General features: G+C 73.5%; 16 protein-coding genes (2 of these 16 cut by a window edge). 5 read left to right on the forward strand and 11 right to left on the reverse strand.

Features of this window, described 5'->3' with window-relative positions; translation table 11 throughout:
- The 4 genes from ACGFSC_RS24120 to ACGFSC_RS24135 all read right to left on the reverse strand — a co-directional run.
- Nucleotides 1–1,128, reverse strand: partial view of a prolyl oligopeptidase family serine peptidase gene (locus tag ACGFSC_RS24120; RefSeq protein ID WP_359897234.1) — the 5' portion only. 672 nt of this gene lie to the left of the window's left edge; only the first 1,128 of its 1,800 coding nucleotides appear in the window; its start codon is at nt 1,126–1,128; the stop codon falls past the left edge of the window.
- 45 nt (nt 1,129–1,173) lie between these two features.
- Nucleotides 1,174–2,409 (reverse strand): MFS transporter, encoded by a 1,236-nt coding sequence (locus ACGFSC_RS24125; RefSeq protein ID WP_359897233.1) that lies wholly within the window; start codon nt 2,407–2,409, stop codon nt 1,174–1,176.
- A 74-nt stretch (nt 2,410–2,483) separates the two neighbouring features.
- Nucleotides 2,484–3,650, reverse strand: coding sequence for a cytochrome P450 (locus tag ACGFSC_RS24130; protein WP_359897232.1), 1,167 nt, complete (start codon nt 3,648–3,650; stop codon nt 2,484–2,486).
- Nucleotides 3,647–4,597, reverse strand: a complete 951-nt coding sequence (locus tag ACGFSC_RS24135; protein ID WP_359897231.1) for a cytochrome P450 — start codon at nt 4,595–4,597, stop codon at nt 3,647–3,649. The genes ACGFSC_RS24130 and ACGFSC_RS24135 overlap by 4 nt, the downstream gene beginning before the upstream one ends.
- A gap of 769 nt (nt 4,598–5,366) precedes the next feature.
- On the opposite strand from ACGFSC_RS24135, the gene ACGFSC_RS24140 reads away from it, so the two are divergent.
- Nucleotides 5,367–6,290: a winged helix-turn-helix domain-containing protein gene (locus tag ACGFSC_RS24140; RefSeq protein WP_359897229.1), complete on the forward strand. Its 924-nt coding sequence runs from the start codon at nt 5,367–5,369 to the stop codon at nt 6,288–6,290.
- Nucleotides 6,291–6,955: 665 nt separating this feature from the next.
- On the opposite strand, the gene ACGFSC_RS24145 is transcribed toward ACGFSC_RS24140, so the two are convergent.
- From ACGFSC_RS24145 to ACGFSC_RS24155, 3 genes are all read right to left on the reverse strand, one after another.
- Nucleotides 6,956–12,499, reverse strand: coding sequence for an amino acid adenylation domain-containing protein (locus tag ACGFSC_RS24145; protein WP_359897227.1), 5,544 nt, complete (start codon nt 12,497–12,499; stop codon nt 6,956–6,958).
- Nucleotides 12,496–17,685 carry an amino acid adenylation domain-containing protein gene (locus ACGFSC_RS24150; protein WP_359897225.1) on the reverse strand — a complete coding sequence of 1,730 codons (5,190 nt, stop codon included), beginning with the start codon at nt 17,683–17,685 and terminating at the stop codon, nt 12,496–12,498. Before ACGFSC_RS24150 ends, ACGFSC_RS24145 begins: the two co-directional genes overlap by 4 nt.
- 353 nt (nt 17,686–18,038) lie before the next feature.
- The gene (locus ACGFSC_RS24155) at nt 18,039–18,629 is read right to left on the reverse strand and encodes an RICIN domain-containing protein (protein WP_359897223.1); all 591 of its coding nucleotides are present in this window, start codon (nt 18,627–18,629) and stop codon (nt 18,039–18,041) included.
- Between the two features lie 340 nt (nt 18,630–18,969).
- Between ACGFSC_RS24155 and ACGFSC_RS24160 the strand changes: the two genes are divergently transcribed.
- From ACGFSC_RS24160 to ACGFSC_RS24175, 4 genes are all read left to right on the forward strand, one after another.
- A complete protein-coding gene (locus ACGFSC_RS24160) occupies nt 18,970–20,487 on the forward strand; it encodes a glycosyltransferase family 2 protein (RefSeq protein ID WP_359897221.1) in 1,518 nt (505 codons plus the stop codon).
- 261 nt (nt 20,488–20,748) lie between these two features.
- Nucleotides 20,749–21,738, forward strand: a complete 990-nt coding sequence (locus ACGFSC_RS24165; RefSeq protein WP_359897219.1) for an aldo/keto reductase — start codon at nt 20,749–20,751, stop codon at nt 21,736–21,738.
- A 245-nt stretch (nt 21,739–21,983) separates the two neighbouring features.
- The gene (locus ACGFSC_RS24170; protein ID WP_359897218.1) at nt 21,984–22,805 is read left to right on the forward strand and encodes a hypothetical protein; all 822 of its coding nucleotides are present in this window, start codon (nt 21,984–21,986) and stop codon (nt 22,803–22,805) included.
- 68 nt (nt 22,806–22,873) lie between these two features.
- Complete coding sequence (locus ACGFSC_RS24175) at nt 22,874–23,332, forward strand: S26 family signal peptidase (protein WP_359897216.1); 459 nt, start codon at nt 22,874–22,876, stop codon at nt 23,330–23,332.
- 108 nt (nt 23,333–23,440) lie between these two features.
- Here ACGFSC_RS24175 and ACGFSC_RS24180 read toward each other — a convergent pair whose 3' ends face one another.
- The 4 genes in view from ACGFSC_RS24180 to ACGFSC_RS24195 are tightly spaced (at most 2 nt apart) and all read right to left on the reverse strand, a layout consistent with a single transcriptional unit that may run on beyond the window.
- Nucleotides 23,441–24,604, reverse strand: a complete 1,164-nt coding sequence (locus tag ACGFSC_RS24180; protein ID WP_359897215.1) for a macrolide family glycosyltransferase — start codon at nt 24,602–24,604, stop codon at nt 23,441–23,443.
- A complete protein-coding gene (locus ACGFSC_RS24185) occupies nt 24,604–26,856 on the reverse strand; it encodes a cytochrome P450 (RefSeq protein WP_359897213.1) in 2,253 nt (750 codons plus the stop codon). The genes ACGFSC_RS24180 and ACGFSC_RS24185 overlap by 1 nt, the downstream gene beginning before the upstream one ends.
- Nucleotides 26,853–44,225, reverse strand: a complete 17,373-nt coding sequence (locus ACGFSC_RS24190; protein ID WP_359897211.1) for an SDR family NAD(P)-dependent oxidoreductase — start codon at nt 44,223–44,225, stop codon at nt 26,853–26,855. Before ACGFSC_RS24190 ends, ACGFSC_RS24185 begins: the two co-directional genes overlap by 4 nt.
- 2 nt (nt 44,226–44,227) lie before the next feature.
- A protein-coding gene (locus ACGFSC_RS24195) for an SDR family NAD(P)-dependent oxidoreductase (RefSeq protein WP_359897209.1) crosses the window boundary here: on the reverse strand, nt 44,228–57,671 show its 3' portion. Its footprint extends 9,509 nt past the window's final position; the window shows 13,444 of its 22,953 coding nt (coding positions 9,510–22,953); its start codon lies off the right edge, out of view; the stop codon is at nt 44,228–44,230.

Consider the following 57,671-nt stretch of genomic DNA (forward strand, 5'->3'; position numbering starts at 1 on the left):
GAAGAGGCAGGGGTGGGGCTGCTCACCGCCGCCGGGCGGCCGGGAGATCAGCACGTGGATCGGGCCGCCCGGTCCGTCGACCCAGAGGTCCTCCACGGGGACGGAGGAGGGCGGTGTCGGACCCGGCGGGGTGAGGAGCACCGATCCGGACGTCGAGCGGATGACCGGTGGCGAGGCCGCGTCGGTCCAGGCGAACGCCACGGTGCCGTCCGGCCGGGCCGCCGCGCCCGCGATGACGCCACGCGGGGTGGGCAGGCGGGTCAGCTCCTTGTGCGCGAGGTCGTAGCGGTAGAGCTGGTGACGGGCGTGGTGGGTGTGGGTGATCAGGAGGGCGGAGCCGTCCGGGTACCAGGAGGCGGTCAGCTCACCGGGCAGGTCGAGGACGATCTCCTCCTGCCGGCCGGTCAGGACGTCCCAGAGCAGGGGTTCGGGGCGGCCGCGCCGCTCGTGCTCCACCAGCAGGAACGCCTCGCCCGGGGACGGGGACGGGGACGGGGAGAAGGCTCCGGCCCGCACGCCCAGGCCGGGCCCGTCCGCGAGGTCGGCCACCACGGTTCCGTCCGGGCGCAGCACCCGCACGGCCGGGTGCCGGCTGTCCCCCGCCTCGCTGTGCCCGATCGCGATGAGCGACTCGTCCCGGGACAGCGCGGCGACCCAGGCGTCCTGCTCGTGCCGGTAGAGGACCGTCGGGCTCTTCCCGGGGACGCAGAGGTGGATGGTGGTTCCGCCGCGGACCGTACCGCCGACGACCGCCAGACCGCTCGATCCCAGGGCCAGACCCGCCGGGTAGGCCGGTTCCAGGCCCGGGACGGCCGGTTCGTCGTCGCCGCCGTCGAACGGCTGGCGCATCCAGACGCCGTACTCACCGCCGTCGGCGTCGGCGAACCACCACAGCCAGTCGCCGGCCGGGTCGATGGCCGCCGTGAGGGTTCCGTTCGCCCGGTGGGTCACCTGCCGGGCCGTGCCGGTGCTTTCGTCCCGGGCGTGGATCTCCCAGGTTCCCGAGGCGTTTGAGCGGTGGAAGCTGCGGGCCGGGGCGTCCGCGGCCCATTCCGGCAGGCCGACCCGGGCCGCCCGGAACCTGGCCTTCCACCGTTCCTGGTCGATGACGGGCTCGTGATCGGTCAACTCTTCACTCCGAGGCGGATGACGGGCTCGTGGTCGATCAACTCTTCACTCCGAGGCAGCGGTGACGGGGGCGTCGGTGCGGTGTTCCGGTCGGCGGGCGGGTCCGGGCCCGATCAGGCAGGCGACGCAGAGCAGGCCGCAGCAGCCGGCGAGCGCGATGACCTGGGCCGCGCCGAGGAACTGGGCGGCCGCACCGGCCGCGGCGAACCCGAGGCCCTGCCAGAACATCAGGCCGGTGGACTGGAGGTTGAGCGCCCGGCCGCGCAGTTCCTCCGGGGCGACGTCCATCAGCAGCCGGTCCAGGCCGAGGTGGTGGGCGAAACCGAGGCCGCTCACCACGAGCAGTGGCAGGGCGATGGCCAGCGGCGGGTGGAGGACGAACACCAGCATCGGCGCGAAGACGGTGGCGGCGGCCCAGCCGACCAGCCGGACCTGCCGGCCCGCGTCGGCCAGGGTGTTGGTGAGCACCTCGCCGAGCACGGCGCCGGCCGGGACGGCGGACAGGAAGAGGCCGGCGCCGAGGCTCCCGGCGTGCACGCTCCCGGTGTACGGGACGGCGAGCGCCTCGGCGGCCACGCCCAGCGCGGGGACGGCCCAGCTGAGCAGGAGGACCCTCCGCAGCGGTCGGACCCGGAACATCGCGCCCATGCCGCCGATCGAATCCCGGATCAGGGACGGGCGTTCGGCGGTGTCCTCGGGGCGGCGTTCCACGGTGCCGAACCTGAGCAGCGCGGCCGAGACCGCGAAGCAGGCGGCGTTCCCGATCAGCACGCCGGGCGCCGAGACGCCGGTGAGCAGCACGCCGGCCACCGCCGTGCCCCCGAGCAGCGCGCTCTGCGACACCAGTCGCAGCAGGCTGCGGGCCGGCACGAAGGCCGGCCCGGGCACCACATCGGGAAGGGTGGCCGCGCGCGCCCCGGCGATCACCGGGGCGATCAGGCCGCGCCCGAACGCGAGTGCCAGCAGCATCACCACCGGGGTCCCGGGGACGGCCATCACCGCGGTGAGCGCTGCGGAGGCCAGGTTGCACCAGACCAGCAGCCGGCGGATCGGCAGGCGGTCGGTCAGCGCGTTCAGCAGCGTCCCCGCGACCAGGTACGGGGCGAAGGTGACGGTGAAGACCAGTGCCGACAGCAGCGGCGATCCGGTTCTGGCGTAGATGAGCACGGTCAGCGCGAAGTTCGCGATGACCATGCCGGTGACCGAGACCACATGGGCGGCGAAGATCGCGCGGAACTCCGCCACGGCGAGCGCGTCGCGGTAGCGGCCTGTGCTGCTCACGGGGGCGGCTCCCCTCTCCTCAGTCGGAACTCGGCCTGCACTCGGGCCGAACTCGGTCGGCTGTCGGCCGGCACTCAGCCGGAGATCTCCACCGGCAGCGCGGCGAGCGACCGGATGGTGGCGTACGGATGGCGGGTGACCTCGTCCGCCAGCCGGAGGGACGCGCCGCGGCGGGCCAGGGCCTGGAGCACCTCGCCGAGCAGGAGCTTCGAGAGCATCGACCCGGCGCAGGCATGCGCACCATAGCCGAAAGCCAGGTGCCCGTTGGGAGTTCGGTCCAGCGCGATCCGGTCGGGCTCCGGGAACCGCTCCGGGTCCCGGTTGGCCGCGCCGAAGAACACCACGACGTCCTGCCCGCGCCGGATGTCGGCGCCGGACAGCGTGGTGTCGGTGACGCACAGCCGGGTGGTCGCCTGCAGCGGGGTGTCGTAGCGGAAAAGCTCCTGGGGGGCCGTGTCGTCGAGCACTCCCGGCGTGCCCAGGTGCTCCTTCAGCGGGATGCGGTGGCGCGCCAGCGCGTACAGCGAGTTGCCCAGCGATCCGGGGACGGAGCTGAAGGCGTTGACCACCAGGGTGCGCAGCGAGTTGATCGTCATCAGCTCGGGCAGGCCGGCCCGGCGGGCGTCGTCCAGCAGGTTCCGCAGCGGGGCGCCGGGCTCCATGTCGTCGATCCAGGACTTCAGCATGCCGGTCAGCTTCTGGCGCGCGGCCGCTCCCGGCTTGCCGGCCTCGGGCACCAGCCCGGCGTCCATGGCGCGCATGATCGCCGCCGCGATCGGTTCCATGACCTCGGGTTCGAACTCCGGCAGTCCCATGGCGCTGGGGACGAACCAGCGGGACAGCGGCACTGTGAAGGAACCGATCAGGTCCACCGGCCCGGGCGGCAGGCTGTCGAGCAGCTCGTCGACGGTGACGCGCACCCGTGCCGCGAACTCCGGTGAGCTGAGCGGCCGCAGGGTGCTCGCGATCAGGCCGGCGACCAGGCTGTGCTCGGGCGGGTCGAGATGGTGGATGCTGAGCGCGCTGTCCGGCATGCTCTCACCGGCCCGCCGCCAGTCGGCGGCAAAGGTCTCGTGGTCCCGCAGCACCTGCCGGCAGTCCCGGTAGGAGGTGACCAGCCAGCCGTTCAACCGCTCGTTCCAACAGGGGCCGCCGGTGCGGCGCATGGCCGCGTAGGCGGGGTACGGGTCGGCGTGGACGGCCGGGTCCAGCGGGTGGTAGGCGCTCGTCTCGATGCTCACGCGTCATGCTCCACGGGGAGGAAGGTCATCGGCAGCCGGTCGGGGTAGCGCAGGGTCGCCCGGGGAGCCCGCCAGGGGGCGCCGGCGAGCCGGGGGGCGGCCGGCGCGTCGAGCAGTGCGGTCACCAGTGACCGGATGACGATGCGGGCGAGCGACGCGCCGGTGCAGGCGTGCGGGCCCCAGCCCAGCGAGAGGTGCCGGTTCTTCGTCCGGTCCACCCGGAGTTCGTCCGGGGCCTCGAAGCGCGCGGGATCACGGTTGGCCGCGCCGAAGAGCGCCATGACCAGGTCACCGCGCTCGATCGTCACCCCGCCGATCTCCGTCCTGGTGACACAGGCCCGGGTGGTGCCCTGCACCGGGCCGTCATAGCGCAGGAGTTCGTCCACCCCGGTCTCCAGCACGCCGGGCGCGCGCATCCGGCCGAGCGCCTCGGGGTGCCGGAGCAGCGCGAGCACCGCGTTCACGGCCGCGGCCACGGTGGTGCTGAAGCCGGCCAGGAACAGCACCCGGACGTTGCTCCAGACCTCGTCGTCCGGAACGCCGGCGCTCCGGGCGCCGGCGAGCACGTCCGCGACCAGGCCGGGCTTCGGCTCCGCGGCGGCCCACTCGGCGAGCAGCCGCGTGATCTCCACCCGGGCGGCGAGTGCCGGTTCCAGCACGTCGGGAACGAGACCCGCGTCCATGCCGCGGACCAGCGCGTCGGACAGCTCGGCGAAGCTCGCCACCGGGGGCGGCTCCACCCCCAGCAGCTCGCAGACCGCACGGAGCGCCACCGGCCTGGCCACCTGGGCGGTGAAGTCGAACCCGGGCGCGTCCGCCAGCTGTTCGAAGACGGCGCGCGCGGCCTCGGTGGCCCGGATCCCGATGCCGTCGAGGTCCTGTGCGCGATAGGCGAGGGTGAACAGCCTCCGGACGGGCGTGTGCTCCGGCGGATCGAGCGACTGCATGGACGGCGTCGCACCGCTCTCGTCATGGCCCGCGCGACGCCAGTCGCTCGCGAACGTCCCGGTGTCGCCGATGACGGCACGGCAGTCTTCGTACGAGGTCAGTACCCACGATCCGAGCCGTTCGCTCCAGAACACCGGGGCGGCCGAACGCAGTTCGGAGTAAACCGGATACGGGTCGGCAATCACGTCCGCTGAAAGCGGGTCATAATCGAGCATCATGCATTCCTCACGAACCGGCGGCAGCAATGCTGACATGCGGCCCAGGCGCATGACCTGGGCCGCATCAATTAGTCAATCTCAGTAGTTGTAACGCATGTCAGCCTCCCCCTGTGGCCGGGATTCCTATCGCTGCGGTGGCAGCCACCACTACCCTCGCCCGGCCGCCCCGGGTTGTCGAGGACGTTCAATCCACGCTTAAAAGCCGTGGAGAATCGGGGATTCGGCGATCGGTCCGGTTCCCTTCGAGGCAAACCGGACAAACCACGGCCAACAGCGTCTACCGCACCGAGCTGTGCAATACGCTCCCTTTACCGTCATCGCACTCGCCATTTATTCACATCCATGAAGATCGGCTCCGGACGGGGGACGGCACTTTCGTCAAAACACTGGACAGGAACGATCACCCTGACGAAGCTGACCCGGAAGGCAATCACCGGCGATAGCACAGGGGGAGCCAGTGTTGCGGGTCCATTTGACTTCCGATGATCTTTCACGGGTACGAATCGCGCTCACTCCGGATCCGCTCGCCGAAACGGCGAACAGCGTCCGTGTGCTCCAGCGTCGCGACCAGGCGTCCGCCTACGGACCGTGGCGCGCGCTCGTCCGGTCCCGGTTCTCCCGCGAGATCATGGGCCCGCTGCTCGATCTGCTGCCGCCCGACGCGCCGATGGGCCGGCCGGAGTTCCTCACCACGGTACGCGGTACCCGAACCCTCGACGAGGGTCTCGCCCGGCTCCGCGCGGAACCCGAGCGGATCGCCGCCGAACTGGCCGCACTCGGATCGTCACGCGCACTACCGGAATGGATGCATGACCTGGCCGAGGCCGACCACGCGGCACTCGACCGGATGAGCATGGCGTTCCGGGCCTACCACGACATCGCCGTCGCCCCGTTCTGGCAGCGCATCTCGGCCGCCGTGCACGGCGAGATCGCCATCCGCCGCAGGATCATGGCCGAACAGGGGGTCGAGGGCCTCCTGGCGACGCTCCACCCGTCCGTCCGCTGGCACTCCCCCGTACTGGAGATCCCATCCGCCGACGCCGCCGAGATCCGGCTGGACGGTCAAGGCCTGCTGCTGGCACCGTCCTTCTTCCTCTGGCCCAACGTCGACAGCCACCGCAGCTGTGCGGCACACGACCAGCCACTCCAACTGGCCTTCCCCGTCGCACTCGACGCGGTGTCCTTCCGGACCACGGTCCGGGGGATGCAGACGGAGGGGGACACCGCCCTGCCCTCACTGCTGGGCCGCACCCGCGCCGCCGCGCTGGAAGCCATCGCCACCGGCACCACCACCAGCGAACTCGGCCGGCGACTCGGCGTCACCCCCGCCGCGGCCAGCCAGCACGCCGCCGTCCTGCGCGCGGCCGGCCTCGTCATCACCCGCCGCCAGGGCACCTCCGTGCTCCACAGCATCACCCCGCTGGGCACCGAGCTCGTCGGCGGATGCCGCCCGGCGGCGGACCGTCCGGCGTAGCCGCCTCTGGCACAGCCCGGATCTTCGATGGCACGGCCGCCATGGAAGCACGGAGAGCCGTCGGATGCGTGATCCGAAGCCGACCGACGGATGGACGGAATGCGGTACGCAGCGGCCGGGCGGGGCGTCGCCGGGCCGACGACCCCCTCCAAACGGCCTCGATCGCGCCCGTGCTGGTGATGGCGCGTGCCACGGAGGCGTGCTGATGGCACCCGGGCGTGCGCGTACGCGAAGGTTCGACAACGACCCATTTCTCGCGGAGCGGAGGCGATCGTGCCGGGTGGACGGAACGTTGTTCGTGCGGGACGGACGGTGCACGCAGCCGCGCCCCTGTCGCGCGCGGGACGCTCGGTCACCGGCCATCCAGTCTCGTGTCCCGACAACGAGCCGCCACACGGTTCGGTCACGGACGGCCTTCCGGCACCGCCGCCCACGGCTGCGGAGAAAAGATCAGGCACGAGCCCGGGTGATCATGGAGGTCTCTACGCTCCGTGACCACCGGGGGCTCGTGCCTGTCCTGCCGTCATGCCCGGTCGAACCGCTGTGGGCCCGGTTCGCGGCCGAGCGCGTCCAGCGAGGAGGGATCCTCCGGGCCCGCCTTCACCGGTCCGCTCCGCGAAGCCTTCACGACCTGATGGGCGCCCCGGCCGTCGCGGCCGACCCGGTCACCGCGCCCCGCCGGGCAGGACGCGGTCGGCCGCGGCCTGCACGGCGTCGAGGTCCTCGGCGATCTCCGCACCGGCGACGGCGTCCGGCAGTTCGTCCTCCATGTACCGCAGGGGGCGGTGGCGCAGGCCCAGGACGGCCCAGGCGATCAGCAGCAGTCCGCAGGTGACGAGGAGCAGGCCGGTGCCGCGGCCCGGCCCGGTGCCGAGGGCTCGTCCCACGGTGCCTGCCAGCGCCCCTCCCGGGTTCAGCAGGCCGGAGAAGTACCCGGCGAGGGGCGGGGCGGTGAGGAAGGCCAGCGGGGTCATGGCGACGGCGAGCATCTGGTTGGTGGCGAGCACCCGGCCCTGGAGCTCCGGGCCGACCTTGAGCTGGATGATGGCCAGCCAGTGCGCGTTGAGGATGCTCATGGACGCCCACCAGACGAGTGCTCCCACGGCCGCCAGCGTCACCGACGGACGCAGGCCGACCAGGACGACGCCCAGGCCGACGCCGCTCACGAACCCCACCATGCCGGTCGCCCGCCGCGCGGTGCCGCCCCACACCGCCACGATCAGGCTGCCCGCCACGGCGCCCGCGCCGCCGACCGCGGTGACCACGCCCACCGCCGTGGTGCCGCTGAAGGAGAGCACGCTCGGGACCGTCAGCGTCACCGCGAGGGTGCCCAGGTAGTTCTCCACCATGAAGAACACGATCATGATCATCAGCGGACGCCGCCGGATCAGGAACCGCCAGCCGCCGACGACGGTCCGGGCGAAGGACTCCTTCTGCCGCCGGAAGAGCCGGTCGGGGAAGCGCACCCACAGCAGCCCGGCCAGGCCGACGAGGAACGACGCGACGTCCACGGCCACCACCCAGGGCAGTCCGACCAGCCCGATCAGCGCGCCGCCGGCCAGCGGGGCGATCAGCGTCCCCAGTCCGGCGCCGAGGTTGGCCAGCCCGTTGGCCTGCACCAGGTACGGCTTGGGGACGAGCTGGGCGACGGCGGCCAGGTAGGCCGGTCGCCGGAACGCGGTCACCAGCGACATGACGCCCACGATCAGGCCGACCTGCCAGAGCGCCAGGCTGCCGCTCCACAGCGCGGCCACCAGGGACACCGTGGCGGTCGCGGAGACGGCGTCGCAGGTGAGCATGACCCGGCGGCGGTCGATCCGGTCCGCCACCGCGCCGCCCAGCGGCGCCGCGACGATCGCCGGGAGCATGGCGAGCATGCTGATCAGCGCGTAGTCGAGGACCCGCCCGCTGCGCTGGTAGGCCCAGACGCCGAGGGCGAACGAGGTCAGCGCGCTGCCGATCAGCGAGACGGTCTGGCCCGCGGCGACGACGTAGAACTTCCTGAGGTCGTGTCGCGCCGTCCGGCCGACGACCGTGACGTCGGCGATCGGCTCCGGCAGCAGGCCACCGGCCCAGGCCCCGAGCCGCTCGCCGATCAGCGCGGCGAGCTGGGCGGCCTGGTGCTTGAGGAAGTAGTGGCCCGCTCTGGGGAGGGTGGCCAGCTCCACCCGGTCGGCGAAGGCTCCCCACTCCGTGAACCGCTCCTCGTAGAGCTCGGTGGACCGGTCGCGTTCGCCGATCACGCAGAGCACCGGGGCCCGTAGCCTGCGGGCGTCCGCCCTGGTCAGTTCACGGGTGAACCAGCCCTGCGCCTGGTCCACGTCGTGCCGCAGGGCGCGCAGCATGGTCCGCTGTGCCGCTTCGGCCGCTTCCCCGTCGCCGTCGCCGTCGTCGTCCATGCCGCCGAGGGTGCGCAGGAAGTCCCGGTAGGCCCGGTCCGACGTCCAGCGGGTGGCCGGGAACCTGCTGCGCAGCCAGGTCGACAGACGCCCCGGCAGCCGCGCGCCGGGAAAGCTCCCGCCGACCAGCAGGCCCGTCACCGGGACGCCTTCGGCTTCCAGACGCAGCGCCAGTTCGGTGGCCGCGGCCGAGCCGACGCAGTGGCCGTACACCGCCACCGGGCCGACCCGGCCGCCCGTCCCCGGGGCCGGGCGGGCCGCCTCGGCCAGCTCGGCGACGACCCGGTCGATCAGCACGGTGAGCGGGAGCAGCGGCTCGTCCGGCCGCGCCGGGTCGTGTCCCGGCGGTTCCACCGCCAGCACGGCCGCGCCGGGGATCGCCTTGGCCAGTTCCGTGGCGAGCGGACCGTAGGCGGCGGCCGAACCGCCGCCGTAGGGGAGGCACACCACGGTGACGGTCGGGAGCCGGCCGGGCGGGGGGCCCGCCAGCCGGTGCAGCAGGCGGCGCTCACCGCCGGGCCCGTCCGCCTGTGCCGCGTCGAGGAACGCGGCCAGCTCGCGCACGGTCGGCCGGGTGAACAGGTCGATCACCCGGAGCGTCGGGTCGATCGCCCGGACGGCGCGCACGGCCCGGAAGGAGTCCCCGCCGAGGGCGAAGAAGTCGTCGTCGACGCCGATGCCGTCGGGGGCGTCCAGGTCGAGGACCTGTGCCCAGGCCTGTGCGACGCGCAGTTCGGTCGGCGTGCTCGGGGCGATGTGCTCGGTACTCGCCGCCGGCTCGGGGGCGGGCAGGGCCGATCTGTCCACCTTTCCGTTGGGGTTGAGCGGCAGCGCGGGGAGCACGACGATCGCCGTGGGCACCATGTAGTCGGGCAGTCGCTCGCGCAACGCCGTGCGCACGCGCGCGACGTCCACGCCGGTCGCCGGCGCCGCGGGGGTCACCCAGGCGGCGAGCCGCCTGGCACGGGCCTCGCCGACCGGCAGCACCACCGCTTCGGCGATCTCGGGCAGGTCGCGCAGCGCGGCGGCCACCTCGCCCGGTTCCACCCGGAAGCCGCGGATCTTGACCTGGTCGTCGATCCGGCCGAGGAACTCGAACAGTCCGGTCGTGGTCAGCCGGACCCGGTCCCCGGAGCGGTAGCACCGCGAGGTGCCGGTCACCGGGTCGGGGACGAAGCGCTCGTCGGTGAGGTCGGGGCGGCCGAAGTACCCGCGCGCCACGCTCGGCCCGCCGATCCACAGCTCGCCGGGCACCCCGGCGGGCAGCGGCCGGCCGCCGGGGTCGACCACGTAGCAGTCCACGTCGGCCAGTGGCCGACCGATCGGAACCGTCCCCGAACGCCGGGCCGGCGGGGTCTCCTCCACGGCGCAGCCGAGCACGGACACCGTGGTCTCGGTGGGGCCGTAGTGCACCTGCACGGACAGCTCGGGCCGCGCGGTCCGGATCCTGGCCACCAGGTCCCAGGAGCAGGCCTCTCCCGCGAGGATGAGCAGCTTGCGGGGCAGCACGCGGCCGAGGTCCCCGTGGGCGGCGAGCAGTTCGAGGTGGCTCGGCACCATCTTGACCGCGTCGACCGGGTGCGCCTCCAGGTACTCCCCGTACGCCTCCGGGTCGGTGGCCACCTCGCGGTCCACCAGGTGCACCGTGCCGCCGGTGGCCAGCGCGCCGAAGAGGTTGGTCATGCCGAGGTCCGCCGCGTGGGTCGACACCAGGGCGAACGCGCCCCCCTCGACACCGCAGCCGGTCAGTCGCTCCGTCACCGCGTGCAGGTAGTGCACGATCTGCCGGTGCTCGACGGTGACGCCCTTGGGGCGGCCGGTCGAGCCCGAGGTGAAGACCAGGTAGGCCGGCGCGGTCGGATCGACGGCCACGCCGGGTGCTCCTCCGGGCTGGTCGTGTGGCGTTTCCGGGGTGGGCGGACCGTCGAGGAGCAGCAGCTCCGCGGGGGTGCCCGCAGTGTCCGCACCGCGTCCCGGGAGGCGCCGCGCGAACTCCCGTTCCGCGAGGACGACCCGCGCACCCGCCGTCGACAGGATGTCGGCCAGCCGGTCGTCCGGGTACGCGGGGTCGAGCGGCAGGTAGATCGCGCCGGCTTTGAGCGTGGCGAGCAGGGCGACCACGAGCGGTGTCCGGCGGTCGGCCAGGACGGCGACCGGTTCCTGCGGTCCGACTCCGGCCGCGAGCAGCCGGTGCGCGAGCCGGTTCGCCCGCCGGTCCAGCTGTCCGTAGGTGAGTTCGCCGTCGGGGCCCACGACTGCCGTCACGTCGGGCCGTTCGGCCGCCCAGCGCTCGACCAGACCGTGCAGCGGCTGCTCCAGGTCGAACTGCCGGCGCGGCCCGGACAGCAGCGGTCCGTCCACCGGTTCCACGGCCACCTCGCGCACGGGGCGGTCGAGATCGGACAGCACACCGTCCAGCAGGACCGCGTACCACTCGGTGATCCGCTGCGCGGTGTGCCGCTCGAAGAGGTCGGTGCGGTAGATCAGCGACCCCTCGTAGGTGTCGCCGGTGCCGTTCGAGGAGGTGGCCGCGAACGCCAGGTTCAGTTCGTACTTGGCCGTCGTCGCCGGCGGTGCGAAGACCCTCGCCGTCAGGCCCGGGAAGCGCGGCGCCGCCGTCGGGGTGTCGATCACGTTGAGGAGGACCTGGAAGATCGGCGTGGTGGAGAGGTCGCGGGCCGGGCGCAGCCGGTCCACGATCCGCTCGAACGGGACCTCGGTGCGGGCGAAGGCCTCCAGGGCCGCGTCGCGCACCCGGGTCAGCAGCTCCCGGCCGCTCGGCCCGCCCGACAGGTCGGTCCGCATGGTCAGGGTGTTGATGAAGAAGCCGATGGTGTGCTCGGTGTCGGGGTGCCGTCGTCCCGCCTCGGGCACGCCGACCGGCACGTCGTCGACGCCCGACAGCCGGGCCAGCAGCTCCTGCCAGACCGCGAGGAGCACCATGAACGGCGTGCAGCCGGTCTCGGCGGCCCGCCCGCGCACCTTGGCGGTCAGGGCGGCCGGAAGGATCACCGGCACCTCCGCGCCCGTGCGTTCCGCGATCGGTGGGCGGGGCAGGTCGGTGGGCAGGTCCAGGACCGGCTCCAGACCGGACAGCGCATGGACCCACCAGGCCAGGTCGGTCTCCGCGCGGTCCCGGTCCTCCGGCCGCCGGGAGAGCCAGTGCGCGTAGTCCGCGTACTGGACCGGTGGCGGTGCGGGAGACTCGGCCAGCCCGAGCCGCGCCGAGTAGAGTGCCGCCAGTTCCGCCACCGCCACCGTCCTCGACCAGGCGTCGAAGGCGATGTGGTGGACCGTCAGTGCCAGGACGTGCTCGTCGGCGCCGAGCCGGAGCAGCACCGCCCGCAGGGGCGGTTCCACGGCCAGGTCGAACGGCCGGCGCAGGTCCTCGGTCAGGCGGCGGTCCAGCGAATCCCGCTCGCCCGGCCCGGTCAGATCGGCCTCGGCCAGCGGTACCGCGTCCGCCGGGCCTGCCACTGCCGCCGGCTCGCCGTCGGTCTCGACGATCAGGCTCCGAAGGACCTGGTGCCTCTCGGCGAGATCCCGCACCGCCCCCAGCAGCGCCGCACGGTCCAGGGGGCCGTGCAGGTGCAGGGCGACCGGGATGTGGTAGGCGGTGCTCTCCGGATCCAGCTGGGTGAGGAACCACAGCCGGGTCTGTGCGGCCGACAGCGGGGCCGGAGCACCCGCGTCCGGGCGGGCGGGTATCGCCGGGGTGCCGCGGACCGCGGTGCGGCGGGCCGAGGCGAGCCGGGCGCGCAGCGCGTTGGTGAGCCGGGGGTCCCGCCGCTCGGCGGACACCTCGGTCATGCGGCACCGCCGCCGGTGGCGGAGGCCGGGCGGGCAGGTTCGGCCGGGTCGGCCCATTCGGCGACGTCGGCCGGGTCGGCCGCGTCGTCGAGGTCCGCCGATCCGGCGAGGTCGGCCAGCAGCAGGGCCTCCAGCGCGGCGGCGAAGTCGGCCAGGACCGGGTGCTCGAACAGCAGCCGCACCGGCAGCGCGAAGTCCAGCGCCGCCATCAGCCGGCCCGCGACCCGGGTGGCCGCCAGCGAATGCCCGCCGATCGCGAAGAAGTCGTCGTGCGCACCGACTTCGGTGGCCCCGAGGACGGTCTCCCACACCTCGGCCACCAGCAGCTCGGCATCGGTGCGCGGGGCGACCTGTTCGCGGCCGGTTTCGCGACCGGGCGCCGGGAGGGCGCCCCGGTTCACCTTGCCCGAGGCCGTCAGGGGCAGGGCGTCGAGCACGACCCACCGCCGGGGCACCATGTGGTCCGGGAGACGGGTGTGCAGGCGCTCCTCCACCGCGGGCGTGCCGAAGGCGTCCGCGGTCGCCGCCGAGGGGTCCACCGCGAGGTAGCCGACCAGGTGGGCGTCGGCTCCGTCGCCGAGGACCACGACGGCCGCGTCCACGACCGCCGGCTCCGCGCGCAGGGCGGTCTCGATCTCGCCGAGTTCGATCCGGTGGCCGCGCAGCTTCACCTGCTGGTCGCGGCGGCCCAGGAATTCGAGGGTGCCTCCGCCCGCGCCCCCGGCCATGGGGGTCCCCCCGGCCGAAGGCTGGGGGAGGCCGGGAGGTGCCCCCACCGGCCGGGGGGATCCCCATGGCCGCCAGCGGGCCAGATCACCGGTCCGGTAGCGCCGTCCGCCCGGCGTGAACGGATCCGCGGTGAACGCCGCCGCGGTCGCCTCGGGCCGGTTCCGGTAGCCCCGGGCGACGCCCGCACCGCCGATCCACAGCTCTCCGGTGACTCCCGGCGGCACCAGCCGGCCCATGGCGTCCAGCACGTAGGCCGTCTCCCCGGCCAACGGGCGGCCGATCGGCACCGCCTCGCCGACGGGAGTCTCCACCCGCGCCACGGTCGAGTAGACCGTGCTCTCGGTGGGCCCGTAGGCGTTCCACAATTCGCCTGTCCGCGCCAGGAGTTCGCGCGCCAGCCCGGGGTCCATCGGCTCGCCGATGCTGACGACGCGCACCCCTGGGGCCGACCACTCGGCGGCGACCAGCATCCGGAGCGTGGTCGGCGTGGCGGTCATCAACGTCACCCCGGCCCGGTCGATGGACCGCGCGACGGCATACCCGTCGACCGCGGCCTTGCGGTCCAGCATCGCCAGCCGGAGTCCGCAGGCCAGGCTGACCCAGAGTTCGAACCCGAACACGTCGAAGGCCGGTGACGTGAGACCCAGCATCACGTCGTCGGGCCGGACGCCCGGCCTGATCCGCATCGCGGCCACGAAGGCCGCCAGGCTCGCGTGAGTGACCTCCACGCCCTTGGGCCGGCCGGTCGAACCGGAGGTGTACAGCACGTACGCCAGATCCTCGGGCGCCGCCTCGGGCAGCCTCGTGGGTCCGGGGTCGGGCAGGCCGCCCAGGTCGAGGACGCCGACGCCGACCGATTCGCCGAGCTCGCCGGCCAGCGCGAGGGTCTCCTCGGCGGCGACGACGACGGTTGCCCCGGAGTCGGCGAGTTGGCCGCGCAGCCGTTCGGTGGGCTGGTCCGGTTCCAGGGGAACGTAGGCCGCACCGGCTCGCAGGACGCCGAGCAGGGCGGCGGGCAGGTACCGGTCGCGGGGAAGGCAGACCCCCACGGTGAATGCCGCCGCCGGTCCTGCCGCGGGCTCGGCCGCTCTCCTCGCGAGCAGGGCCGCGGCCACTCGCCGGGACCGTTCGGCCAGTTCCGCGTAGGTGAGTTCGCCGGCCGAGTCGGAGGTGGCCACCGAGGTCGGCCGCTGGGCGGCCTGGTCGAGAACGGCCGCCACCACCGTCCGCGGACCGCCGGCCGGCAGCGGGACTCCGGTGCCGGCGGCGAGCAGAGCGGCCTTCTCCGCTCCGCTCACCAGCTCCAGGGCCGACAGCGGAAGGTCCGGATCGGCCGCCGCGGCGCGCAGGATCCGGAGCAGCCGGTCGGCGAACGCCTCGGCGTCGGCCGGGCCGAACCGGTCCACGTCGTACTCGATCTGGAGCTCGGGCCCCCGCGCCGTCTCGTTGACGAACACGGTCAGCGCCGCCTGCGTCCCGCCGCTGCTCACCTCGCCGAGCAGCTCCAGACGGACGCCGTCGTGCTCCACCGCCACCGGGAGGCCGGCCGGCTGGAGCGAGAGCACGACCGGGGTGCCGATCGTTCCCCGGGGGTGTTCGACGCCGGCCGCCTCGAAGGCGTCCTGCACGGTGAACCCCGGATGGTCCATGACGCGGGCAGTCGTGGCGGAGGCACGGCCGACGGCGCTCCGGAAGGACAGTCCCTCCGCCAGCCTCAGCCTGATCGGCATGATGCCGACCAGTGGCCCGACGACCGCCTCCAGCTCGGGGTGCGCCCGGTGCGCCACGGCTGCGCCCAGGACGACGTCGGACCGGCCGGTGAGGCCGGCGACCAGCACACCGAGCGCGGTCAGGAAGGTCGAGAACGGAGTGGCTCCGCAGTCGGCCGCGAGCTCGCGCAGCATCGCCGCCGTCTCGGCGTCGAGGGGACGGGCCAGCCGTTCGCCGACCAGTCGACCGGGGCCGGCGGGCTCGGCGCGCCCGGCGGGCCCGGCGGAGAGGAGGTCGTGCGGCGGGACGGCGTCCGCCAGCTCCCGGGCCCAGAAGGCCCGCAACTCCTCGACCCGGTCGGGCCCGGCGGCCAGCGCGCGTTCGTGCAGCGCGATGTCGCCGACCTGTACGGGCGGCGGCGTGATGTCCGGGCCGCTGCCCGACCCGTGGTCCTCCCCACCACCCGGGATGCCGACCAGCTCCGACATCAGGACGCCGATCGACCAGCCGTCGAACGCCACGTGGTCGGTCACGACGACCAGTTCGGCGGTGTCGTCGTCGAGCCGGAGCAGGGTGGCCCTGAGGAGCGGTGTCTCGGTGGCGAGGTCGAACGCGTGGCTCGCGGCCGCGCGAGTCAGCTCGGCCGCCCGGCTCGCCCGCTCCGCCTCGGGCGCTCCCCTGAGATCGTGCTCCTCGAACGGCACCGGGGCCGGCGGGCGGACCAGCGCGACCGGTTCGTCGTCCACTCCCCGACCCGAGGCGTCCAGCACGACGCCGGCCGGCACGACGCTGCGCAACACCTCGTGCCGCTCGACCACCGCGTCCAACGCGGCCCGTAGCCGCGCCGTGCCCGGCAGTCCGCGCAGGCCCAGTCGGAAGGCGATGGTCGTGGCGCGCTCGGCGGAACTGACCTGCCGCAGCAGCCACATCCCCTGCTGCGCGGACGTCAGCGGGTACGTGTCCCGCCCTGTGTGACGGACCAGCGCGGGCTCCGGCCCGGTGCCCGAGCCGTCGGCCGACCGGGCTCGCAGCAGTGAAGCGAGTCCGGCGACGGTGGGCGCGGCGAGGAAGCCCGCCAGCGGGACGGTCGTTCCGAAGTCGCGGCCCAGGACGGCACAGACGCGAGCGGCCGCCAGGGAGTGGCCGCCGAGCGCGCCGAAGTCGTCGTGGATGCCGACATCCGCCAGACCGAGGGCACCGGCGACGACCTCCGCGATCCGCTGCTCGGTGTCGGTGCGCGGGGCCACGTACTCGGTGTCGACCCCGCGGCCGAACTCCACCGCGGCCAGTGCGGCGCGATCGGCCTTGCCGGTCGGACCGACGGGCAGGCGGTCGAGGACGGCGATCCGGGACGGCACCAGGTGGTCCGGCAGCCTGTCCCGGAGCCAGGCACGCAGCCGCGCCTCGGTGAGCGTCCGGTCGGCCGACTCCGCGTAGGCCAACAGCTGCCGGGTGCCGTCCGCGTCGGCCGGCGCCAGCACCACGGCGTGCTGGACGGCCGGGTGCCCCGCGAGCGTCGCCTGGACCTCGCCCGGCTCGATCCGGAAGCCGCGGACCTTCACCTGGTCGTCGACCCGCCCGGCGAAGTGGTGGAGCCCGTCCGCCCGCCTGACCAGATCGCCGGTCCGGTAGTGCCGGACTCCGGCCGCATCCGTGACGAACCGTTCGGCCGTCAGCTCCGGCCGGGCCAGATAGCCCCTGCTGACCAGCGGACCGGACACCCAGAGTTCCCCGACCTCGCCGTCGCCGAGCGGGTTCCCGGCGCCGTCACGTATCGAGAGGCCGCTCCGCGCGTAGGGCGACCCGATCGGCGGCTCCCCCCGCCCGGCCCTGGGCACCTCGTGGGTCACGCAGCTGACGGTGCATTCGGTCGGGCCGTAGCTCTGGACGACCCGTCGTACGCCGGCGTTGGCGTAGATCCGGTCCGCCAGGGCCCGGGTGAGCGGTTCCCCGCCCGCGCGGACGGTGCGCACGCCCGGCGGCAGCGGCTCACGCACGAGCGCGGCCAGTACGGACGGCGTCCCGTAGACCATCGTGACCTGGTCGCGCGCGGGCAGGGCAGGCAGCGCGAGCAGGTTCTCGGCCAGGATCACCGTCCCGCCGCCGAGCAGCGGGAGGAACAACTGGGTCACCGACGGGTCGAAACAGACGGACGTCGCGGCCAGCATCCCGCGGAGTTCGCCGGCCGAGTACACGGACGACTCCCACCGCAGCAGGGCCGTCACGTTGCGGTGCTCGACCACCACGCCCTTGGGCCGGCCGGTCGAGCCCGAGGTGTACATCACGTACGCGGCGTCCGTCGGCTCGCCGGACATGTCGAGGGCGGCGCGGTCGTCGGCGCCCGGGACCACCGTCTCGACGAGCAGCAGGTCGACGCCGGCAGCCCGGCGGACGTCCCCGCGGCGCCCGAGGACGGCCGACGAGGAGACCAGGTGGGAGATCCCGGCGTCCGTGGCGATGAACTCCAGGCGGTCCGCCGGGTGGGCCGGATCCAGCGGCACGTAGGCCGCACCGGCCTTCCACACCCCCAGCAGCGCCGGGATCAGCCACTCGTCGCGGTCCAGGCAGACCCCCACCAGCGAACCCCGCCCGACGCCCAGGCGGCGCAACTCGCGGGCCACGGCGGCGGCCCTGCGGTCGAGCTCCGAATACGTGGTCCGGACCGACTGCGCCACCACGGCGATGTGGTCCGGGGTCCGTCTCGCCTGTTCCTCGAAAGCCCGATGAACCCGGCCGGTTTCGGACATGCTCGCCGACGTCACTGTCGATCCCCCTCATGAACGTGCCACTGCACCGGAGCCACGTCCGTCGGGTTTTCGGTGCAAACGCCTTTTGAGCGCTGGTCGGTTGTCATTGCCGATGCTGCGTGCGGGCTGATGCCGTGTGCGGTCGGGCAGCCCGGGAAAGGTCGGCTCGAAGGCGTTTCGGGGCGGGCCTCCGGCGACGCGCCCACCGTACTTTGCCGTCTCCGGTGGGGTCCATAGCTGTGATCGACTTGTCAGCGCCGCTCCCCCTCGACCGGGACGCCGCTGCGCGAACGCGTGGTGCCGACCCCGCACGCTTCGCAAGGAGCGTGCGGGGTCGACGGGTTGGCGCGGGATCAGCCGGCGAAACGCCAGATGTGGTCGTCGTAGCCGTCGTAGACGCCGCCGTGCCACGAACTGTCGTAGCAGGGGTAGACGGTCAGGGGCAGGTCGTTGGCCCGGTCGCTTCCGTCGCCGGCCCAGCCGGCCACGTCCAGGCAGAGGCCGTTCCGGTAGTTGACGATCTCGTAGCCCCCGTTGCCGACCACGTCGACGAGGTACCACTCCTGGTTGTCGTTCGCGGGGTCGGAGTTGCAGGTGTAGACGGACACGGGGGCGCCGGCCGGGGCGGCGCCGTAGTCGGGCAGGTCGAGGCAGTAGCCGCTCTTGGCGTTGGCGAACCGGTACAGGGGCCGCCCGTCGACGGTGCGGGTCTGCTCCAGGTTCCACATCTGGTTGTCGTACACGCCGTAGCTGCAGTTGTACTGGCCGACCCGGGTGTCGAGCGGGTTCCAGCCGTAGCCCGGCAGGTCGGCGCACTTCCCCGTGGTGACGTTCTCGAGCGCAACGGTTTGCAGGTACGTGGCCGCGTGCGCGTTGGACGCGAAGGAGAGCGGGAGCAGCGCCGCGACACCGGCGGCGGCAAGAAAGCGGGCGGCTTTGGGCATCGGCATGAGGATTCCCCCATCGTGGGCGGTTTGGGCGGGAATTCCGTGCGTGTATCGCCTGGCTCCGACGGAGCTGCGATCGGGCACGAGGATAGGGGGGTCGAATGCGGCGCGAACCGTCAAGGATTCGATTACGGCCGAAAATGATTGCGCGACCGAAAGGCGCCGGTGATCCGGGTCAATAGAGGTGAGCGGCCCAGGCAGATCCTGACGGGGAATCAGGAGACGTCGTAGCCGGCGGCGTCCGCCCCTGACGCCGGTCCGGCGCCGGTCCGCGGACACGGGATACTTCCGATGATCATCGAACCGGTGGTCACCGGTGGGACGAGGAGGGGGAGGCATGGCGGGGTTCGTCGAAGTGGACGTGGTCGAGGCACTGGCACGCGGTGGGGCCGAGGCGCAGGACCGGGTCCTGGAGGAGCGGTCGGCGGAGGTGGCCGACGAGATGGCCAACGGGTTCGCCCGCCGGCACCCGGAGTTCGCGGCAAGGTCCGGATTCGCCCGCTGGCAGCTGGTGGCGCTCGCGGCCGGGGCGGTCTGCGCCCTGGCGGCGGCGGTGGTCGCGCCCATGGTCGCGCTCCTGCTGCTGACGACACTGGCGACGGCCTACAGCCTGCTGCACGCGGTGGTCGCGGTGGCCGGGCTGCTGAGCGGCGGACGCCGCGGGACCCCGGAGGAACCGCCGCTCGCGGACGCGGACCTCCCGTTCTACACCGTGGTGGTGCCCGCCTACCGGGAGGCCGGGGTGATCGGCGCCCTGGTCCGGCACCTGGCCGCGCTGGACTACCCGCCGGACCGGCTGGAGGTGCTCGTCCTGGTGGAACGGCACGACCCCGACACTATCCGGGCGGTGCTCGCCGCCGATCCGCCCGCCTTCGTCCGGATCGTGCGCCTGCCGCCCGGTCCTCCGCAGACGAAGCCCCGGGCCGTGAACCTGGGGCTGATGCTGGCCCGCGGCGAGCTTCTGGTGATCTTCGATGCCGAGGACCGGCCGGACCCCCTCCAACTGCGCCGCGTCGCCGCCCGGTTCGCCTCGGCCGACGACCGGCTGGCCTGCGTCCAGGCACAACTGCTCTTCCACAACGCCGAGGTGAACTGGCTGACCCGGCAGTTCGCCATGGAGTACGCCCTGCGTTTCCGGTTCTCGATGCCCGGGCTGGTGCGGCTCGGCATGCCGATCCCCCTCGGCGGCACCAGCAACCACTTCCGCACCGACACCCTCCGCACGCTCGGCGGCTGGGACGCCTGGAACGTCACCGAGGACGCCGACCTCGGCATGCGCTGCGCGGCGCTCGGCTACCGCACCGAGATGATCGAGACGGTGACCTGGGAGGAGGCCCTCGACGTGCCGGGGCCGTTCGTCCGCCAGCGCACCCGGTGGTTCAAGGGCTTCCTGATGACGGCGATCGTGCACACCCGCCGCCCACTCCGGACCCTGCGCCGGTTCCGCGCCTCGGGGCTGCTCGTGCTGCTCGGCGTGGTCGCGAGCGCCCCGGTGACCGCCCTGGTCCTGCCGGTGACGGCCGCCCTCACCGTGCTCGCCGTGTCGGGCCTGTTCCCGTCGTCGTTCGGTGCCGGGCTACTGGCACCGGTGCTGGTCGCCCAGGGGGTGTCGATCGTCGCGCGGGTCGGCATCACCTTCGCGGCCGCCCGGCGGGCCGACCTGAGCGGGTGGCCCGCGGTCTTCGCCCCGCTCTACTCGGTGCTGTGGTCGATCGCGGCCTGGCGGGCGGTCCACCAGCTGGCGTTCTCCCCGTTCAGCTGGGAGAAGACCCCGCACGTCGGCCAGGGGCACGCCGACGGCCGGCCGACCGGTGCCGCCGGCGAACCGGCCGACGGCGTCTCGTCGACGGCCTGACGGGTTCCGGGAACGCCCCGCTCGCCCGGTCGGCGCATTCGCCCCGCCGACCGGACCCGCCGACCGGACTGGCCGGGGTCGCCGTCGACGCGCCCACCCCACGGGTGCCCGCGTCCGGCCGTGCCGGTCCGCCTCCGGAGGGCACCGGCACCGTAGGGTCCTCTCCCAGGAGACGGGGCCGACCGGTCGCGCGGACCGGGGCGCCACGACGGCGCCGGGCCACGGCACGGACGAGCAGGGACGAGACGAAGGGAAGCTCACGTGCGACAGCGCAGTCTGCGGGACCTCCGGGTGTCGGCCATCGGCCTCGGCTGCATGGGGATGTCCGCCTTCTACGGCACGGCTGACCAGGACGAGGCCACCGCGACCATCCGGCACGCCCTCGACCTCGGCATCACCTTCCTCGACACGGCACAGGTCTACGGACCGCTCACCAACGAGTCCCTGGTCGGCGAGGCCGTCCGGGGTCACCGCGACGAGTACGTGATCGCCACGAAGTTCAACTACCGGATGGACGGCGCCGTACCGGGCGACATGTCGACCGTGGGCCGCCAGGACGGCTCCGCCGAGCACGTCCGCGAATCCGTCCACGGTTCACTCGCGCGGCTCGGCACCGACCGCATCGACCTGTACTACCAGCACCGGGTCGACCCGGACGTGCCCATCGAGGAGACCGTCGGCGCCCTCGGCGAACTGGTCGCCGAGGGCAAGGTCCGCCACATCGGGCTGAGCGAGGCGAGCGCGGAGACCATCCGCCGCGCCCACGCCGTCCACCCGGTCACCGCCGTCCAGAGCGAGTACTCGCTCTGGACGCGGGACGTGGAGGCCGAGGTGCTCCCCGCCTGCCGGGAACTCGGCATCGGCTTCGTGCCGTACTCCCCGCTCGGCCGCGGCTTCCTCGCGGGCCGTTTCAGCTCCCCGGACGAGCTGGACCAGGACGACTTCCGCCGCACCAACCCGCGCTTCACCAGGGCCAATCTGGCGGCCAACCTCAAGCTCGCGGAGAAGGTGAAGGAGATCGCCGCGGAGAAGGACGTCACCCCGGCCCAGCTGGCGATCGCCTGGGTCCTGGCCCGCGGCGAGGACCTCGTGCCGATCCCCGGCACCAAGCGCCGCGCCTACCTGGACCAGAACGCGGGCGCCGTCGACGTCGAGCTCACCGCGGACGACCTGGCCCGCATCGACGCCGAGCTGCCCGAAGTGGCGGGCGAACGCTACGACGAGGACGGCATGCGGGCGGTGAACCGCTGACCGACCGGCCCGACGGCACGGTTTTGAGGGCCGCATCCGTGACGGAACGGTTACCGTACGGCTGCGAATCATGTCGGCGGCGACTAGGCTTGAATCAAGCCCAGTGGTTCCTGGGATCATCCACCCCCATTGCCTCCACTGCATTCTGCGTGCGCGCGACACGTCTTCACTGATTCTTAAAGCTCCCCAAAGCAAGAGATTGTGACAGACGGGAGAGCCTCATGCTTATTGTTGTCATGACGTGCATGGCAGTTGTCCTGATAGGCCTCATGGTCCGCCTTTCGCGACCTGCCTATGCCGATCTCAAGTGCGGTGACGCACCCATGTACTTCGACGGCGGACTCGTCGTCACGTGGTCGGGGCCCGCCCCCGAAGAGGCACGGGTGAGGGTGGCGAACGGCGACATCTTCGAGCGGGTCGAGCAGGCCACCGGGCCGGGGATTCCGTCGGACTACCCCGAGAAGTACTTGAAGAACCTTCGCACGTCCGAGGTGTTCAACGCCTGCACTGCGTGGACTCCCGACGAGCTGGTGCGCTGGCAGGGACGCCACGGAATCGAGATGGAGCCCGAAGTCCTGAGCGTCTACGACAGCTACCTCAAGAACGGCAACACCATCTTCATGGCGCTGGTGGACCATCCGAGCGTCTCTGATCCGGGATCATTCGTGGCCTGCAGCCTGGTGCTCCAGCGCGCCGTGATCGTCCACAACGGCGGGCGTCAGGACCTGTTCCTTCGCTCATATTTCCACAGTGCGCGGGAAGACTCGTCGGAGTTTGTCAACTTCGCACCTGGCGGCAGTGTTCACTACTCGTTCAGAACCGATACCGTGTGGTTCCCCCTGGAGCTGACCCGGTTCATCTCCGAGCCGGCCTCGTACGTAGAGCTGGATATCGTCACTTCCGAGGGATTCGACGAGGGCCTTCTCCCGGCCCCGTTCTCGGCGCGAGAAAGCGGCTATGTACTTCTGGGGGACATCAAGTACCAGGCGAGGCGGGCCTCGGCTGTCCTCAGCATCGGAGATCAACATCTCGCCATCCCCGACTTCAAGCTAAAACTTGGCCGTTGAAATTCCACGCCTGCCCCGCCGAGGAATCGCGGGGCAGGCCTTCCGGCGGCCGGTTGGGGGAACGACCAGTGCACCCTGCCGAGATCATATACCTGACCGGATTGGCGCTGGCAGTCATTGCCGTGACTTCGCTGACCTATTTCGTTCGGATAGCAACGGAGTCCATGGCGCCGACACTGATTGTCGACGACCGTCTCCTGGTCGTCCGGAGGCCGGTACTGACACGGCACTGTCCGGCTCGCGGCCAGGTTGTCGTCTTCACCTCCGGTACCGACGGGCGCAGGGTGGTCAAGCGAGTCGCCGCCACAGGTGGGGACAGCGTTCTTGTCGGCGGCAGCGCCCGGGCAGACGGCTCGATCGACAACGGGACGCGGATCGACGTACCCCTGGACGGAATTTTCGTACTGGGAGACAACCGAAGGGTTTCACGGGACTCACGAGAATACGGGTGCATCAGTTCGCGGCAGGTAACAGGCCGGGCTGTTCTCGTCGTATGGCCGCCACGTCGATTGCGGGTGGTCCGGTGACAGCCGGAGTTCGCCGTACGAGACCGTACGAGACCGTACGAGAAGGTACGCGGGAACGGACTCCACCGGGCGGGGTGCGGGTGCGCACGGCCCGGTGGAGTCCGGCCGCTACCGCGTCAGCAGCTGCTCCAGGACGTCCGCCCCCTTTGACGCGCCGCCCGCCCCGCGCACGACCCGGCTCAGGGCCGCCGCCCGGGGGCGGAAGGACCGGACCTCCTGGACGGCGTCGCGGAGGCCCTGCACGGTCGGCTCGGCGAGCGTCCTGCCGACCCGCAGCTCCTCCGCCCGCCGGGCGATCGCGCGCTGTTCCGGGATCTGCGGCACCGCCACGAAGGGCACCCCGTGGTGGAGGGACTCCATCGCCGAGTTCATCCCGGCGTGGCTCAGGAACACCTCGGTGTGTCGCAGCACCGCCACCTGCGGCACGTGCGCGTGCACTTCGACGTTCGCCGGGATCGGGCCCAGCGACTCCTGGTCCAGCCCGCCCACCGCCATGACGACCTGCCAGTCGGTGTCCCCGAACGCCTCGACGCAGGTCCGGTAGAACTCGGGCCGGTCGTTGAAGACGGTTCCCAGTGATATCAGCAGCACCGGGGCCTGCGACCGGGGGCTCCACTCCTGAGCGGTCTGCCGGCTGCTCAGCGACGGCCCGACGAAGTGGAAGCGCTCGTCGAAGGTGTCCCCCGACATCTGGAACTCGCGGGGGATGAACACCAGGCTCGTCGGGGGCACGTGGCCGAACATCAGGTTCGGGTCCTCGAGGAAGGTGTGGCCCTGCGCGAACTTCCCCATGTCCTGAATCGCGGCCACCAGCCGGGGGTCGGTGTGGTCGAAGTCGGCCGGCAGGTACACCTGCGCCGCCGAGAAGGACTCGTTCTCCGCGAAGGTCGGCACCAGGGAGATCTCCCGCACCCCGAGCAGGTTCGCCAGCATCCTCCCGGTGAAGGTCACCGAGTCGTAGCACACCGCGTCCGGCGGGTCGGCCGAGAAGTGCCCGGCCAGGACGGGGAAGGAGGCACGCGCGTCGTCGAGGTAGTACTCCAGCGTCACGGCGAGCTGTTCCGCCGTGAACTCGCCCCGCGCCGCCATGTCGGGCGGCAGCTGCGAGGGCAGGGTCACCGGCGACGCCCCGGCGGCGACGGCGGCGTCCATGGTGGCCGGTCCCGTGGCGTAGCTGACCCGGTGACCGCGCCGGACCAGCTCTTCGACCAGCGGCAGGGTCGGGTTCACATGCCCGGACGCGGGCGCGCTCACGAAGGCGAAGTGGGCCATCAGCTCTCCTCCAGGATGACCGGCAGAGTCTTGTGCCCGTTGGTGAAGAAGGAACCCAGCGGCTCGAGTTCGGACGACGGGACGGCCAGCCGCAGCCGGGGGAAGCGGGAGAACAGCGCGGACAGCGCCGTCGTCGCCTCCAGCTTCGCCAGGGGGCTGCCGAGGCAGTAGTGCACGCCGTGCCCGAAGGTGAGGTGATCGGCCCGCGACGGCCGGGTGACGGAGAAGTCCTCCGCGTCGGCCCCGTGCTGCGCCGGGTCGCGGCCGGCCGCGCCGTAGGACAGCAGGATCGCCTCGCCCTTGCGGATCAGCACACCGTCCACGGAGATGTCCTCCACGGCGTACCGCAGCGGCAGGTTCGGCACCGGCGCCTGCCAGCGCAGGGTTTCGTCCACCACGTCCTCCCACGTGCTGGTCCCGGATCGGACCAGGGCGAGCTGGGACGGGCGCGTGGCCAGCGCGTGGACGGCGTGGTCGAGCAGGTTGACCGTCGTCTCGAAGCCGGCGGAGATGGTCAGCAGCAGGGTGTCCAGCAGTTCCCGCTCGGACAGCCGTGTGCCGTCCGCCTCCTGCGCGGCGATCAGGTCGGTGGTCATGTCGTCGCCGGGGTCGCGCCGTTTGGCGGCCACGAGTTCCTTGAGCAGCATGTACAGCTCGCCGGAGGCGGCCTGCACGCCCGCCGGGTCCGCGTCGAGGCTGAACACCGCGTCCACCAGCCGCCGCAGGTCCGCGCCCGTCCGCGCGGTCACCCCGAACAGTTCGGTGATGACCTGGATCGGCAGCGGGAACGCGAACCGTGCGCGCAGGTCGACCGTCTGCCCCGGCGGCACCGCGGCCAGGTCGGCGATCAGGCCGGCCGTGATCTCCTCGACGCGCGGCCGCATCGCTTCGATGCGGCGCGGGGTGAACGCCTTGGCCACCAGGCTGCGCAGCCTGGTGTGGTCGGCCCCGTAGGCGGTGAACATGTTCTGCATCGCGACCCACATGATCAGCGGCCAGTCCGGCGGGATGTCGCCGTCACGCCACATGGGCCAGTGCCTGTTCGCGTCCTTGGAGACCCTCGGGTCGAGCAGCAGCTTCTTCGCCAGGTCGTGCCCGGTGACGGCCCAGGCCGACACGCCACCGGGCAGTTCGACGGGCGTGGCCGGGCCGCGCTCGCGCAGGGCGGCGGCCTCGCCGAAGATGTCGCCGCCCGAGGGGTCGATGACGTACGCGTCGGCGGGCGGGGCCTGCGCGCGCACCGGCTCGGTGAAGGTGGTGGTCGTACGGGGCTTGGGCGGCTCGGTGACCTCCAGCAGGGACGCGGTGAACCGCGAGCCCATGCCGAGGCCGATCGACATGATGGTGTCGCCGGGTTCGAGGGTCTCGTCGTGCAGCAGGTGGTCGATGCCGAGCAGTTGGTCGCACGGCCCGACGTGGCCGAGCTCGCGCAGCATCGGCCAGGTGGTGCGGCCCAGGTCGATGCCGAGCGGCTCCAGCACGACGACCTCCAGTTGGGCCAGGCCCAGACCGGTGACGACGAACCTGGTGATGTCGGAGACGCGGACGCCGGCCTCCTCGGCGGCCTGCTCGACCGCGGTGACCAGTGCCCCGCTCATCAGCGTCAGATACGGGGCCAGGCCGGTGACCTCGATCGGCGTACGGTTGCGGTGGCCCTCGGGGTCCGGGATCGTCGGGGTGGCGAGGACCTCCATCTGGGTCGCGGAGCTGTTGGCGGTCGCGACCAGCCGCGCCCGGCCGCCCTCGCGGTTGAGCACGGCCGCGACCGCACCGTCGGCCAGGAAGATCCCGATGGTGGGCTGCCAGCGTTCCCACCGCGGCGGCAGGAACCGGGCGGTGGCCGTGACCAGGGTCGCGGTCGCGGCCGGGTCGGCCACCAGGTGCGCGGCGGCGGACTGCAGCGCGGCCGAGCCGCCGTTGCTGGTCGCCTCGACCTCGTAGACGAGGGCGTGGCCGAGGCCGAGGACGCGCTGCAGGTGGCAGGAGGACGCCATGTGGTCCTGGTGGTCCATCTGGGCGTAGGCGGCCATGGAGATGTCGGCGCCGCTGAGGCCGGACTCGCGCAGGGCTCCGATCGCCGCGTGCACGGCCATCGCGTGCTCGGTGACGTCGTCGGAGCGGGTGAACGACACGAAGTCCGACAGCGCGAGCAGCCGCCGCATGGTCTCGGTGTCCGGCACGGCCTGTGTCGCGGGCGTGCGGGGCGGCAGATACCGCCCCGTTCCGCCGATGTAGACGTTGTCCCAGATCATGCGTGGTCCTTTCCCCTGAGTGCGGACAGCCCGGCTCCGTATCCGCTGAAGTCGAGGAGCCAGGTGCTGATGGCCAGCGCCGTGGCCGCGGAGTGCTCCTCCAGTACGGTGAAGTGGTCGCCCGGGACGATGAGTACTTCCTGAACGGTGGTGGACAGCCGGGGCCACGAGCGCTTCCCGGTGCCCACCAGCAGCACCGGCGCGGTGACGGGTTCCGGGGCGCCGGCCAGATCGAGGTAGCGGCCCATGGCCACCAGCCGGTCGTCGTCGACCGGCTGGACCTGGTGGCCGGCGTCGAGCATGCCGGTGAGCACACCCGGCAGGTCGTCGGGGTAGCCGTCGATGAGCACCACGGCGCTGGGCCGGGCCCCCCGCCGTTCCAGTTCCCCGGCGGTCGCCAGCGCCAGCCACGCGCCCACCGAACGGCCGACCAGCACCGGCGCGGCGACGGTCGACGCGGCCTCGGCGAGTGCCTGGACCAGGACGTCGGCGTCCGCGGGCAGCGGGTCGCCGGCGAAGCCCGGCAGGGTGACCGCCGTGACGTCGCGGGCGGCCTCCAGCGCCGCGGCGAACCGCCCGTACTCCTCGATGCCGCCGGACGCCAGCGCGGACGGCAGGCAGACCAGCGACGGCTGGAGGAAGCCGGTCGCGAGGCCGACCGCCTCGGCCTTGGGCGCGTCGGTGGCCGGGCTCAGCCGGGACGCCGTGGCCAGCAGGTCGAGGCCGTCCTGCGCGCGGCCGACGTCGACGGCCTTGCGCAGCAGGCGCTCCATCGGCCCGGCGACCCGGTTCTCCGGCGAGCACAGCTGCCCGTAGAGGTGGTTGACGAGCTGTTCGGGCGTCGGGAAGTCGAAGACGAGGGTCGCCGGGAGCCGGAGCCCGGTGGCCGCGTTGAGCCGGTTGCGCAGCTCGATGGCGGTCAGCGAGTCGACGCCGTGGTCGCGGAACAGCTGGCGCGGGTCGTCGATCCCGCCGGGGGCCGTCCCGAGGATGCTCGCGCTGTGCGTGACGACCAGGTCGAGCAGCAGGGCGCGCTGCTCGGGCTCGGGCAGGGCTTCGAGCCCGGCCCGCAGGTCGCCGGGGCCGGCCGCCGGGGCCGGCGCGCGCCGCGGCCGGGCGAGTCCGCGCAGCAGCGCGGGCGGGGTGTCGATCGCCGCGAGGTCGAGGCGGACCGGCACCAGCACCGGGCGTTCGCCGGCCAGGGCGGTGTCGAACAGGTCGAGGGCCTGCTCGGTGGCCAGCGGCAGCATCCCGGTCCTCGCCAGCCGGCGGTGGCCGGCCCCGGTCAGGGCCCTGGTGATGCCGCTGGACTCGGCCCACTGGCCCCAGGCCAGGGAGGTGACCGGCAGACCGCGCGCGTGCCGGTGCTCGGCGAGCGCGTCGAGGAACGCGTTCGCGGCGGCGTAGTTGGCCTGCCCGGGGGCGCCGAACACGCCGGACGCCGAGGAGAACAGCACGAACGCCCGCAGGTCCAGGTGCTCGGTGGCCTCGTGCAGGTGCCACCCGGCATCGGCCTTCGAGCGCAGCACCGTGTCGATCTGCTCCGGTGTCATCGATCCCACCACGGCGTCGTCGACGACCCCGGCGGCGTGCACGACGGCCCGCAGGTCGGGGATCGAGGCGACGAGGTCCCTCAGTGCCCCGCGGTCACCGGCGTCGCAGGCGACCACGGTGAGGGCGGCGCCCAGCTCCTGCCGGAGCCCGGGCGGCTCGACGCCGCGGCGGCCGGCGAGCACCACGTGCGGGGCGCCGTGCCGCGCGACCAGGTGCCGGGCGACCAGGACGCCGAGGGTGCCGGTGCCGCCGGTGATCAGCACGGTGCCGTCCAGGGGCGCGCCGTCCAGGGGCTCGACCGGCCCGGTCGGGGCGGCCCTCACCAGCCTCGGCACGAGGGCGGTTCCGTCGCGCAACCGGATCTCGGGCTCGCCGTCGCTCACGGCGGCGCGCACCGCGGCGGGGATCGCCCGTCGTGAGGCGGCCGTGCCGTCGTGCCGGACGGTCAGGATCCGCCCGGGGTTCTCGCTGTGCGCGCTGCGCAGGAAGCCGCGGGCTGCGGCCGAGGCGAGGTCGTCGCCGGTGAGGACCACGAGCCGGGCCGGCGTGTCGGTGGCCAGGAACTCCCGGACCCTGCCGAGCAGTTCCCGGGTCACCGCGTGGGCGGCCGCGACCGGTTCGCCCTCGCCGACGACCTCGTGGAGGACCGCCTCGGTGTCCGGGCCGTCCGGTGCCGCCATCGGGGTCCAGTCCACGGCGAACAGCGTGTTCGGCCGGCGCCCGGCCCCGTGACCCGCCGCTTCGACGGGCCGCAGGACGATCTCGTCGATGCTCACGACCGGCGTCCCGGCGGTGTCGGTGATCCGCACCGCGCAGGTGTCCGGCCCGGTCGGGTGCAGCACCACGCGGACCGTCGCGGCCGACCCGGTGACCGACACACCGGAGAACGAGAAGGGCAGCCGCGCCGGGCTGCCGCCGGCTCCGCCGTCCTCGGCCGCGAGGCCGGCGAGCAGGGTCAGCGGCTGGATGGCGGCGTCCAGGAGCGCGGGGTGGACGCGGTAACCGGTGAGCTGCGCGGGGTCCGCCGGGAAGCTCGCCTCGGCGTGCAGGTCCTCGCCGTGCCGCCGGATGCCGGTGAGCCCCTGGAAGGTCGGCCCGTAGTCGTAGCCGGCGTCGGCGAGCCGGTCGTAGAGCGAGCCGATGTCGATCGGCGCGGCCTCGCCCTCGTCCGCCCCGGGCGCGGCCGTCCGGTCGGCCTGTGCCGCCCGGTCCGCCCGGTCCGCCGGCGGACCGAGCACGCCGGTCGCGTGGCGGGTCCACTCGTCGGGCTCGGCGGAGGTGCGGGAGTGGACGGTGACGGGCCGGCGTCCGGTGTCGTCGGGCGCGCCGACGGTGACCTGCACGTGCACCCCGTCGCGCTCGGACAGCACGAGCGGCGCCTCCAGGACCAGCTCGGACAGTACGGGGCTGGCCGTGTGCTCACCGGCGTGGACGGCCATGTCCACGAACGCCATCGCGGGCAGCAGCGTCGAACCGAGCACGGTGTGCTCGGCCAGCCACGGGTGGACGGACGCGGAGAGTTTCCCGGTCAGCACCACGCCCTGCCCGTCGGGGAGCTTCACCAGGGACCGCAGCAGCGGGTGGTCGGGCGTGTCGAGGCCCTCCGACGGGGTGGTGGGCCGGAGCCAGTAGTGCTGGTGCTGGAAAGCGTACGAAGGCACCCGCACGTCCGACGTCCCCGCCGTCGTGGTCGTGGTCGCGGTCGCGGGTGGCGTCCAGCGCACCGCGCCGTCCGCCCACAACCGCCCCAGCCCCGCGAACAACCGCTCCGGAGTGTCACCACCACGGCGCATCAACCCGGTCCCCACCAGCAGCGGATGCGGACCCACCTCCACGAACCCCGTCACACCCTGGCCCGTCAGCCACTCCATCGCGTCGGCGAACCGCACCGGCTCCCGCACCTGACGCGCCCAGTACCCCGGAACACCCATCTCGGCCGGACGCCCGGTCACCGTGGAAACCAACGGAATCACCGGCTCACCGAACGACAGGCCCGCGACCACCTCACCGAGTTCCTCCAGCACCGGATCCATCCGCGCCGAATGGAACGCGTGACTCACCTCCAGCCGCCGCACCCGACGCCCACGACCCCGCCACACCTCGGCAACCGCCATCACAGCCGCCTCGTCCCCGGACACCACGACCGCGTCCGGCGCGTTGACCGCCGCCACCTCGGCCCCCGGCACCAGCGACCCCGCCACCTCCTCCGGCGACGCCTGGAGCGACACCATCGCCCCACCACCGGGCAACCCCTGCATCAACCGGCCCCGCGCACCCACCAGGGCGCACGCGTCCTCCAGGCCCAGCACACCGGCCGCATGGGCCGCCGCCACCTCACCGACGGAATGCCCGACCACGAAGTCCGGCCGCACACCCAGCCACTCCACCAGCCGGAACAGCGCCACCTCCAGCGCGAACACCGCACCCTGGGTGAACCGCGTCTCCCCCAGCACCCCTTCCGCGTCCTCGAACAGCACCTCCACCGACAGCCCCAGCAGGTCGCAGACCTCGTCCAGCGCCCGGGCGAACACCGGGAACTCCCGGTACAACTCCCGCCCCATCCCCGCCCACTGACCACCCTGACCGGAGAACACGAACGCCGACCTACCGGAGTCGCGGGCCTCACCGGTCACCAGACCGGAATGCACCTCCCCGCGCAGCAGGGCCGCCAGTGCCTCCGGTCCGGTCACCACGGCCCGGTGGGCGAACCGGGTCCGCACGGCGAGCGCGGCGGCGATCCCGTCCTCGTCGGGGGCCTTGGCCGCGTACGTCTGCAGCCTGCGGGCCTGGGCCCGGAGCGACTGCTCGGACTTGGCCGACAGCAGCCACGGCACCGGCCCGACGGCCGCAGGGGCGGGCGCGGAAGCGGGATCGTGGGCAGCCGGCTCCGGGGCCGGGGCCTCCAGGATCACGTGCGCGTTCGTCCCGCTGATCCCGAACGCCGACACGCCGGCACGGCGGGGACGGCCCGCCTCCGGCCACGGCCGGGCCTCGGTCAGCAGGGAGACCTGACCCGCCGACCAGTCGACATGGGAACTCGGCTCGTCGACGTGCAGCGTCGGCGGCAGCTCACCGTGCCGCATCGCCATGATCATCTTGATCACACCCGCCACACCGGCGGCGGCCTGGGTGTGCCCGATGTTGGACTTCACCGACCCCAGCCACAACGGCTCGTCCCGGTCCCGGCCGTAGGTCGCCAGCAGCGCCTGGGCCTCGATGGGATCACCGAGGGTGGTGCCGGTGCCGTGGGCCTCCACCGCGTCCACCTCGGACGGCTCCAGCCCGGCATTCGCCAACGCCTGGCGGATGACGCGTTCCTGCGACGGACCGTTCGGCGCGGTCAACCCGTTCGACGCCCCGTCCTGATTCACCGCGCTTCCCGCGACGACCGCCAGCACCCGGTGACCGTTACGACGGGCGTCGGACAGACGTTCCAGCAGCACCAAGCCGGCACCCTCACCCCACGCCGTACCATCAGCGGCCTCGGCGAACGCCTTCACCCGGCCGTCGGCCGCGAGCCCCCGCTGACGCGAGAAGTCGATGAAGGCGGCGGGGGTCGCCATGATCGTGACACCGCCGGCCAGGGCCAGCGAGCACTCGCCCGAGCGCAGCGCCTGCGCCGCCAGATGGATCGCCACCAACGAGGACGAGCAGGCCGTGTCCACCGACACCGCGGGACCCTCCAGCCCCAGCAGGTACGACACCCGCCCAGAGGTCACACTCGTCGCCGTGCCGGTGGCCACGTAGCCGTCCGTGTCCCGCGAGATCTGGTCCACTCCGCCCGCGTAGCCGGAGGCCCAGATGCCGGTGAACACGCCTGTCTGGCTGCCCCGCAGCGACGTCGGATCGATCCCCGCGTCCTCGAACGTCTCCCACACCGTCTCCAGCAGCACCCGCTGCTGCGGGTCCATCGCCAACGCCTCGCGCGGCGAGATCCCGAAGAACGCGGCATCGAAGCCACCCGCGTCCCCGAGGAAGCCACCCGACCTGGTGCAGGACGTCCCCGGAGCACCGGCCGGATCGTAGAGACGACCCACGTCCCAGCCACGGTCCGACGGGAACTCACCCACCGCGTCCACGCCACCCGACACCAGGCCCCACAAGTCCTGGGCCGACCCGACCCCACCCGGGTACCGGGCCCCCAGCCCGACCACGACCACCGGATCACCCGATACGGGGATGCCTACCGGCACGGGCGCGACCGTCCCGCGCTCCTGGCCGAGGACCACCTCCCGCAGGTATTCGGCCAGCCGGGCCGGGGTCGGGTGGTCGAAGACCATCGTCGCCGACAGCCTGGTCCCGACCGCCGTGGACAGCCGGTTGCGCAGTTCCACGCCGGTCAGCGAGTCGAAGCCGAGGTCCTTGAAGGCCCGGTCGGCGCTGACGGCCGCGCTGTCGCTGCGGCCCAGCACGGCCGAGGCGTGGGTCCTGACCAGGTCGAGCAGGATCTCGCGTTGCCGGGCCTCGGGGAGCGCTCCCAGCTCGCCCGCCAGTCCGGTGGTCCGCACCGGTCTGCGGGCGCGTGCCAGCGCGCGCAGCACCGGCCGGTCGCCCAGTGCGGACACCTTGAGTCGGGCCGCGACCACCGCCGGTTCCGCGGTGTCCAGGCCCCCGTCGAACAGCCCGAGTCCGTAGTCGGTCGCCATCGGCAGCAGCCCCGCGCGGGCGAGGCGTTCACCGTCGGCCTCGGACATCCGCCCGGTCAGCCCGCTGGCCTCCGCCCAGTGGCCCCAGGCCAGCGACACCCCCGGCAGGCCCTGGGCGCGCCGGTACGCGGCCAGGCCGTCGAGGTAGGCGTTCGCAGCGGCGTAGTTGGCCTGCCCGGGGCTGCCGAGCGTCCCGGCCGCCGAGGAGAAGAGGACGAACGCCGTCAGGTCCCGTCCCCGGGTGAGTTCGTGCAGGTTCCAGGCCGCCCGGGCCTTGGGCTCCCAGACCGCGGCGAGGCGTTCGGGGGTCAGGGACTCGACCACGGCGTCGTCCAGCACACCGGCGGCGTGCACGACCGCGGTCAGCGGGTGCTCGGCTGGGATCGAGTCCAGCACGGCCGCCAGCGCGTCCCGGTCGGCCACGTCGCAGGCCGCCACGGTCACCTCCGCGCCCAGCCCGGCCAGTTCCTCGCGCAACACCGCCCCGCCACCACTGCGGCTGACCAGCAACACGTGCCGCACACCACGCTCGGCCACCAGATGCCGGGCCACACGGCCCCCCAGCGTCCCCGTGCCACCGGTGATCAGCACCGTACCCGCCGCATCGAGATCCGCGGGAACAGTGAGGACGATCTTCCCGATGTGAGCGGCCCGGCTCATGAACCGGAAGGCGTCCCGCGCGCGGCGGACGTCCCAGGTGGTGAGTGGTGGCAGACGCAACTCGCCCGCGCCGAGCAGCCGGACGGCCTCGGCCAGGATCTCCCCCAGCCGTTCCGGTCCCGCGTCGGCCAGGTCGAAGGCCAGCACGCCGGGCCGGATGTCGGCCTTGCCCATCTCCACGAACCGCCCGCCGGGCGCGATCAGCCGCAGGGAGGCGTCCAGGAACTCACCGGACAGCGAGTTCAGCACCACGTCGAAGGGTCCGAACCGGTCGGCGAACTCCAGGGTCCGGGACGAGGCGATGTGATCCTCGTCCAGCCCCAGGGCGCGCAGCGCGTCCCACTTGCCCGGGCCGGCGGTCGCGTGGACGTCCGCGCCCCAGAGCCGCGCGAGCTGGACCGCCGCCATGCCGACGCCGCCGGCCCCGGCGTGGATCAGCACCCGGTCACCGGCCTTCAGCCCGCCCAGGTCGCGCAGGCCGTACCACGCGGTCATGAACGCGATCGGCACAGTGGCGGCCTGGGTGAACGTCCACTCGTCGGGGATGCGCACCAGCACCCTGTGGTCGGCGACGGCCACCCGGCCGAACGCGCCGGGCAGCAGCCCGGCGACCCGGTCACCCGGCCGCAGCCCGGTGACCTCGGCGCCGACCTCGGTGACGACGCCCGCGCCCTCGCTGCCGAGCAGCGCCGGGTCCGGGTAGACACCGAGGGCGATCAGCACGTCCCGGAGGTTCAGGCCGGCCGCCCGCACGGCGACGCGCACCTCCCGGGGCCCGGGCGGGGCCTGCTCGTACGGCAGGAACGCGAGGTCGTCCAGGCTGCCCGTGCCCGTCTGCGTCAGCCGTCCGTCGAACTCCGACGGCGCGGAGCGCACCAGCCGGGGCACGTAGACGGCCCCGCCGCGCACCGCCACCTGGTCCTCGTCGCCGACCGACAGGCCGTCGGGCAGCTCGTCGGCGTCCACGAGCAGGAACCGGCCGGGGTGCTCGGACTGCGCGGACCGGACCAGGCCCCAGACGGCCGAGGCTTCCGGGTCGCTCACCACGTCACCGGGAACGGCGGCGACCGCGCCCCGCGTGCGCACCACGAGCCGTTCGCCGGGCCCGGCCAGGAAGTCCTGGACGGCCGTCAGCGCCTCGGCGACCGAGCCGGGCGAGACGACGGCGTCGCCGAGCGCGCCCTCGCCGGGGGTCAGCGGAATCCAGTCGAGGGCGTACAGCGGGCCGCGTTCGGCCATCGGACGGGTGGTCAGCGCCTCGATGGTCGCCACGGGCTCGCCGGACCGGTCCGCCAGGTGGACGGCGTACGTGCCGGGGCGCACCACCGTCAGCCGCACGCGCGCGGAGGTCACGCCGGTGCGGTGGACCGCGATCCCGCCCAGCGAGAACGGCAGCCGCACCTCGCCTTCCGTGCCGGACAGCAGTGCCAGCGGTTGCAGGGCGGCGTCCAGCAGGGCCGGATGGACGGAGAACCGGGCCGCGTCCGGCACGGTGACCTCGGCGAACACCTCCTTGCCGCGGCGCCACACCGCCTGCACGGCCTGGAAGGCCGGCCCGTACTCGTAGCCCGCCGCGGCGAGCGTGTCGTAGAGCCCGGTGACCGGTTCCGCGCCGGCCGGCGGCCACTGCGTCAGCTCCTGCCCGGCCACGGGTTCCGCGCTCACCGTACCGGTGGCGTGCCGCACCCAACCGTCCGTACGGGACCGGACGTCGACCGTGCGGCGGCCGGTCCCGTCCGGCTCGCCCACGACGACCTGCACGTCCACCGCGCCGTCCGCGGGCAAGATCAGCGGCGCCTCCAGGACCAGTTCCTCCACTGCCGCCCCGGCCGCGTGCACCACCAGTTCCACGAACGCCGTCGCGGGCAGCAGCACCGTCCCCAGTACGGAGTGGTCCGCGAGCCAGGGGTGGGTGGCCAGGGAGAGCCGACCCGTCAGGACCCGCTGCTCGCCCACCTCGACAGCGGCGCCGAGCAGCGGATGGTCCACCGGGTCGAGCCCGGCCGCGGACACGTCTCCCGCGCCTCCGGCGAGCCAGAACCGCGTCCGCTGGAAGGGGTAGGTGGGCAGCGCCACCGGCTCCCCTTCGGGGAACGGCCACCGCACCGGCACACCCGCGACGAACAGCCTCGCCGCGGCGGCCAGGAACTCGGCCGGGGTGCCGTGGTCACGGCGCAGTGTCCCGGTCACCACCCCCGCCTCGTGCTCCTCCAGCGCGGGCGTGAGCACCGGGTGCGGGCTGATCTCGACGAAGACGGGGTCGCTGCCCGAGGCGAGCAGCAGCCGGGTGGTCCGGTCGAACAGCACGGGTTCACGGAGGTTGCGGTACCAGTAATCGGCGTCGAGGGCGGAGGTGTCGATCTCCTCGCCGGTGACCGTGGAGTAGAACGGGATCGTCGCCGGGCGCGGTGTGACGCCGGCCAGGTCGGTGAGCAGTTGCTCGCGGATCGCCTCGACCTGGACGGAGTGGGCGGCGTAGTCGACGGGCAGGCGGCGGGCGCGGATGCCGTCGGCCTCGCAGGCCGCCAGCAGTTCGTCCAGCGCGTCCAGGTCGCCCGACACGACGACCGAACCGGGGGCATTGACCACCGCCACCGTCAGCCGGCCGTCCCAGCTGGCCACGAACCCGGCGGCCCGCTCATGCCCGAGGCCGACCGACACCATCCCGCCCTGGCCGGCCAGGGCGACCAGGGCCCTGCTGCGCAGGGCGACCACCTTGGCGGCGTCCTCCAGCGACAACGCCCCGACGACGTACGCGGCGGCGATCTCACCCTGCGAGTGCCCGACGACGGCATCGGGCTCGACCCCGTGTGCACGCCACAGCGCGGCCAGGGACACCATCACCGCGAACAGCGCGGGCTGCACGACGTCCACCCGCTCCAGCGACCCACCGCCGGTCAGCACCTCCACCAACGACCAGTCCGTGTACGGCGTCAACGCCGCGTCACACGCATCGATCGCCTCCCGGAACACCGGCTCCGAGCGGTACAACTCCCCACCCATACCGATCCACTGCGCCCCCTGACCCGGGAACACGAACACCGAACGACCCAGCGGACGGGCGATCCCGGTCACCAGACCCGGCGCCGTACCCCCCTCGGCCAGAGCCTTCCGTGCTTCCGCACCGCTCAGCACCGCGCGGTGCTCGAACACGGCGCGGGCGGCCAGAGCGCCCCCGACCGCCGCCGCACTCACCTCGGGATGCGCGGCGATGAACGCACCCAGCCGACGCGCCTGCTCCCGCAGCGCCGCTTCCGACTTCCCCGACAGCACCCAGGGCACGACCCCGCCCGTGGACTCCGTCGGAACCCCGGCCGGCTCCTCGGCAGCCGCCTCGATGACGACGTGCGCGTTGGTTCCGCTGATGCCGAACGCCGAGATGCCCGCGCGAGGCGGGTGGCCACGGTCGGGCCAGGGCCGGGCCTCGGTGAGCAGCCGGATGTTTCCGGACTCCCAGTCGACGTGCGAGGTCGGCGCGTCGACGTGCAGCGTCGGCGGCAGTTGCCCGTGCCGCATCGCCATGACCATCTTGATCACGCCCGCCACACCGGCGGCGGCCTGGGTGTGGCCGATGTTGGACTTCACCGAGCCCAGCCACAGCGGCTCGTCCCGGTCCTGACCGTAGGTCGCCAGCAGCGCCTGCGCCTCGATGGGGTCACCGAGCGTGGTGCCGGTGCCGTGCGCCTCCACCGCGTCCACGTCCGCCGTCGACAGCCCCGCGTTCGCCAGGGCCTGACGGATCACCCGCTCCTGCGACGGACCGTTCGGTGCCCCGAGGCCGTTGGAGGTGCCGTCCTGGTTGACCGCCGAACCCCGCACCACCGCCAGCACCCGGTGCCCGTTGCGGCGGGCGTCGGACAGGCGTTCCAGCAGCAGCAGGCCCGCGCCCTCCGCCCAGGCCGTCCCGTCGGCCGCCTCGGCGAACGCCTTCACCCGGCCGTCGGGAGCCAGGCCGCGCTGGCGGGAGAACTCCGTGAACCCCAGCGGGGTCGCCATCACCGTCACCCCGCCGGCCAGGGCCAGTGAGCACTCCCCCGAGCGGAGCGCCTGGGCTGCCAGGTGGATCGCCACCAGCGAGGACGAGCAAGCCGTGTCCAGCGAGACCGCCGCGCCCTCCAGCCCGAGCAGGTAGGCGATCCGGCCGGAGGTCACGCTGGTCGCGGCGCCCGTGCCGAGGTAGCCCTCGGAGTCGGCGGGCGCCTGGTCGCCGTAGCCGGAGGACCAGATGCCGGTGAACACACCCGTCCGGCTGCCCCGCAACGACGTCGGATCGATCCCCGCGTCCTCGAACGTCTCCCACGCGGTCTCCAGCAGCACCCGCTGCTGCGGATCCATCGCCAACGCCTCACGCGGCGAGATCCCGAAGAAATCCGCGTCGAACCCCGCCGCGTCCGCCAGGAACCCACCCGACCGCGTGTACGACGTCCCGGGATGATCCGCATCCGGATGGAACAACCCCTCGACGTCCCACCCACGATCCGACGGGAACGCCCCGATCGCATCCACCCCACCCGACACCAGGCGCCACAGCTCCTCCGGCGACCCCACCCCACCCGGCAACCGGCACCCCATGCCCACGATCACCACCGGATCGTCCGACACCGACACCGCGGGCACCACCGGTGCCGCCGACGCCACACCCCCGTCGAGGATCCTGCTCAGCAGGTGTTCGGCGAGCTGCCGCGGGGTGGGGTGGTCGAAGGTGACGGTGGCGGGCAGGCGCAGGCCGGTGGCGTTGTTGAGCCGGTTGCGCAGTTCGACGGAGGTCAGCGAATCGAAGCCGAGGTCCTTGAACGGCTGCCGGTCCCATGCGGCCGCCGGTTCGCGGTGACCGAGCACGGCGGCGGTGTCGGCGGTGACCAGGTCGAGTGCGGCTCGCAGCCGTTCGGCCTCCGGCAGTGACCGCAGGCGGTCGGCGATCGCGCCGTGCCGCGCCGGGCGCCGGGCCGCCTTGCGGGATATGAGGCCCTTGAGGGCCGCCGGGGCCGCCGGGGCGCCCGCCAGCACGGACAGGTCGAGGCGTGCCGGCACCAGCGCGGCCCGGTCCGTGGCCAGGGCCGCGTCGAACAGCGACAGGGCGTGGTCGGTGGCCAGCGGCACGACCCCGGCTCGCGTCAGCCGGTCCTGGTCGGCACCGGTCAGGTTCCCGGTCATGCCGCTGGCTTCGGCCCAGAAGCCCCAGGCCAGCGAGGTCGCCGGAAGTCCGAGGGCGCGCCGGTGCACGGCGAGGGCATCGAGGAAGGTGTTGGCCGCGGCGTAGTTGGCCTGGCCGGGGCTGCCGAGCGTGCCGGCGGCCGAGGAGAAGAGGACGAAGGCGGTGAGGTCCAGTCCCCGAGTGAGTTCGTGCAGGTTCCACGCCGCCCGGGCCTTGGGCTCCCAGACGGCGGCGAGACGCTCGGGCGTGAGGGATTCGACGACGCCGTCGTCGAGCACACCGGCCGCGTGGACGACGGCCGTCAGCGGACGCTCGGCCGGGATCGAGTCCAGCAGGGCCGCCAGCGCGTCCCGGTCCGCCACGTCACAGGCGGCCACGGTCACCTCCGCGCCCAGCCCCTCCAACTCCTCACGCAGTGCCACTCCGCCACCGCTGCGGCTGACCAGCACCAGATGCCGCACACCCCGCTCGACCACCAGATGCCGGGCCACATGACCACCCAGCGTCCCCGTACCACCCGTGATCAACACCGTGCCCTCGGGATCGACCGGCTGGGGAACCGAGAGAACGATCTTCCCCACATGAGCGGCCCGACTCATGAACCGGAACACGTCGACCGCGTCCCGGACCCCGCGCACGTCCAACGGCAGGGGTGCGAACCCGCCGTCCGTGAAGGCCCGTACGACGGCGTCCAGGATCTCGCCGAGCCGTTCCGGCCCCGCGTCGGCGATGTCGAACGCCCGGTAGACGATGCCGGGATGGTCGGCCGCGTCGCGGATGTCGGTCTTGCCCATCTCCACGAACCGGCCGCCGGGCCCGAGCAGCCGCAGGGAGGCATCGACGAACTCGCCGGACAGCGAGTCCAGGACCACGTCCATGGGCGGGAACTTCTGCTCGAACTCCAGGGTGCGCGACGAGGCGATGTGGTCCTCGTCCAGTCCCAGGGCGCGCAGGGCGTGCCATTTGGCCGGGCCGGCGGTGGCGAACACCTCCGCCCCGAGCCGCCGGGCCAGTTGGATCGCCGCCATGCCGACGCCGCCCGTGCCGGCGTGGATCAGCACCCGGTCACCGGCCTTCAGCCCGCCCAGGTCGCGCAGGCCGTACCAGGCGGTCAGGAACACCACGGGCACCGACGCGGCCCTGGCGAACGACCAGTCGTCGGGCATCCGGACCAGCAGCCGCTGGTCGGCGACGGCGACCGGGCCGAAGGCGCCGGGGACCAGGCCCATGACACGGTCGCCGGGCCGGAACCGGGTGTCCGGGCCGGTTTCGAGGACGACGCCCGCGCCTTCGCCGCCCATCAGGGCCTCGCCGGGGTAGACACCGAGGGCGATCAGCACGTCCCGGAAGTTGAGTCCGGCCGCCCGCACGGCGATCCGGACCTGCCCGGGCCCCAGCGGCTCCAGGAGCTCGGGGCGGGGCACCAGCGCCAGGTCGTCGATGCTGCCGGTGCCCGTGTCCTCCAGCCGCCAGGTCCCGTCCGGCGGGGTGAGGCTCGCGCCGACGCGGACCAGGCGGGGGACGTGCAGCGCCCCTTGGCGTACCGCCAGTTCCGGCTCGTCCGTGCCGGCGATCAGCGCCGGGTCCCAGGTCGGGTCGGCGTCGACCAGGACGAACCGGCCGGGGTGCTCGGCCCGCGCGCCGCGGACCAGGCCCCAGACCATCGAGTGGTGGAGGCCGACCACGTCACCGGGCGCGGCGGCGACGGCGTTGCGGGTGACGACGGCCAACCGCGTCCGCTCGCCCGCCAAGTGGTCCCGGATCACGGCGAGTACGCTCCGCGCGCTCTCGTACGCCGCCTCGACGGTGTCCGCCTCGGGCTCCGGCCCGGGCACCTCGTGGACGACCAGGTCCGCGGGGTCGCCGCCCGTCGACGCCGGTTCGAAGGGGACCCAGTCGAGTGCGTACAGGCTGTCCGGGACGGCGGTGGCGTCCCGGACGGTCAGCGACGTGATGACCGCGACCGGGGTGCCGTCCGGATCGGCCACGGCCACGGTGTACGTGTCCGGCCCGGTGGCGGACAGGCGTACGCGCAGCGTCCGGCTGCCCGCGGGCCGTATCGCCACTCCGGTGAACGCGAACGGCAGACCGGTGCGGTCGGTGAGGAACGCCATGGGATGCAGTGCGGCGTCGAGCAGCGCGGGGTGCAGGGCGAACGGTTCCTCGGCGGGAAGCTCCACCTCGGCGTGGACGGTGTCGCCGACCCGCCAGGCCGCCGTGACGCCCTGGAACGCCGGCCCGTACTCGTAGCCGAGCACGGACAGCGAGTCGTAGAGCCCGTCGACGTCGAGGGGCTCACCGGCCGGCGGCCAGTCCCAGGCGCTCAGCACCGGCTCCTCGCCCAGCGTCCCGGTGGCGTGCCGCACCCACTCGTCGCCGTCACGCGAGTACACCGTGAGCGGGTTGCGGCCGTCCTCCTCGGGGCCCACGACGACCTGGAGGTGCACCGGGGTGTCGTCGAGGACGAGCGGCGTTTCGAGCACCAGCTCCTCGACCGCGTGGCCGAGCCGGCCGGCCGCGTAGGCCGCCATTTCCGCGAACGCGGTGCCGGGCAGGAGGACGGAGCCCCGCACGGCGTGGTCGGCCAGCCACGGGTGGGTGGCGAGCGAGATCCGTCCGCTGAGCACCGCGCCGTCGGGCAGTTCCACGAACGTGCTGAGCAGGGGGTGGTCGCCCGACGCCGTCGGGACGGGCCGCAGCCAGTACGGCCGGCGCTGGAAGGCGTACGTCGGCAGGCTGACGGGCTCGGTGTCGTCCGGGAACCGCCAGTCGACCGGGACACCATGGACGTGCAGGCGGCCGAGCGAGGTGAGGAAGTCGTCCTGGTCGCGCCGGAGCGTGCCGGTGACGAGGAGGTCGGAGCCGTGGTGGTGACCGGTCTCCTCGACGGCGGAGACCAGGACCGGGTGCGGGCTGACCTCGACGAAGACGGTGTGGCCGCGGTCGAGCAGCAGCCGGGTGGTCCGGTCGAACAGCACGGGTTCGCGGAGGTTGCGGTACCAGTAGTCGGCGTCGAGGGCGGAGGTGCCGACCGGTTCCGCGGTGACAGTTGAGTAGAACGGGATCGTCGCCGGGCGCGGTGTGATGCCGGCCAGGTCGGTCAGCAACAGCTCGCGGATCGCCTCGACCTGGACGGAGTGGGCGGCGTAATCGACGGGCAGGCGGCGGGCACGGATGCCGTCGGCCTCACAGGCCGCCAGCAGTTCGTCCAGCGCGTCCAGATCACCCGATACCACCACGCTGTCCGCGGAGTTGACCACCGCCACCGTCAGCCGGCCGTCCCAGCGGGCCACGAACCCGGCGGCCCGCTCCTGCCCGAGCCCTATGGAAACCATCCCGCCCTGGCCGGCCAGGGCGACCAGGGCCCTGCTGCGCAGGGCGACCACCTTCGCGGCGTCCTCCAACGACAGCGCCCCCGCCACGTACGCCGCCGCGATCTCACCCTGCGAATGCCCGACGACGGCATCCGGTTCCACACCATGGGCACGCCACAGTGCCGCCAGGGACACCATCACCGCGAACAGGGCGGGCTGCACGACGTCCACCCGGTCGAGCGGAGCGCCGTCCAGAACATCGGCCAGGGACCAGTCGGTGTACGGGGCCAGGGCCTGGGCGCACTCGTCCATGGCGGCCCGGAAGACGGGGTACGCGGCGTACAGCTCCCGGCCCATCCCCACCCACTGCGCACCCTGCCCCGGAAACACGAACACCGACCGACCCACCGGACGGACGGTCCCGGTGACCAGACCCGGCACCGACCGGCCCTCCGCCAGGGCCTCCAACGCCTCCGCACCGCTCAGCACCGCACGGTGATCGAAACGCGACCGCCCCGCCAACGCCCGACCCACGGCAACCGCGCCAACTCCCGGATGCCCGGCCAGGAACGCCCCCAGCCGGCGCGCCTGCTCCCGCAACGCCACATCCGACTTCCCCGACAGCACCCACGGCACCACCCCGCCCGCGGACCCCGTCGGAACCCCGACCGGCTCTTCGGCAGCCGCCTCGATCACCACATGCGCGTTGGTGCCGCTGATGCCGAACGCCGACACGCCGGCACGGCGGGGACGCCCCGTCTCCGGCCACGGCCGGGCCTCGGTGAGCAGTGAGACCTGGCCCGCCGACCAGTCGACGTGCGAGGTCGGCGCGTCCACGTGGAGGGTCCGCGGCAGTTGCCCGTGCCGCATCGCCATCACCATCTTGATCACACCCGCCACACCGGCCGCCGCCTGGGTGTGCCCGATGTTCGACTTCACCGACCCCAGCCACAACGGCTCGTCCCGCCCCTGACCGTAGGTCGCCAGGAGTGCCTGCGCCTCGATGGGGTCACCGAGCGTCGTCCCCGTACCGTGCGCCTCCGCCGCGTCCACGTCCGCCGTCGACAGTCCGGCGTTCGCCAACGCCTGCCGGATGACGCGTTCCTGGGACGGACCGTTCGGCGCCGCGAGCCCGTTCGACGCGCCGTCCTGGTTCACCGCCGAGCCCCGGACGACCGCCAGCACCCGGTGGCCGTTACGGCGGGCGTCGGACAGGCGTTCCAGCAGCACCAAGCCCGCGCCCTCACCCCACGCCGTACCATCGGCCGCCTCGGCGAACGCCTTCACCCGCCCGTCGACCGCAAGCCCCCGCTGCCGCGAGAACTCGACGAACCCCGCCGGCGTCGCCATCACCGTCACACCACCGGCCAACGCCAGTGAGCACTCCCCCGCCCGCAGCGCCTGCGCCGCCAGATGGATCGCCACCAGCGACGACGAGCACGCCGTGTCCACCGACACCGCCGGACCCTCCAGCCCCAGCAGGTACGACACCCGCCCGGACGTGGCGCTGGTGGCTGTTCCGGTGGCGAGAAAACCTTCGAGGTCCGGCGGCGGCTGGTTGCCGTAGCCGGACGACCACAGGCCGGTGAACACCGCTGTCCGGCTGCCGCCGAGTGCGGTCGGGTCGATGCCCGCGTACTCGAAGGTCTCCCAGGCGGTCTCCAGCAGCACCCGCTGCTGCGGGTCCATCGCCAGTGCCTCGCGCGGCGAGATACCGAAGAACCCGGCGTCGAAGCCGGCGCCGTCGGCGAGGAAGCCGCCCGATCGGCTGTAGGTCGTGCCCGGCCGGTCCGGATCGGGGTCGTGGACGACGTCCCATCCACGGTCCGGCGGGAATTCGGTGATCGCGTCGGCACCGTCCGAGACGAGCCGCCACAGGTCGTCCGGGGACTCCACTCCGCCCGGGTAGCGGCAGCCCATGCCGATGATCGCGATCGGCTCGCGCGCGGCCTCCTCCATGTCGGCGAGGCGCCTACTGAGCACTCCCAGGTCGGCCGTGGCGCGCTTGAGGTACGTACGGAGCTTCTCTTCGTCGGACATCGCTACTCCTCACCGTTGCGGGACTCGCCCGAGCGGATGACCTCGGTCCTGCGGTGCGCATCGTCCAGAAGGCTGAACAGTTCGTCGTCGCTGGCCTCGTCGACACCGGCCGCGGAGCCGGTACGTCTGGCGGTCCAGGCCGCGAGAAGTGCTTCGAGGCGGGCCGCGACGGTCTCGTAGTCGGCGTCGGCCGCTGCCGCGTCCAGGGTGGACTTGAGCCGGTCGAGGCCGGCGAGCAGGGGGTCGGGTTCGGTGCCGCGCAGCCGCGTGTGCACGAAGGCGGCGAGGCGGGCCGGTGTCGGGTGGTCGAAGACGAGCGTGGCGGGCAGGCGCAGGCCGGTGTCCGCGTCGAGCTGGTTGCGCAGTTCCACGGCGGTGAGCGAGTCGAACCCGATGTCGGTGAACGCCTGGTCGGGTTTGACCGCCTCCGGTGACGAGTGCCCCAGGACGACGGCGACCTGGCCCACGACGAGTCGCAGCACGTCGGCCTGCGTCCACACGCGGTCGGCGGCCTGCCTGCGCCGGGGCCGCACCAGCTCCCGCAGCAGGGCGGGCGGATCACCGGCGCGGCGCAGCGCCGGCAGGTCGAACCTGACGGGGGCGAGGGCGGGGGTGCCCGCGGTCAGCGCGGTGTCGAACAGGGCCAGCGCGTCCGTCGTCGGCAGCGGCCGTACGCCGGCCCTGGCCAGGCGGTGCCGGTCGGTGGCGGTCAGACCTCCGGTCATGCCGCTGGCCTCCGCCCAGTAGCCCCAGGCGAGCGACACGGCCGGCTTGCCCTGGGCGTGCCGGTGTGCGGCGAGGCCGTCGAGGTACGCGTTCGCCGCCGCGTAGTTCGCCTGGCCCGCGCCGCCCAGCACACCGGCCGCCGACGAGAACAGCACGAACGCCTCCAGGTCCGAGGTCAGTTCGTGGAGGTGCCGCGCCGCGAGGGCCTTCGGCTCCCACACGCGCGCGAACTGCCGCGGGGTGAGGGATTCCACGACGGTGTCGGCCAGCGTGCCCGCGGCGTGGATCACCGAGGTGACCGGGTGTTCGGCGAGCAGCCGCGCCACCGCCTCGCGGTCGGACACGTCGCACGCCACGATGTCGGCGGTCGCGCCCAGCGCGGCCAGGTCGGCGATCAGCGCGGCCGCGCCGGGGGCGTCCGGGCCGCGCCGGCCGACCAGCAGCAGGTGCCGCACGCCGTGCCGTACGGCGAGGTGGCGGGCGATCGTGCCGCCCAGGGTGCCGGTGCCGCCGGTGACGAGCACCGTGCCCCCGGGGCTGAGCGGCGAGGGCAGCGGTTCGGTCCGCGCCCGTTCGAGGCGGGGGACGTGAACGGCGCCGGCGCGGATCGCGAGCTGGGGTTCGTCCCCGGCCAGCCGGACCTCGTCGCCGTCGTGACCGTCGACCAGCACGAACCGGCCGGGGTGCTCGGTGGCGGCCGAGCGGACCAGGCCCCAGACGGCGGCGGCCTGCGGATCGACGTCCTCGCCCGGCCGGACCGGCACGGCGTTGCGCGTGGCGACCACCATGCGCGGGGTGTCCGTGGTGAGGAAGTCCTGGATCACCCGCAGCGTCTCGACGGGCGATGTGGCGTGGTGGACCGGGATGTCCGGTTCGGTGGTCGCCGCTTCCAGGACCGGCCACGCCACCTGGTACGGCACCTCCTGCGTGGTGGCACCGGCCGGCCGGCGCAGGGTCAACGAGGCGATCTCGGCGACCGGTGCGCCCGACTGGTCGGCGAGGCCGATCGCGCAGGTGTCCTGGCCTGTCATGGTCAGCCGGACCCTGGCGTGCTCGGCGCCGCGCCACCAGGAGATCCCGGCGAAGGAGAACGGCATCTTCGCCCGGTCGTCGGCGACGGTCACGATCTGGATCGCGGCGTCGAGCAGGGCGGGGTGCAGGGCGAACCGGGTGTCGCCGGAGGGTACGGCCACCTCCGCGTAGAGGGTGTCGCCGTCGCGCCAGGCCGCTCGCAGGCCTTGGAAGGCCGTGCCGTAGGCGAATCCGGCGTCGGCCAGGTTGTCGTAGAAGGCGTCGAGGTCGACGGCTTCAGCGTGCGGCGGCCACTGCCGTGCCCAGGGCTCCGGTGGTGCGGCGGGTACGGCGGGTACGGCGGGTACGGCGGGTACGGCGCCCAGGGTGCCGGTGGCGTGCCGTACCCACTCGCCGTCCGCGCGCGAGTGGATCGAGACGCTGCGCCGACCCGCCCGGTCGGGGCCGACGGTCACGGACACCTGCACGCCGTCCGCGACCACCAGCGGTGTCTCCAGCGTCAGGTCCTCGACCGCCGGGCGGCCGACGTGTTCGCCGGCCCGGAGCGCCAGGTCCACGAACGCCGCGGCGGGCAGCAGGGGCGAGCCGGAGATGACGTGTTCGGTGAGCCACGGCTGCGCGGCGGTGGCGAGTCGTCCCGTCAGCACCACGCCGTTGTCGTCGGGGAGTTCCATGGCGTCCCGCAGCAGCGGGTGGTCGATCCGGCCGTCGCCGGTCGGTGCCGGGGTGGTGGGGTGGAGCCAGTAGTGCTGGTGCTGGAAGGCGTACGAAGGCACGCGCACGTCCGACGTGCCCGCCGTCGTGGTCGCGGTCGTAGTCACCGGCGGCGTCCAGCGCACCGCGCCGTCCGCCCACAACCGCCCCAGCCCCGCGAACAGCCGCTCCGGAGAATCACCATCACGCCGCATCAACCCGGTCCCCACCAGCAGCGGATGCGGACCCACCTCCACGAATCCGGTCATACCCTGGCCCGTCAGCCATTCCACGGCATCGGCGAACCGGACCGGTTCCCGCACCTGACGCACCCAGTACCCGGGCTCGCCCATGTCCACCGGACGCCCCGCCACCGTCGAGACCACCGGGATCACCGGCTCACCGAACGACAGGCCCGCCGCCACCCGGCCCAGCTCCTCCAGCACCGGATCCATCCGCGCCGAATGGAACGCGTGACTGACCTCCAACCGCCGCACCCGGCGCCCGCGGCCACGCCACACCTCAGCGACCGCCTCGACCGCGGCCTCGTCCCCCGACACCACCACGCTGTCCGCCGAGTTGACCGCCGCCACCTCGGCCCCCGGCACCAGCGACCCCAGCACCTCCTCCGCCGACGCCCGGAGCGACACCATCACCCCACCACCGGGCAACTCCTGCATCAACCGGCCGCGTGCCCCCACCAGCACACACGCGTCCTCCAGCCCCAGGACCCCCGCCACATGGGCCGCCGCCACCTCACCGACCGAGTGCCCCACCACGAAGTCCGGCCGCACCCCCAGCCACTCCACCAACCGGAACAGCGCCACCTCCAGCGCGAACACCCCGGCCTGCGTGAACTCCGTCTCCCCGAGTACGCCTTCCTCGTCCTCGAACAGCACCTCCACCGGCAGGCCCAGCAACCCGCACACCTCGTCCAGCGCCCGGGCGAACACCGGGAACTCCCGGTACAGACCCCGCCCCATCCCCGCCCACTGACCACCCTGACCCGAGAACACGAACGCCGACCGGCCCTGGGAGGCAGTGCCCGTGACGATTCCGGGCTGTCCGTCGATCAGCGCGTCCAGGCCGGCCGGGTCCGTCAGCACGGCACGGTGCGGGAACCGGGCCCGCGCGGCCAGGTCCGCGGCCACCTCGGCCGGCGTGACCTCGGGGTGCTCGGCGAGGAACCCGCGCAGCCTGCGGGCCTGGTCGCGCAGGGCCTGCTCGGACTTGGCCGACAGCAGCCACGGCACCGGCACGACGGCTGCGGGCACTGAAGCGGCGGGGGACTCGGACGACGTCTCCTCGGCCGGTTCCGGAGCCGGTGCCTCCAGGATCACGTGCGCGTTCGTACCGCTGATGCCGAACGCCGAGATGCCCGCGCGGCGCGGGTGGCCGCTGTCGGGCCAGGGCCGGGCCTCGGTGAGCAGCCGGATGTTGCCGGACTCCCAGTCGACGTGCGAGGTCGGCGCGTCGACGTGCAGCGTCGGCGGCAGTTGACCGTGCCGCATCGCCATGACCATCTTGATCACGCCCGCCACACCGGCGGCGGCCTGGGTGTGGCCGATGTTCGACTTCACCGACCCCAGCCACAACGGCTCCACCCGGTCCTGACCGTACGTCGCCAGCAGCGCCTGCGCCTCGATGGGGTCACCGAGCGTCGTCCCCGTTCCGTGCGCCTCCACCGCATCCACTTCGGACGGCTCCAACCCGGCATTGGCGAGGGCCTGACGGATCACCCGCTCCTGCGACGGACCGTTCGGCGCGGTCAGCCCGTTCGACGCCCCGTCCTGGTTCACCGCCGAACCCCGCACCACCGCCAGCACCCGGTGCCCGTTGCGGCGGGCGTCCGACAACCGCTCCAGCAGCACGACACCCGCACCCTCACCCCACGCCGTACCGTCAGCGGCCTCGGCGAACGCCTTCACCCGGCCGTCGGCCGCGAGCCCCCGCTGCCGCGAGAACTCGACGAACCCCGCCGGCGTCGCCATCACCGTCACACCGCCGGCCAGGGCCAGTGAGCACTCCCCCGAGCGCAGTGCCTGCGCCGCCAGATGGATCGCCACCAGCGACGACGAGCACGCCGTGTCCACCGACACCGCCGGACCCTCCAGCCCCAGCAGGTACGACACCCGCCCGGAGGTCACACTCGTCGCCGTTCCCGTCGAGAGGTAGCCCTCCAGGTCGGGCGGCTGTGCCCCGGCGCCGTATCCGGAGGCCCAGATGCCGGTGAAGACGCCGGTCCGGCTGCCCCGCAGCGACGTCGGATCGATCCCCGCGTCCTCGAACGTCTCCCAGACCGTCTCCAGCAGCACCCGCTGCTGCGGATCCATCGCCAGCGCCTCACGCGGCGAGATCCCGAAGAACGCCGCGTCGAAGTCGCCGGCGGCGTCGAGGAAGCCGCCCGACCGCGTGTACGACCTCCCCGGACCACCGGCCGGGTCGTAGAGACGACCCACGTCCCACCCACGGTCCGACGGGAACTCACCCACCGCGTCCACGCCACCCGACACCAGGCGCCACAGCTCCTGCGCCGAGCCCACCCCGCCCGGATACCGGGCCCCCAACCCCACGACCACGACGGGGTCGTCCGACACCGGAACCCCGACCGGCACGGACACGGCAGGGGCCTGGCGCCGGGCACCGACCAGGAGGTCTCGCAGGTGGCCGGCCAGAGCGTCGGGGGTCGGGTGGTCGAAGACCATCGTCGCGGGCAGCCGTACCCCGGCGACCGCGGACAGCCGGTTGCGCAGTTCCACCGCGGTGAGCGAATCGAAGCCCAGGTCCTTGAAGGCCCGCTCGGCGCCGACGGCCGCGGTGTCGGGGTGGCCGAGGACCGCGGCCGTCTGGCCGGTGACCAGTGCCAGGACGCGGCTGTGCTGCTCGGTCTCGGGCAGGGCCGCCAGTTCCCTGCCCAGGCCCGGCCGGTCCGTGCGCCGGGCGGGCCGGGTACGGGTGAGGCGGCTGAGCAGGGGGCGGGTGGACGCCGCCGACAGGTCGAGGTGTGCGGGGACCAGCGCGGGATCGGCGGCGCCCAGGGCCAGGTCGAACAGTGCCAGCGCCTGGTCCGTGGGCATCGGCAGCACGCCGGCGCGGGCGAGGCGCCTGCGGTCAGTGTCGCTGAGGTGTTCGGTCAGCCCGCTGGCCTCGGCCCACTGTCCCCAGGCCAGCGACACGCCCGGCAGACCCAGGGCACGCCGGTGCACGGCGAGGGCGTCCAGGAAGGCGTTCGCGGCGGCGTAGTTCGCCTGGCCCGGGCCGCCCAGCACACCGGCGGCGGACGAGAAGAGCACGAACGCGCTCAGGCCGAGGTCCTTCGTCAGCTCGTGCAGGTGCCAGGCGGCGTCGGCCTTGGGCCGCAGCACCCGGTCGATCCGGCCGGGCGTGAGGGATTCGACGACGCCGTCGTCGAGCACACCGGCGGCGTGGACGACCGCGGTCAGCGGGTGCGCGGCCGGGATCGAGTCCAGTACGGCCGCCAGCGCGTCCCGGTCGGCCACGTCGCAGGCCACCACCTCGGCGTCGAAGTCCACCTCCGCCCCGCTCCTGCCGAGCAGGATCAGGTGCCGGATGCCGTGCTGTTCGCGCAGGTGCCGGGCGACGAGGCGGCCCAGCGTTCCGGTGCCTCCGGTGATCAGCACGGTGCCGTTCGGGTCGAGCGGGCTGGACGCCGCGGCCGCTTCGGCCCGTACCAGGCGGGCGGCACGGGCGGCGCCGTCGCGGACGACGAGCTGCGGTTCGTCCCCCGCGACGAGGACGCGGTCGTCGGTGTCGACGAGCACGAACCGGTCGGGGTGTTCCGCCTGGGCCGCGCGGACCAGGCCCCAGACGACGCTGGACGGCAGGTCGACGGGGTCCGGCCCGACCGCCCCGCGGGTCACGACGGCCAGCCGGCCGTCCCCGTCGCGCAGGAAGTCCTGGAGCACGCCCAGCGTCTCGGCGGCGACGGTGTGCGCGGCCGCCACGGGGTCTCCCGCCGGGGGCGTGACGTGGTGGACGGCCGGGGGTTCGCCGGTGCTCTCGACGGGCACCCAGTCGAGGCGGAAGAGCTGGTCGGTCCCGGCGACCGGCATGCCCGGCGGCCGGTGGCGCACGGTCAGCGCGTCGATCACCGCCAGCGGCCCGGATTCGTCGGCGAGCGCGACCCGGAAGGTGTCGGGGCCGGTGGGTGTGAGGCGGACCCGGGCCGTGGAGCCTGCTTTCCGCATCGACACCCCGGCGAAGGAGAACGGCAGCCGGCCGGCCGCCAGCAGGGTCAGCGGCTGGAGTGCGGCGTCGAGCAGCGCGGGGTGGAGACCGAAGCGGTCGCGGGTGTCGGCGGGCAGCGCCACCTCGGCATAGAGCTCGTCGCCCTGCCGCCGGATCTCGCGTACGCCCGCGAACACCGGCCCGTACTCGTAGCCCTGGGCGGCGAGGGTGTCGTAGAAGTCGGTCAGGTCGACGGGCTCACCGGCCGGCTGCCAGGGCTCGCCGGTGTCGTACGGGTGGGGGCGGCCGCTGGTCGCCAGCATGCCGGTGGCGTGCCGCAGCCAGGTGCCGCCCGTCCGGGAGTGCACGGTGACGGGGCGTCGGCCCGTCCCGTCCGGTGCGCCGACGACGACCTGGACCGGCACGGAACCGTCGTCCGGCAGGATCATGGGGGCTTCCAGCACCAGTTCGTCCAGGACGTCGCAGCCGGCCTGCCGGCCTGCGTGCATGGCGAGTTCGACGAACACGGTGCCGGGCAGCAGCACGGAGCCCAGGACGACGTGGTCGGCCAGCCAGGGCCGGGTGGCCGTCGAGAGCCGCCCCGTGAGCAGCACGCTCTGGTCCCCGGCCAGTTCGACGACGGCCCCGAGCAGCGGGTGGCCGGCCGATTCCAGTCCCGCCGCCGACACGTCGCCCTTCGCGGCGGCGGGGTTCAGCCAGTACGGCCGGTGCTGGAAGGCGTACGTCGGCAGCGGGACGTGGTGGGGCTCGCCGGGGAGGACCGGCGTCCAGTCGACGGCCACGCCTTGCGTGTGCAGGCGCGCCAGGGCGAGGTGGAACTCCTGCCTGCCGCCGCCGCGGCGCAGCGTGCCGGTCGCCACGCCGTCCATCACCGGCACCAGTACGGGGTGCGGGCTGACCTCCACGAACACGCCGTGCCGGTCCTGCGCAAGGGCCTCGACGGCGAGGTCGAAGCGTACGGGTTCGCGGAGGTTGCGGTACCAGTAATCGGCGTCGAGGGCGGAGGTGTCGACCGGCTCGCCAGTGACGGTGGAGTAGAAGGGGACGTCCGCGGTCCTCGGCTCGATCCCGGCGAGGTCGGTGAGCAGTTGCTCGCGGATCGCCTCGACCTGGACGGAGTGGGCGGCGTAGTCGACGGGCAGGCGGCGGGCGCGGATGCCGTCGGCCTCACAGGCCGTCAGCAGTTCGTCCAGCGCGTCCAGGTCGCCCGATACCACCACGCTGTCCGCCGAGTTGACCACCGCCACCGTCAGCCGGCCGTCCCAGCGGGCCACGAACCCGGCGGCCCGCTCATGCCCGAGGCCTATGGAAACCATGCCGCCCTGGTCGGCCAGCACCGCCAGCGCCTTGCTGCGCAGGGCGACCACCTTCGCGGCGTCGTCCAGGGACAACGCCCCGGCCACGTACGCCGCCGCGATCTCCCCCTGCGAATGCCCCACGACGGCATCCGGTTCCACACCATGGGCACGCCACAACTCCGCCAGCGCCACCATCACCGCGAACAGCGCGGGCTGCACGACGTCGACCCGCTCCAGCGACCCACCACCGACCAGCACCTCCACCAACGACCAATCCGTGTACGGCGCCAACGCCGCCCCACACGCATCGATCGCCTCCCGGAACACCGGCTCCGAGCCGTACAACTCCCCACCCATACCCACCCACTGCGCCCCCTGCCCCGGGAACACGAACACCGACCGACCCGGCGAACCGGCCACCCCCGTGATGACGCGGGGGTCTCCGTCGGCGAGGGCGGCCAGTTCCGCCATGAGGTCGGTCCGGGTGCTGCCCGCCAGGGCCGCCCGGTGGGCGAGCATGGTGCGGGTGGTGGCGAGGGCCCGGCCTATCGCGGCCGACCGGAGTCCGGGGTGGGCGGTGAGGTGGTCCGCGAGCCGTCGGGCCTGGGCGCGGAGGGCGTCGTCCGTCTTGCCGGACAGCAGCCATACGGTGGGCTCCGCGGAGTCGTCCGCGGCGGGTTGTTCGGGGGTTTCTTCCAGGAACTGTTCGATGACGACGTGGGCGTTGGTGCCGCTGGCCCCGAAGGCCGAGATGCCCGCGCGGCGGGGCCGCCCCGTCTCCGGCCACGGCCGGGCCTCGGTCAGCAGCCGGATGTCACCGGTGTCCCACTCGACGTGCGGCGTGGGCTCCTGGACGTGCAGCGTCGGCGGCAGTTCGGCGTGCCGCATCGCCATGACCATCTTGATCAGGCCGGCCGCGCCGGCCGCCGCCTGGGTGTGCCCGATGTTCGACTTCACCGACCCCAGCCACAACGGCTCCACCCGGTCCCGGCCGTAGGTCGCCAGCAGCGCCTGCGCCTCGATGGGGTCACCGAGCGTCGTCCCCGTACCGTGCGCCTCCACCGCGTCCACCTCGGACGGCTCCAACCCGGCATTGGCGAGAGCCTGCCGGATCACCCGCTCCTGGGAGAGGCCGTTGGGCGCGGTCAACCCGTTGGACGCGCCGTCCTGATTGACCGCCGAACCCCGCACCACCGCCAGCACCCGGTGCCCGTTGCGACGGGCGTCCGACAACCGCTCCAGCAGCACCAGCCCCGCACCCTCACCCCACGCCGTACCGTCGGCCGTCGACGAGAAGGGCTTGCACCGGCCGTCGGGGGCCAGGGCGCGCTGGCGGGAGAACTCCGTGAACTGGAGGGGGGTCACGCTCACGGTCACCCCGCCGGCCAGGGCGAGTGTGCACTCCCCCGAGCGCAGTGCCTGCGCGGCGAGGTGGATCGCCATCAGTGACGAGGAGCAGGCGGAGTCGACGGACACGGCCTGGCCCTGGAGGCCCAGCAGGTAGGAGACCCGGCCGGAGGTGATGCTCGGCGAGATGCCGGTGGCGAGGTAGCCCTCGGTTTCGGGCGGTGCCTGGTCGGGGCTGCCGACGTAGCCGGAGGACCAGATGCCGGTGAACACACCCGTCCGGCTGCCCCGCAACGACGTCGGATCGATCCCCGCATGCTCGAGCGTCTCCCACGCGGTCTCCAGCAGCACCCGCTGCTGCGGATCCATCGCCAGCGCCTCACGCGGCGAGATCCCGAAGAAATCCGCGTCGAACCCCGCCGCGTCCGCCAGGAACCCACCCGACCGCGTGTACGACGTCCCGGGATGATCCGCGTCCGGATGGAACAACCCCTCGACGTCCCACCCACGATCCGACGGGAACGCCCCGATCGCGTCCACCCCACCCGACACCAGGCGCCACAGCTCCTCCGGCGACCCCACCCCACCCGGCAACCGGCACCCCATGCCCACGATCACCACCGGATCGTCCGACACCGACACCGCGGGCACCACCGGCGCCACCGGCACCACACCCTTTGCCGCACCGGAGAGTTCGGCCGTGAGGTGGTCGGCGAGGTCGGCGGGGGTGGGGTGGTCGAAGACGAGGGTCGCGGGCAGCCGCAGGCCGGTGGCGCCAGCAAGGCGGTTGCGCAGTTCCACGGAGGTCAGGGAATCGAAGCCGAGGTCGCGGAAGGCGAGTGCGGGGGTGATCGCGGCGGCGTCGGAGTGGCCGAGGACGGTGGCGGTGTGGGCGGCGACCAGGGACAGCAGGTCCGACGCGGGGGCCTTCGGCGTCGGCAGGGTCTGCGGCATCGAGAGGTCGGCCGTGGTCAGCGCGGGACGTCCGGAAGCCAGCGCGGTGTCGAACATGGCCAGGGCGCGTTCGGTGCTGATGGGGCGGATGCCCTGGCGGGCGAGGCGTTGGCGGTCGGCCGCGGTGAGGTGGGCGGTCATGCCGCTCTCCTGCTCCCAGTAGCCCCAGGCCATCGACACGGCGGGCAGTCCGAGGGTCTGCCGGTGTGCGGCGAACGCGTCGAGGTAGGAGTTCGCGGCCGCGTAGCCGGCCTGGCCGGCGTTGCCGAGTACACCCGCGGCCGCGGAGAACAGCACGAAGGCGGCGAGGTGGTGCTCGCGGGTCAGCTCGTGCAGGTTCCAGGCGCCGTCGACCTTGGGACGCAGCACCTGGTCGAGCTGCTCTGCGGTCAGCCGTTCCACCACGGTGTCGTCGAGCACGCCGGCCGCGTGGACGACGGCGGTGAGCGGGTGCGCGGCCGGGATCGAGTCCAGTACGGCCGCCAGCGCGTCCCGGTCCGCGACGTCACAGGCCACGACCCGCACGTCGACGTCCCCTTGCGGCTCCAGGTGCGGCACCGCGCCGCCGCCGCGGCTGACGAGCAGCAGGTGCCGTACCCCGTAGCGGGACACCAGGTGCCGGGCGACGGCCCGGCCGAGGGTGCCGGTGCCGCCGGTGATCAGCACGGTGCCGTCGGGGTCGATCGGCCGGGGGACGGTGAGGACGATCTTGCCGGTGTGGCGGGCCTGGCTCATCAGCCGGAAGGAGGCGACGGCCTGGCGGAGGTCCGCAGCGGTGACCGGCAGCGGCTCCAGTGTCCCGTCGGCGACCATCGCCACGACCTTGGAGAGGATGTCGCCCTGCCGCGCGGGGTCGACGTCGTTGAGGTCGAAGGCCCGGTAGATCAGGCCCTCGGGTGAGCGGATGTCCGTCCTGCCCAGCTCGACGAACCGTCCGCCGTCGGCGAGCAGCCGCAAGGAGGCGTCGGTGAGTTCTCCCGCGAGCGAGTTGAGGACGACGTCCATGGCCGGGAACCGCTCGGCGAACCGGGTGTCGCGGGACGAACCGATGTGGTCGTCCGCCAGTCCGAGGCGCCGCAGGGTGTCCCACTTGGCGGGGCTCGCGGTGGCGAAGACCTCCGCGCCGCTGTTCAGGGCCAACCGGATGGCGGCCATGCCCACACCGCCCGCGCCGGAGTGGACCAGGACCCGGTCGCCGGGGCGTAGTTCGCCGAGGTCGAACAGCCCGTACCAGGCGGTGGTGAACGCGATGGGCACCGACGCCGCCTCGGTGAAGCTCCAGCCCTCGGGGATCGCCGTCAGGAGCCGGTGGTCGGCGACCGTGCGCGGCCCGAAGGCGCCGGGCATCATTCCCGTGACGCGGTCGCCGGGCCGCCAGGCCGTGACGCCGGGGCCGACCTCGATGACGGTGCCGGCCCCTTCGCCGCCCAACGGGGGCCGGTCCGGGTACATGCCGAGGGTGATGAGCACGTCGCGGAAGTTCAGGCCGGCCGCGCGTACGGCGACCCGTACCTGTCCGGGTTCCAGCGCGGCCTCCTGCCGGGGCAGCAGGGCCAGGTCGTCCAGTTGCCCGCTGCCGGACTCGCTCAGCCGGTACGCGCCGTCGGGGGCGGTCGGTTCCGGCGCGTACCTGGCCTGCCGCGGCACCAGGACGCCTTCCCGGCGCAGGGCCAGTTCGGGTTCGTCGCCGGCCGTCATGGCGGCCAGGACCGCGTCCTCCTCGGACGCGTCGCCCATGTCGACCAGGACGAACCGGCCGGGGTGCTCGGCGGCGGCGCTGCGGACCAGGCCGCGTACGGCCGCGCCGGCCACGCCGCGGGTCAGGACGGCCAGGCGTGCGGCCGCCCGCTCCGACTGCCCGGCCAGGAAGTCCTGGACGAGCGCGCGGGCCCGCTGGACGAGGGCGTGCACGGAGTCCGCGTCGGCTTCCGCGGCGAGTACCGGGCTCGGCACCACCTCGGTCGGTGGGCCCGCGATGAGGGGTACCCACCGGGTGTGCAGCACCGTGGCCCGGGCCTCGGCGGCCGGACGGACGGTCAGCGCGGTGATGTCCGCGACCGGGTTGCCGGACAGGTCGGTCAGGGTCGCGCGGTAGGTGCCGGTGCCCGTGCGGGCCAGGTGGACCCGGGCGGACGACACACCGGTGGTGTGCACGGCGACGCCGGAGAAGGAGAACGGCAGCCGGACCCGGGTGTCGGGGCTGAGCAGGATCAGCGGCTGGAGTGCGGCGTCCAGGAGCGCGGGGTGGATGCCGAAGCGGGCGCCGTCGGGGACGGACACCTCGGCGTACAGTTCGTCCTCGCCCCGCCACAACTCCCGCACGCCCCGGAACGCGGGTCCGTACTGGTATCCGAGTCCGGCGAGGTAGGCGTAGAACCCTTCGGGGTCCACGGGTTCGGCGTTCCTCGCGGGCCAGTCGGGGCGACCGGCCGTCACCTGGCCGCCGAGGGTTCCGGACGCGTGGCGGACCCAGCCGTCGCCGCCCTTGGCGTGCACGGTGACCGGTCGGCGGCCGGCGTCGTCCGGGGCCCCGACCGAGACCTGGATGTCCGTGGGTGCGTCGGAGAGCGCGAGGGGCAGGTGCAGGACGAAGTCGTCGAGGGTCCCGCCGGCCAGGGTGGCGAGTTCGAGGAAGGCGGTGCCGGGCAGCAGGACGGTGCCGTCGACGGCGTGGTCGGCCAGCCAGGGGTGGGTGCGGGTGGAGACGCGCCCACTGTGCACGGTGGTCCCGTCGGGCAGTTCGACCGTGGTGCCCGCCAGCGGGTGCCCGGTGCCGTGGTCGCCGGCCGCGGGGGTGAGCCAGTAGGTGCTGCGCTGGAAGGGGTAGCGCGGCAGCCTGACGCCGTGCGGACGGTCGTGCGGCCAGGTCACGGCGACGCCCTGGACGTGGAGGCGGGCCAGGGCGGTGTGGAATTCCCCGATGGCGCCGTGGTCGCGGCGCAGGGTGCCGGTCGCCACGCCGTCCAGGTCCTGCACCAGCACCGGGTGCGGGCTGACTTCCACGAGCACCTCGTGGCCGTCGGCGGTGAGCCGGGCGGTGGCCAGGTCGAACCGTACGGGTTCACGGAGGTTGCGGTACCAGTAATCGGCGTCGAGGGCTGAGGTGTCGACCGGCTCGCCGGTGACTGTGGAGTAGAACGGGATCGCCGCCGAGCGGGGCGTGATGTCGGCCAGTTCGGTGAGCAAT

Source organism: Kitasatospora sp. NPDC048715, from assembly GCF_043198905.1.
GTDB classification, from domain to species: Bacteria; Actinomycetota; Actinomycetes; order Streptomycetales; family Streptomycetaceae; genus Kitasatospora; species Kitasatospora lactacystinica.

Coding starts and splice junctions, on each gene's coding strand:
- ACGFSC_RS24135 (WP_359897231.1), bottom strand. CDS start 4,597: ATGCAGTCGCTCGATCCGCCGGAGCACACGCCCGTCCGGAGGCTGTTC.
- ACGFSC_RS24145 (WP_359897227.1), bottom strand. CDS start 12,499: ATGACCGAGGTGTCCGCCGAGCGGCGGGACCCCCGGCTCACCAACGCG.
- ACGFSC_RS24150 (WP_359897225.1), bottom strand. CDS start 17,685: ATGTCCGAAACCGGCCGGGTTCATCGGGCTTTCGAGGAACAGGCGAGA.
- ACGFSC_RS24155 (WP_359897223.1), bottom strand. CDS start 18,629: ATGCCCAAAGCCGCCCGCTTTCTTGCCGCCGCCGGTGTCGCGGCGCTG.
- ACGFSC_RS24160 (WP_359897221.1), top strand. CDS start 18,970: ATGGCGGGGTTCGTCGAAGTGGACGTGGTCGAGGCACTGGCACGCGGT.
- ACGFSC_RS24170 (WP_359897218.1), top strand. CDS start 21,984: ATGGCAGTTGTCCTGATAGGCCTCATGGTCCGCCTTTCGCGACCTGCC.
- ACGFSC_RS24180 (WP_359897215.1), bottom strand. CDS start 24,604: ATGGCCCACTTCGCCTTCGTGAGCGCGCCCGCGTCCGGGCATGTGAAC.
- ACGFSC_RS24185 (WP_359897213.1), bottom strand. CDS start 26,856: ATGATCTGGGACAACGTCTACATCGGCGGAACGGGGCGGTATCTGCCG.
- ACGFSC_RS24190 (WP_359897211.1), bottom strand. CDS start 44,225: ATGTCCGACGAAGAGAAGCTCCGTACGTACCTCAAGCGCGCCACGGCC.